The organism is Paractinoplanes rhizophilus (assembly GCF_042664765.1).
In the GTDB taxonomy this organism is placed as follows: domain Bacteria; phylum Actinomycetota; class Actinomycetes; order Mycobacteriales; family Micromonosporaceae; genus Actinoplanes; species Actinoplanes rhizophilus.
Map to the genome: position 1 here is coordinate 56,891 of NZ_JBHTBJ010000020.1, position 55,581 is coordinate 112,471.

At 72.8% G+C, this 55,581-nt stretch carries 54 protein-coding genes (2 of these 54 only partly in view); 26 read left to right on the plus strand and 28 right to left on the minus strand.

Translation table 11 applies throughout. From position 1 onward, the window contains the following. Positions 1–146: the final stretch of a response regulator gene (locus ACFQS1_RS24655; RefSeq protein ID WP_378972466.1), read on the plus strand. It extends 1,855 nt beyond the left edge of the window; the window shows 146 of its 2,001 coding nt (coding positions 1,856–2,001); its start codon lies beyond the left edge, outside the window; the stop codon is at positions 144–146. A 14-nt stretch (positions 147–160) separates the two neighbouring features. Here ACFQS1_RS24655 and ACFQS1_RS24660 read toward each other — a convergent pair whose 3' ends face one another. Continuing rightward, entirely contained in the window at positions 161–2,410 is a 2,250-nt protein-coding gene (locus ACFQS1_RS24660; RefSeq protein WP_378972469.1) for an N-acetylmuramoyl-L-alanine amidase, read from the minus strand. Between the two features lie 133 nt (positions 2,411–2,543). Here ACFQS1_RS24660 and ACFQS1_RS24665 point away from each other — a divergent pair, with 133 nt between their 5' ends. After that, on the plus strand, positions 2,544–2,759 hold the full coding sequence (locus ACFQS1_RS24665; RefSeq protein WP_378972471.1) for a hypothetical protein: 216 nt from the start codon (positions 2,544–2,546) through the stop codon (positions 2,757–2,759). Here ACFQS1_RS24665 and ACFQS1_RS24670 read toward each other — a convergent pair. Beyond that, complete coding sequence (locus tag ACFQS1_RS24670; RefSeq protein ID WP_378972474.1) at positions 2,745–3,575, minus strand: methyltransferase domain-containing protein; 831 nt, start codon at positions 3,573–3,575, stop codon at positions 2,745–2,747. The two genes, ACFQS1_RS24665 and ACFQS1_RS24670, sit on opposite strands and share 15 nt — an antisense overlap. Before the next feature lie 124 nt (positions 3,576–3,699). Between ACFQS1_RS24670 and ACFQS1_RS24675 the strand changes: the two genes are divergently transcribed. Further along, on the plus strand, positions 3,700–4,464 hold the full coding sequence (locus ACFQS1_RS24675; protein ID WP_378972477.1) for a DUF899 family protein: 765 nt from the start codon (positions 3,700–3,702) through the stop codon (positions 4,462–4,464). 181 nt (positions 4,465–4,645) lie between these two features. On the opposite strand, the gene ACFQS1_RS24680 is transcribed toward ACFQS1_RS24675, so the two are convergent. From ACFQS1_RS24680 to ACFQS1_RS24695, 4 genes are all read right to left on the minus strand, one after another. After that, positions 4,646–5,221, minus strand: coding sequence for a hypothetical protein (locus ACFQS1_RS24680; RefSeq protein ID WP_378972479.1), 576 nt, complete (start codon positions 5,219–5,221; stop codon positions 4,646–4,648). Between the two features lie 315 nt (positions 5,222–5,536). Then, positions 5,537–6,148, minus strand: coding sequence for a GNAT family N-acetyltransferase (locus ACFQS1_RS24685; RefSeq protein ID WP_378972482.1), 612 nt, complete (start codon positions 6,146–6,148; stop codon positions 5,537–5,539). Between the two features lie 62 nt (positions 6,149–6,210). Next, positions 6,211–8,742: an FtsX-like permease family protein gene (locus ACFQS1_RS24690; RefSeq protein ID WP_378972484.1), complete on the minus strand. Its 2,532-nt coding sequence runs from the start codon at positions 8,740–8,742 to the stop codon at positions 6,211–6,213. Next, positions 8,739–9,503, minus strand: coding sequence for an ABC transporter ATP-binding protein (locus ACFQS1_RS24695; protein ID WP_378972486.1), 765 nt, complete (start codon positions 9,501–9,503; stop codon positions 8,739–8,741). Before ACFQS1_RS24695 ends, ACFQS1_RS24690 begins: the two co-directional genes overlap by 4 nt. Before the next feature lie 152 nt (positions 9,504–9,655). Here ACFQS1_RS24695 and ACFQS1_RS24700 point away from each other — a divergent pair, with 152 nt between their 5' ends. The 5 genes from ACFQS1_RS24700 (at position 9,656) to ACFQS1_RS24720 (ending at position 14,576) form a co-directional block, all read left to right on the plus strand. Further along, positions 9,656–10,840, plus strand: coding sequence for a sensor histidine kinase (locus ACFQS1_RS24700; protein WP_378972488.1), 1,185 nt, complete (start codon positions 9,656–9,658; stop codon positions 10,838–10,840). Continuing rightward, a complete protein-coding gene (locus ACFQS1_RS24705; protein ID WP_378972490.1) occupies positions 10,837–11,475 on the plus strand; it encodes a response regulator in 639 nt (212 codons plus the stop codon). Before ACFQS1_RS24700 ends, ACFQS1_RS24705 begins: the two co-directional genes overlap by 4 nt. 95 nt (positions 11,476–11,570) lie before the next feature. Continuing rightward, complete coding sequence (locus ACFQS1_RS24710) at positions 11,571–13,073, plus strand: FG-GAP repeat domain-containing protein (protein WP_378972493.1); 1,503 nt, start codon at positions 11,571–11,573, stop codon at positions 13,071–13,073. A gap of 122 nt (positions 13,074–13,195) precedes the next feature. Then, the gene (locus tag ACFQS1_RS24715; RefSeq protein ID WP_378972496.1) at positions 13,196–14,128 is read left to right on the plus strand and encodes a hypothetical protein; all 933 of its coding nucleotides are present in this window, start codon (positions 13,196–13,198) and stop codon (positions 14,126–14,128) included. A 244-nt stretch (positions 14,129–14,372) separates the two neighbouring features. Continuing rightward, a complete protein-coding gene (locus tag ACFQS1_RS24720; protein ID WP_378972498.1) occupies positions 14,373–14,576 on the plus strand; it encodes a cold-shock protein in 204 nt (67 codons plus the stop codon). A gap of 327 nt (positions 14,577–14,903) precedes the next feature. Here the strand turns inward: ACFQS1_RS24720 and ACFQS1_RS24725 are convergent, their stop codons facing one another. Further along, positions 14,904–15,461 carry a DUF305 domain-containing protein gene (locus ACFQS1_RS24725; RefSeq protein WP_378972502.1) on the minus strand — a complete coding sequence of 186 codons (558 nt, stop codon included), beginning with the start codon at positions 15,459–15,461 and terminating at the stop codon, positions 14,904–14,906. Next, positions 15,446–16,192 carry a lytic polysaccharide monooxygenase gene (locus tag ACFQS1_RS24730; protein WP_378972504.1) on the minus strand — a complete coding sequence of 249 codons (747 nt, stop codon included), beginning with the start codon at positions 16,190–16,192 and terminating at the stop codon, positions 15,446–15,448. Before ACFQS1_RS24730 ends, ACFQS1_RS24725 begins: the two co-directional genes overlap by 16 nt. 174 nt (positions 16,193–16,366) lie before the next feature. On the opposite strand from ACFQS1_RS24730, the gene ACFQS1_RS24735 reads away from it, so the two are divergent. Both ACFQS1_RS24735 and ACFQS1_RS24740 read left to right on the plus strand, forming a co-directional pair. Next, positions 16,367–16,861: an FBP domain-containing protein gene (locus tag ACFQS1_RS24735; protein ID WP_378972506.1), complete on the plus strand. Its 495-nt coding sequence runs from the start codon at positions 16,367–16,369 to the stop codon at positions 16,859–16,861. Positions 16,862–16,899: 38 nt separating this feature from the next. Continuing rightward, on the plus strand, positions 16,900–18,150 hold the full coding sequence (locus ACFQS1_RS24740; protein ID WP_378972508.1) for a sensor domain-containing phosphodiesterase: 1,251 nt from the start codon (positions 16,900–16,902) through the stop codon (positions 18,148–18,150). 115 nt (positions 18,151–18,265) lie between these two features. Here ACFQS1_RS24740 and aceB read toward each other — a convergent pair whose 3' ends face one another. After that, the gene (aceB, locus tag ACFQS1_RS24745; RefSeq protein ID WP_378972510.1) at positions 18,266–19,933 is read right to left on the minus strand and encodes a malate synthase A; all 1,668 of its coding nucleotides are present in this window, start codon (positions 19,931–19,933) and stop codon (positions 18,266–18,268) included. Position 19,934: 1 nt separating this feature from the next. Next, positions 19,935–21,284: an isocitrate lyase gene (gene aceA, locus ACFQS1_RS24750; protein ID WP_465263217.1), complete on the minus strand. Its 1,350-nt coding sequence runs from the start codon at positions 21,282–21,284 to the stop codon at positions 19,935–19,937. Positions 21,285–21,401: 117 nt separating this feature from the next. On the opposite strand from aceA, the gene ACFQS1_RS24755 reads away from it, so the two are divergent. After that, positions 21,402–22,850 carry a helix-turn-helix domain-containing protein gene (locus tag ACFQS1_RS24755; RefSeq protein ID WP_378972513.1) on the plus strand — a complete coding sequence of 483 codons (1,449 nt, stop codon included), beginning with the start codon at positions 21,402–21,404 and terminating at the stop codon, positions 22,848–22,850. A gap of 324 nt (positions 22,851–23,174) precedes the next feature. Here ACFQS1_RS24755 and bfr read toward each other — a convergent pair whose 3' ends face one another. Both bfr and ACFQS1_RS24765 read right to left on the minus strand, forming a co-directional pair. Then, entirely contained in the window at positions 23,175–23,657 is a 483-nt protein-coding gene (gene bfr, locus ACFQS1_RS24760; protein ID WP_378972515.1) for a bacterioferritin, read from the minus strand. Between the two features lie 52 nt (positions 23,658–23,709). Beyond that, on the minus strand, positions 23,710–23,898 hold the full coding sequence (locus ACFQS1_RS24765) for a (2Fe-2S)-binding protein (RefSeq protein ID WP_378972518.1): 189 nt from the start codon (positions 23,896–23,898) through the stop codon (positions 23,710–23,712). A gap of 180 nt (positions 23,899–24,078) precedes the next feature. Between ACFQS1_RS24765 and ACFQS1_RS24770 the strand changes: the two genes are divergently transcribed. The 4 genes from ACFQS1_RS24770 (at position 24,079) to ACFQS1_RS24785 (ending at position 28,084) form a co-directional block, all read left to right on the plus strand. Continuing rightward, complete coding sequence (locus ACFQS1_RS24770) at positions 24,079–25,557, plus strand: mannitol dehydrogenase family protein (RefSeq protein WP_378972520.1); 1,479 nt, start codon at positions 24,079–24,081, stop codon at positions 25,555–25,557. Positions 25,558–25,590: 33 nt separating this feature from the next. Further along, on the plus strand, positions 25,591–27,009 hold the full coding sequence (locus tag ACFQS1_RS24775) for a COG1470 family protein (RefSeq protein WP_378972522.1): 1,419 nt from the start codon (positions 25,591–25,593) through the stop codon (positions 27,007–27,009). A 36-nt stretch (positions 27,010–27,045) separates the two neighbouring features. Continuing rightward, positions 27,046–27,474 (plus strand): RpiB/LacA/LacB family sugar-phosphate isomerase, encoded by a 429-nt coding sequence (locus tag ACFQS1_RS24780; protein ID WP_378972525.1) that lies wholly within the window; start codon positions 27,046–27,048, stop codon positions 27,472–27,474. A gap of 127 nt (positions 27,475–27,601) precedes the next feature. Beyond that, a complete protein-coding gene (locus ACFQS1_RS24785; RefSeq protein WP_378972527.1) occupies positions 27,602–28,084 on the plus strand; it encodes a methylated-DNA--[protein]-cysteine S-methyltransferase in 483 nt (160 codons plus the stop codon). A 74-nt stretch (positions 28,085–28,158) separates the two neighbouring features. Here the strand turns inward: ACFQS1_RS24785 and ACFQS1_RS24790 are convergent, their stop codons facing one another. Continuing rightward, positions 28,159–28,824, minus strand: coding sequence for an esterase/lipase family protein (locus tag ACFQS1_RS24790; protein WP_378972529.1), 666 nt, complete (start codon positions 28,822–28,824; stop codon positions 28,159–28,161). 153 nt (positions 28,825–28,977) lie between these two features. Here ACFQS1_RS24790 and ACFQS1_RS24795 point away from each other — a divergent pair, with 153 nt between their 5' ends. Next, entirely contained in the window at positions 28,978–29,955 is a 978-nt protein-coding gene (locus tag ACFQS1_RS24795) for a nucleoside hydrolase (protein WP_378972531.1), read from the plus strand. Here ACFQS1_RS24795 and ACFQS1_RS24800 read toward each other — a convergent pair. After that, the gene (locus tag ACFQS1_RS24800) at positions 29,903–30,826 is read right to left on the minus strand and encodes a serine hydrolase (protein WP_378972533.1); all 924 of its coding nucleotides are present in this window, start codon (positions 30,824–30,826) and stop codon (positions 29,903–29,905) included. The two genes, ACFQS1_RS24795 and ACFQS1_RS24800, sit on opposite strands and share 53 nt — an antisense overlap. Before the next feature lie 49 nt (positions 30,827–30,875). Here ACFQS1_RS24800 and ACFQS1_RS24805 point away from each other — a divergent pair, with 49 nt between their 5' ends. Then, on the plus strand, positions 30,876–31,142 hold the full coding sequence (locus ACFQS1_RS24805; RefSeq protein WP_378972535.1) for an acylphosphatase: 267 nt from the start codon (positions 30,876–30,878) through the stop codon (positions 31,140–31,142). Here the strand turns inward: ACFQS1_RS24805 and ACFQS1_RS24810 are convergent. Together ACFQS1_RS24810 and ACFQS1_RS24815 are read right to left on the minus strand one after the other, a co-directional pair. After that, positions 31,139–31,702 (minus strand): GNAT family N-acetyltransferase, encoded by a 564-nt coding sequence (locus tag ACFQS1_RS24810; protein WP_378972537.1) that lies wholly within the window; start codon positions 31,700–31,702, stop codon positions 31,139–31,141. The genes ACFQS1_RS24805 and ACFQS1_RS24810 overlap by 4 nt on opposite strands. Positions 31,703–31,710: 8 nt before the next feature. Next, positions 31,711–32,934: a Clp protease N-terminal domain-containing protein gene (locus tag ACFQS1_RS24815; RefSeq protein ID WP_378972539.1), complete on the minus strand. Its 1,224-nt coding sequence runs from the start codon at positions 32,932–32,934 to the stop codon at positions 31,711–31,713. 108 nt (positions 32,935–33,042) lie between these two features. Between ACFQS1_RS24815 and ACFQS1_RS24820 the strand changes: the two genes are divergently transcribed. The 8 genes from ACFQS1_RS24820 (at position 33,043) to ACFQS1_RS24855 (ending at position 40,416) form a co-directional block, all read left to right on the plus strand. Further along, positions 33,043–34,605: a diguanylate cyclase gene (locus tag ACFQS1_RS24820; protein ID WP_378972541.1), complete on the plus strand. Its 1,563-nt coding sequence runs from the start codon at positions 33,043–33,045 to the stop codon at positions 34,603–34,605. Between the two features lie 80 nt (positions 34,606–34,685). Beyond that, entirely contained in the window at positions 34,686–35,855 is a 1,170-nt protein-coding gene (locus tag ACFQS1_RS24825; RefSeq protein WP_378972543.1) for an NAD(P)/FAD-dependent oxidoreductase, read from the plus strand. Further along, positions 35,852–36,739 (plus strand): RNA polymerase sigma-70 factor, encoded by an 888-nt coding sequence (locus ACFQS1_RS24830; RefSeq protein WP_378972545.1) that lies wholly within the window; start codon positions 35,852–35,854, stop codon positions 36,737–36,739. The genes ACFQS1_RS24825 and ACFQS1_RS24830 overlap by 4 nt, the downstream gene beginning before the upstream one ends. A 9-nt stretch (positions 36,740–36,748) precedes the next feature. Continuing rightward, the gene (locus ACFQS1_RS24835) at positions 36,749–37,447 is read left to right on the plus strand and encodes a phosphatase PAP2 family protein (protein ID WP_378972547.1); all 699 of its coding nucleotides are present in this window, start codon (positions 36,749–36,751) and stop codon (positions 37,445–37,447) included. 30 nt (positions 37,448–37,477) lie between these two features. After that, positions 37,478–38,191 (plus strand): phosphatase PAP2 family protein, encoded by a 714-nt coding sequence (locus ACFQS1_RS24840; protein ID WP_378972549.1) that lies wholly within the window; start codon positions 37,478–37,480, stop codon positions 38,189–38,191. Continuing rightward, on the plus strand, positions 38,188–38,658 hold the full coding sequence (locus ACFQS1_RS24845) for a nucleoside deaminase (protein ID WP_378972551.1): 471 nt from the start codon (positions 38,188–38,190) through the stop codon (positions 38,656–38,658). The genes ACFQS1_RS24840 and ACFQS1_RS24845 overlap by 4 nt, the downstream gene beginning before the upstream one ends. Next, positions 38,655–39,416, plus strand: coding sequence for a ThuA domain-containing protein (locus ACFQS1_RS24850; protein WP_378972553.1), 762 nt, complete (start codon positions 38,655–38,657; stop codon positions 39,414–39,416). The genes ACFQS1_RS24845 and ACFQS1_RS24850 overlap by 4 nt, the downstream gene beginning before the upstream one ends. Further along, positions 39,409–40,416, plus strand: a complete 1,008-nt coding sequence (locus tag ACFQS1_RS24855) for a Gfo/Idh/MocA family protein (RefSeq protein WP_378972555.1) — start codon at positions 39,409–39,411, stop codon at positions 40,414–40,416. Before ACFQS1_RS24850 ends, ACFQS1_RS24855 begins: the two co-directional genes overlap by 8 nt. Positions 40,417–40,452: 36 nt before the next feature. Here the strand turns inward: ACFQS1_RS24855 and ACFQS1_RS24860 are convergent, their stop codons facing one another. The 3 genes from ACFQS1_RS24860 to ACFQS1_RS24870 form a co-directional block, all read right to left on the minus strand. Continuing rightward, on the minus strand, positions 40,453–40,797 hold the full coding sequence (locus ACFQS1_RS24860) for a YciI family protein (RefSeq protein WP_378972557.1): 345 nt from the start codon (positions 40,795–40,797) through the stop codon (positions 40,453–40,455). Positions 40,798–40,911: 114 nt separating this feature from the next. After that, positions 40,912–43,236: an NACHT domain-containing protein gene (locus tag ACFQS1_RS24865; protein ID WP_378972559.1), complete on the minus strand. Its 2,325-nt coding sequence runs from the start codon at positions 43,234–43,236 to the stop codon at positions 40,912–40,914. Beyond that, positions 43,236–45,338 (minus strand): NACHT N-terminal Helical domain 1-containing protein, encoded by a 2,103-nt coding sequence (locus tag ACFQS1_RS24870; RefSeq protein WP_378972561.1) that lies wholly within the window; start codon positions 45,336–45,338, stop codon positions 43,236–43,238. Before ACFQS1_RS24870 ends, ACFQS1_RS24865 begins: the two co-directional genes overlap by 1 nt. 187 nt (positions 45,339–45,525) lie before the next feature. On the opposite strand from ACFQS1_RS24870, the gene ACFQS1_RS24875 reads away from it, so the two are divergent. Continuing rightward, complete coding sequence (locus tag ACFQS1_RS24875; protein ID WP_378972563.1) at positions 45,526–46,752, plus strand: cation:proton antiporter domain-containing protein; 1,227 nt, start codon at positions 45,526–45,528, stop codon at positions 46,750–46,752. A gap of 11 nt (positions 46,753–46,763) precedes the next feature. Here the strand turns inward: ACFQS1_RS24875 and ACFQS1_RS24880 are convergent, their stop codons facing one another. The 9 genes in view from ACFQS1_RS24880 to ACFQS1_RS24920 are tightly spaced (at most 22 nt apart) and all read right to left on the minus strand, a layout consistent with a single transcriptional unit that may run on beyond the window. Then, on the minus strand, positions 46,764–47,273 hold the full coding sequence (locus ACFQS1_RS24880; protein ID WP_378972565.1) for a hypothetical protein: 510 nt from the start codon (positions 47,271–47,273) through the stop codon (positions 46,764–46,766). Further along, complete coding sequence (locus tag ACFQS1_RS24885) at positions 47,266–47,826, minus strand: phage tail protein (RefSeq protein ID WP_378972567.1); 561 nt, start codon at positions 47,824–47,826, stop codon at positions 47,266–47,268. Before ACFQS1_RS24885 ends, ACFQS1_RS24880 begins: the two co-directional genes overlap by 8 nt. After that, complete coding sequence (locus tag ACFQS1_RS24890; RefSeq protein ID WP_378972569.1) at positions 47,823–49,781, minus strand: putative baseplate assembly protein; 1,959 nt, start codon at positions 49,779–49,781, stop codon at positions 47,823–47,825. Before ACFQS1_RS24890 ends, ACFQS1_RS24885 begins: the two co-directional genes overlap by 4 nt. Beyond that, a complete protein-coding gene (locus tag ACFQS1_RS24895) occupies positions 49,778–50,185 on the minus strand; it encodes a GPW/gp25 family protein (protein WP_378972571.1) in 408 nt (135 codons plus the stop codon). The genes ACFQS1_RS24890 and ACFQS1_RS24895 overlap by 4 nt, the downstream gene beginning before the upstream one ends. A gap of 1 nt (position 50,186) precedes the next feature. Next, complete coding sequence (locus ACFQS1_RS24900; protein ID WP_378972573.1) at positions 50,187–50,576, minus strand: PAAR domain-containing protein; 390 nt, start codon at positions 50,574–50,576, stop codon at positions 50,187–50,189. Positions 50,577–50,588: 12 nt separating this feature from the next. Next, positions 50,589–52,244: a VgrG-related protein gene (locus ACFQS1_RS24905; protein WP_378972575.1), complete on the minus strand. Its 1,656-nt coding sequence runs from the start codon at positions 52,242–52,244 to the stop codon at positions 50,589–50,591. Then, on the minus strand, positions 52,237–52,914 hold the full coding sequence (locus ACFQS1_RS24910; RefSeq protein WP_378972577.1) for a CIS tube protein: 678 nt from the start codon (positions 52,912–52,914) through the stop codon (positions 52,237–52,239). The genes ACFQS1_RS24905 and ACFQS1_RS24910 overlap by 8 nt, the downstream gene beginning before the upstream one ends. 22 nt (positions 52,915–52,936) lie before the next feature. After that, positions 52,937–55,282 (minus strand): eCIS core domain-containing protein, encoded by a 2,346-nt coding sequence (locus ACFQS1_RS24915; RefSeq protein WP_378972579.1) that lies wholly within the window; start codon positions 55,280–55,282, stop codon positions 52,937–52,939. Continuing rightward, positions 55,260–55,581 carry the 3' portion of a phage tail protein gene (locus ACFQS1_RS24920; RefSeq protein WP_378972581.1) on the minus strand. 137 nt of this gene lie beyond the right edge of the window, so 322 of the gene's 459 nt are visible here — the last part of the coding sequence; its start codon lies off the right edge, out of view — the gene reads right to left on this strand; it ends in the stop codon at positions 55,260–55,262. The genes ACFQS1_RS24915 and ACFQS1_RS24920 overlap by 23 nt, the downstream gene beginning before the upstream one ends.

Here is a 55,581-nt window from a genome sequence, read left to right on the forward strand (position 1 = left end):
GGGCGGTCGAGCGGCACGGCGGGGAGATCTGGGCCGAGGGCGAGAACGGCAGCGGGGCGACCTTCTGGTTCACCCTGCCGCCGGCGGCCACCGGCACGGCCGCGCCGGCGGCGGACCGGCGCGGGCCGGCCCGCCGGCACGGCTGACCGCCTGTGCGGCGTCAGGGGATGTAGGCGAGCCCGTCCGAGACGACCGTGGGGCGGCCGCCGGTGCCGGCCACCACGACCACGACGGTGTGCTTGCCCGGGCTGAGCGTGCGGGTCCAGAGGGCCTGCCGGTAGGCCGTGGCCGACCTCCTGGTGTCGATCGTGGCGACCTTCTTGCCGTCCAGGTAGACATAGGCTTTTCCGGTCTTGGCGCCCCGCGAGAACAGCAGGGCCGCGGACCGGCCGGTGAAGGCGTACGAAAGCTTGGTCTTGGCCTTTGTCGCCGCCAACGCCTTGCCGCTCAGATAGGCCGAGCCCCTACGCGTGGTCCACTTGCCGGTGCGCTTCGCGGAGGTCTCGGCGATGAGCTTGACCTTGCGCTGCACGGTGGCCGTGCGGGCGTTGCCCGAGTAATCCTTCGCGGTCAGCGTGACGTTGGTCGCCGTGCCCGGACGCAGGCCCGTTTGCCACGTCGTCGAGGTCGGCGAGACGGTAACTTTCGCGGGCGCGGTGAAAGCGAGCGCGGAAACTTTCACGTTGTCGGCGGCGCGGTAGGCGACCGTCACCGGGGCGTAGGTGGTGCTGTAGGTGCCGCCGCGCAGGGTCACCGCCGGCGCGACCAAGGTGGGCGCGGTGACATCGGCGATCACCTTGGTCGCGCCGGTCGTCACGGTCGCGCCCGACAGGTGTACGGCCCGGATCGCGACCGAATGCGTTCCCGGCGCCAACGTGAGCGGGGCGCTGCGGGCGGTGGGCGGCGCGGTCTTGGCCACCTTGCCGTCGACGAGCACGTCGAACCGCGCCAGATACTCCGACGGGGTTCCGAGCTGCCAGTTGACCGTCACCGCCGTACGCGTGTAATAGACGCCGCTCACCGCCGTGCCGCCACCGAAAGTCCGGGCCGTCAGGCCGGAAACCATGGTGAGGGCGAGCGCCCGGATCGACGGGAGACGGGCGTAGAGGTTGTTGCCCGGGCACTCGGTGCTGACCCCGTCGCGGTGACCGGAGACCCGCTGGAACGTGACGACCTGGCCCGGCTTGAACTTGCCGTCCGGCGCGCCCTCGGTGAGCTGCGCGGTCGTGTTCGGATTGTGGCCGTACGCGCCCAGCCGGGCCGCGGCCACCTGCGCGATGGTCAGCTCGGCCGGGCCCGGCGACGCCGCGGTGCTGTAGTTGCCGAGCACCGCGATGCCGGCCGAGTTGGTGTTGAAGCCGTACGTGTGCGCGCCGATGACCGCCTTGGTGACGCCGCCCTTGCGGCCCTCGAACAGGGTGCCGCACTTGTCGACCAGGAAGTTGTAGCCGATGTCCGACCAGCCGTTGCTCTTCACGTGATAGCTCTGGATCGCCCGCACGATCGCCGGCGAGTCCGCGCACGAGTAGCTGTTGGACTCGGCGGTGTGGTGCACGAAGAGCACCCGCACCTCGGAGGCGACGCTGATCGGGTCGGTGACCAGGCGCTCGTCGGCCGACCACTGGGCGCGGCTGACGTAGCTCGGCAGCGGGGTGGCCAGCGGCGCGGTCGAGGTGGGCGTGGGCAGCACGGTCGCCGGCGCCGTCGTCGCTGGTGTCGTGGCCGGTGTCGTGACCGTGGGCGTCTCGGCCGGCGTTGGCTCGGTGCCTTCCGGGCTGGTTGCCTCCGGGCTCGGCGTGGCCTCCGGGCTCGGCGTTTCGTCCGGGCTCGGCGTTGCGTCCGGGCTCGGCGTTTCCTCCGGGCCTTCCGTGGCCGGCGCGCTCGGGTCCGGCTCGCCGCCGCCGCGGCCACCCTTCTGACCCGGGTCGACCAGGTCGAGCCGCAGCCCCCGGGGCAGCCCGCCGCCGGCGATCCGGGCCGCCACCCCGTCCGAGGGGCCGACCCACAGCGGCTCGGTGGCGCCGCGGCCACCGTTGTCGGCGCCGGCCTCACCCTTCGCCAGGGTCTGCCAGGCGGTCCACTTGCCGGTGGCGACGCTGTGCGTGCGGACCTGAACGGCGCCGCGCGGCGCCGACTTGGGATCGGTCCAGCTGATGCCGAGCAGGCTGAACCGTTTGGTGGTCCGCTCCGGGACGTCCACCGACTCGGCCTTGTCGTCGGCGGGCGCGATGTCGAGCGCGTCGAACTTCGCCTCGATCTCGGGCGCCGGCGGGTTCGGGTCGGGCGCCAGCTCGGTCACTCCCACCGCCGCCTCCGGCACGTCCGCCGGCCAGGCCAGCACCGCCGTGGCGCCGCCCGCGGCGAGCACCGCCAGGCTCGCGCCGATCCCGATAGCCCAACGCCGATGCACGCCGTCCCCCTCCGCAGCCGGGCGAAGAGTAGCGGGAAGTCGATCTATGGGCCACCCCGGGGTTCGCCGGGCAAATCAAGGACAGCCTGACCGTGGGGTCGCGAGCCGGGCGCCGACCGGCAACGATGAGGGGATGCGGCGGACGGTGTGGCCGGTGGCCGGCCTGATCGTGGGCGCGGTCGCGGGTGGCGCCTGGGGCTGGTTCGGGGCCGGCGGGTACGAGGCGAACGACTCGGCCATCGGCACGGCGTTCCTGTGTGGCCTGGCCGGCCTGCTCCTGGGTGCGGTCGCGTGCCGCGTCGCCGAGTGGCGAGACCGTTCCGGGCGCCCGCGGTCACCGCGTGGTTGACTCGCCGGCCGCCGGAGGGGGCTCCGCCGGACGGCGGCCCCAGGCGGAGATCAGCGGCGCGAGCGTCAGGTCGAGCTCGCCGGCGTGGAGGGCGGCCAGGTGGGCGTCGAGCTCGGCGTCGTCGGCCAGCCCGGCCGCGAGCAGTTCGCCGCGTACGTGCCGGATGGTCGCCGCTTCCAGCCGGTCGCAGGCCGGCCCGCCCACCGGGAAGAAGCCCGCCGCGCCGACCTCGGTCAAGCCGGCCGCCCGCAACGCCCGCGGCAGCGTCCGGCCGAAGCGCAGGTCCGCGCCCCGTCGGGTGAGCAGCTCCCGGAACGCGTCGCGCAGCCGGTTGGCCCGCCGTTGCGCCGGGCCGCTGTCGTCCATGCAGGCCAGCGGTTGCAGGGCGGTGTCGGCGTCCTCGACCAGCAGCCAGCCGCCGGGCCGCAGCGCCGCCGCCATCGTGGCCAGCGCCCGAGCCCGGTCGGGCAGATGGACCAGGACCAGCCGGGCGTGCACCAGATCGAAGGTCCCCGGCTCCGGAGGCGGATCGGCGACGACGTCGTGCCGGCGCACCTCGTACCCGTCGCCGGTCCTCAGCCAGGACGGGTCGATGTCCGTGGCCAGCACACATCCGCCCGGACCGACCGCGGCCGCAAGCGCCGCCGGGATGCTGGGGCCGCCGGCGCCCACCTCCCAGCAGCGCGAGCCGGGCCCGACCCCGAGCCGATCGAGGTGCCCGCGCGTCACGCCGTCGAACAGCTCGGCCAGCCACCCGAATCGCTCGCCCGCCTCGGCGCGCGCGTTGTCCAGCAGGTATCCGCGGTCGGAGGTCATTGCTCTGCGGTCTCCTTCCGGCGGCTACATCCGCCTTCGGCTGTCCGGAATCATGGTCGCTTTTCGTCATCATGTCGAAGCCGGGGCGGCAGCATCGACGTCTCGGCAGAGAAGGGAGTCAGCGATGACCACGAACGAACTTTCCGGGCGGCCGCCGATCGTCGACCTGGACACCTGGCAGGCGGCCCGCGACGAGCTGCTGATCCGGGAGAAGGCGCACACCCGCGAGGGCGACGCGATCGCCGCGGCCCGGCGCCGGCTGCCCATGGTCGAGATCGACGGGGGCGCGGAGGTCGTCGGCCCGGACGGTCCGGTGCCGTTCCGGGAGCTGTTCCAGGGCCGCGACGAGCTGCTGGTCTACCAGCACATGTGGCACGACGGGGCGCCGCATCAGGGGCAATGCGAGGGCTGCACGGTGGCCGCCTGGCACCTGCGGGACGCGAGCTACCTCAACGCCCGCGGGGTGTCCTTCGCCGTGCTCACCCCCGGCCGGTGGGACGAGGTGGCCCGGTTCGTCGATTTCATGGGCTACACCCAGCCGTGGTATTCGGTACGCGATGCGCCGGAGCCGATCGGCGGCGACATGGGCTACTTCAGTTGCTTCCTGCGCGACGGCGAGCGCGTGTTCCTCACCTACCGGACGACCGACCGGGGCACCGAGGCGGCCAGCGGGTCGTTCGCCCTGCTCGACATGACGCCGTACGGCCGGGGCGAGGCTTGGCAGGACACCCCGGCGGGGTGGCCCGAGGGCGAACAGCCGTGCTGGTACTGGCGCACGGACGTGGACGGCAAGCCCGTGTGGGGCCCGACGAGCCGCCCGGCGCCGCAGTGGACCCGCCCCGGAGCCACACCGGAGACCACCCTCGGCCGAACCGGCGCACACCACTGACCCGAACAGGTCCCCATTGGCGAGACCCCCGTGCTCCGATGTTCCGATCCAGGGAGGCAGGGGGCTCATCGCTGGCGTTATTTCCGGTACGGGCTCGAGGATTCCGCAAATTGGCATGATCCTAAATTGGCCGGGCCTATGCGGGGTGCGGGAGAATGTATCCATGCGGTGCCAACAGCTATCATTCTTCAGCCGGACGGCAATGGCCGTGATGCGCGACCGCACCCGAGCGCGCAACTATTCTCCGGCGAAAGAGGAATTCCGCCGCGACCACGCGCGCCGGCGACGCTGGGGCCTTGCCCGGCGGCACGCGGCGAAGCTGTGCCGCACCCGGGGCTGCACTCGCGAGTGCGCCGAGCTGGGCCTGCACGATCACACCGAAGCCGCGGCGCCGCTGATCTGGCCCGACGACGCGACCTGCGTGCGTCCGCCATCGCCCGCCACGCCCGGCGGGGCCGATACTGCGGCCGGCACCGATGCTCCTGCCCGCGCAAACGCCGGTGCCGATGCCAGCGGGGATCCCGGCGCGGATGCGGGTGCCGGCGCGGATGCCAGCGCCAGCGCGGATGCGGGCGCCAGCGCGGATGCGGGCGCCAGCGCGGATGCGGGCGCCAGCGCGGATGCGGGCGCCAGCGCGGATGCGGGCGCCAGCGCGGATGCGGGCGCCACCGCGGATGCGGGCGCCACCGCGAATGCCGGTGCCAGCAGCGCGAACGCCGGTGCCAGTCCGAACGCCGGTGCCGGCGCCGGTACCCATGCCGTTGCCAACCCCGATGCCAGCCGTCCACACGCCCGGGATTCGTCCAGGCGCGATCAAACCAGGAAAGAGAATTCACCCCGGGCACAGCGAGATGGGCCGGCCTGCAGACCAATCCTGGGCCACCAAAGCACTCCGCCCGGCATTCCCAGGTTCATTCACATCGGCAGACACCTCGCGCCGACCGAAATACGATTTCTGAATACGCGGGGGCCGGATCGCCGAAGCGGAGAAGAACGGGGAACGGGGAACGGGGAACGAGGAACGAGGAACGGGGAACGGGGAACGGGTGGGGCGAAAAGCCGGGCGGCCGCCTCAGATGCCGAACCACGGCTCGCATCCCTCGAAACCGGTCACCGTCACGTCCGCGCCCGGCCAGGTCGTCAGCCGCAAGTGCTGCAGCTCGACCACCTCCCCGCCGGTGTCGACGATGCGGCTGATTCCGTTGTCGGCGTAGCCGATGCGCCGGGAAACCCCCAACGACGCGGCGTTCGCGAGGGTGGCCGAGCTGATCGCCGCCGTCGCGCCGAGGGTGTCGAAGGCGAAACCCAAGGCGGCCGTACGCATCCGCACGCCCAGCCCCCGTCCGCGCGCGGGCGGGACCAGCCATGATGCCGAGTCCACCGTGCGCAGCGCCGGGAAGTTGTCGCCTTCGAGGGTCTGCACGCCGACCACCGTGTCGTCGACGACCACCGCCAGGTGCAGCACCCACGACAGCGGGTCCCACGTGCCCCAGGCCTTCCAATAGCCCATCCGCAGCAGCCGCCGCTCGTTCTCGATCAGCGACTGCCCGGGGAAGAGCGCCAGCCGCGGGTCGTGCCCCACATCGGGCGGCAACACCGTGCACAGGTGTGGCAGATCCGCCTCGCGCACGGCTCGCAGCAGCACGTCGCGATGGCGGATCCGCAGATCGAAGAGTGGCCACATGCAAGCGTGTATAGCCGATCGCCGGCCGCCGGGGGCAAGAAAGGCAGCCGGCGATCGGGGTCCTACTCCGCGCCCAGGGCGGCGACCGGGCTGACCTTCGCGGCCCGCCGGGCGGGCAGGATCCCGGCGGCCGCGGTGAGCAGCACGAGGATCGCGAAGACCAGCGCGAGCTGGCCGATGGGCAGGGTGAGCGGGGCGTTGACGCCCAGCGCCTGGACGGCCAGCCACGCGTACGGGACGCCGAGCACCAGGCCGAGGCCCGCGCCGATCACCCCGTACAGGGCGGACTCGGTGGTGAGCATGGCCCGCAGCGCGCCCCGGGAAAGGCCGACCGCCCGCAGCAGGCCGGACTCGCGGACCCGCTCGACGACCGACAGCGCCGTGGTGGTGCCGACGCCGACGACCGCGATGAGCACCGTCAGGCCGATCAGGCCGAGGGCGATCGCCAGCAGGATGGTCAGCTGGCTGTCGATCTCGTCGCGCTGGTCGGCCAGGACCGTGATGGCCCACGGCCGGCCGCCGACGGCGTCGCTGAGCGCCTTCCGCGCGTCGGTACGGCCCTGCTCCCCCGAGACCGCGGCGTCGGCGAGCAGTCCGTTGTAGGTGGCGGGCGCGCCGAGCTTGGTGAGGTCGCCGGGGTCGAGGACCATGGCCGCGCCCAGCGGCGCCGAGTCGGGCAGTTTGGCGGCCACCGTCAGCGGCAGCGTGCGCTTGCCGTCGGCGACGGTCAGCGCATCGCCGACCGAGAGGCCGGTGATGTCCGACGTGTACCCGGAGATGACGACCTTGCCCGGACCCAGGTCACCCAGCGACCCGCCCACCACGTCGAGCTTGCCCAGCCGCGGCACCGCCGCGAACGACACGTCCACGGCCTCCAGCTCGCTCTCGTTCCCGGCGACCTGCACCGTGAGCCGGCGGTAGGGCGCCACGTGCGACAGCTCCGGCCGCCCGGACAGCTGCTTCACCGTGTCCGCGCCGATCGGCGTGTCGTTGGTGGTCAGCTCGAAGTCGGCCGGCGACGACGAGTTGCTCTCCCGCTCGGCGAGGATCCGGATCGACGCGCCGCCGACCAGCGTCCCGGCGATCAGCGTGACCCCGAGCGCGACCACGACCGAGACCGCCGCGGCCCGGCGGGGCGCGCCGCCCACTCCCCCGGCGGCGAGCCGGCCGACCGGCCCGGACCGGCGGATCGGCGCGCCCAGCACGAACAGGACCGGCCGCACCAGCACCGGCCCGAGCGCGATCAGCGCCAGGTAGGCGAGCCCGCCCGAGGCCACGATCGCGAGCAGGTTGACGCTCGGGTCGTAGTCCTTGGGGTCGCGCCCGGGCAGGCCGCGGATCACGAAGGCGGCGAGCAGCGCGGCCCCGATCACCAGCAGCACGCCGGCCACCCAGCGGAGCTTGCCGATGTCGCGCCGGCTGCCGGTGACCCCGGCGCCGCGCAGCGCCTCCAGCGGCGACACCTTGCCGGCGGTGAAGGCCGGCGCGACCACCGCGACGACCGTCACGACGACCGCGAGCAGCACGGTCAGCAGGGCCGGCCCGAGTGGCAGCCCGGGCGAGGCGATGTCCGTCCCGAGGGCCGCGGCGATCCGCGGCACCAGATGGCCGGCGCCCAGCGCGAGCAGCACGCCGGTCAGGCCGGTGGCGAGCCCGGTCAGGATGCCCTCGAAGGCCAGCGACCAGGTGATGCCGCCCCGGCCCGCGCCGACCGCGCGCAGCAACGCCAGCTGCCGCATGCGCTGGGCGAACACGATCCGGAAGGTCGAGGCCGCGACGAGCCCGGCGGCGACCACGGCGATGGCCACGAACAGGCCGATCACCTCGAAGACGCTGTCCACGTCGTTCGCGGCGCGGCGGGCCTCCTCGAGACGCACGTCGCGCCCGGCCGCGATCTGCGGTCGCTCGCCGTCCTTCACTTCGGTGGTTCCGCGGGCGACGACGGTTTCGATCTGATCGCGTACGGCGGCCGCGTCGGCCCCCGCGGCCAGCCGCAGGTCGATCTGGGTGAGCTGATCCGAACCGGTCATCGCGGCGACGGCGGGCATTGACGCGTACGCCTGGAAACCGTAGTCATCGCGGCCCGTGACCACACCGACCACCGTGAGCGGCGTCGGCGCCAGGGGTTTTCCGTCCTGGTCGTAGCGGAGCGTGACCCGCGCGGTCGAGCCCACCTTGAGCCCGAGCCGCTCGACCGTGCGCGGGCTGACCGCGATCTCGGTCGGCCCGGCCGGCAGCCGACCGGACGAGAGCCGGGTGACCGCGAGCGGCCCGGCCGAGGAGTCAGCGGCGATCTGCAGGTACTCGTTGCCGATCTGGCCGCCGGCGTCGATCCGCCCGGCGGTCTCGGCCACCCCCGGGATCTTGCCGATCGCGGCCAGCTCCGCGGTGGTGATGGTGCCGTTGCGGACCACCAGGTCGACCGCCTCGGGCGTGCCGCTGAGGCCGTCGAGCACGCTGCGCTCGGTGATCTGCTGGGCGAGCACGGTGGCGTAGACGACGAACGACGCGACCAGCACGGCGAGGCCGGTCAGCAGCAGCCGGGCCGGACGCCGGGCGACGCCGCGCAGCTGGGTGCGAAGGACCGCGTTCACCGCTGCGCCGCCAGGGACCGCAGGGCCTCGGTGACCGACGCGTGGTCGGGGTGCTCGATCTCGCCGGCGACCTTGCCGTCGGCGAGCAGCACCACCCGGTCGGCGTACGCGGCGGCGCCCGGGTCGTGGGTGACCATGACCACGGTCTGGCCGAGCTCGCGCACCGAGTTGCGCAGGAACAGCAGCACCTCGGCGCCGGAGCGGGAGTCCAGGTTGCCGGTCGGCTCGTCGGCGAAGACCACCTCGGGGCGGGAGACCAGCGCGCGGGCCACCGCGACCCGTTGCTGCTGGCCGCCGGAGAGCTCGCTGGGCCGGTGGCTGAGCCGGCCGGTGATGCCGAGCGACTCGGCGAGGTGGGCGAACAGGTGCCGGTCCGGCTTGCGGCCGGCCAGTTCCAGCGGGAGCAGGATGTTCTGCTCGGCGGTGAGCTGCGGCAGCAGGTTGAACGACTGGAAGATGAAGCCGATCCGCTCGCGGCGCACCTTGGTGAGCACCCGGTCGCTCTGCCGGGTCAGGTCGGTACCGCCGAGCAGCGCCTGGCCCGAGGTGGCCGTGTCGAGGCCGGCCAGGCAGTGCATCAGCGTCGACTTGCCGGAGCCGGACGGGCCCATGATCGCGGTGAACTGAGCCCGGGTGAAGCCGACGGTCACCCCGTCCAGCGCGCGTACGGCCGTGTCGCCGGTGCCGTAGACCTTGACCAGGTCGACGGCCGCGACCGCCGCGAGGGCGTCCTGCGCGGCCGGTGGGTACTGGGTCTGCATCGTCACTCCACTCCGATGACTTCTTGGACGGGTGGAAGTCTGGGTGCGGACGGGTGGGCGGCGCATCGGCCGCCGGTCAGGGATCTCCCCGGTTCGCGGATCTGTCTTTCGGCCGATGGGGGTCGCCTGACCTGCCATTACGCTGGGTCACGATGGAGAACAACCCGAACCGGACCATCCTGCTCCGCCTCGGCCAGGTGGGCGCGTTTCTCATGCTCGCCTTCCTCGGCCTGTTCGACGTGGCGCAGGGCCGCCTGCTGACCCAGTCCGGCTGGGAGATCATGGGCCTGGTCCGGATCCTGCTGGCGATCGGCGCGGCCGCGATCTGGCTGCCCGCCCACCGGCAGAACTCGGTGTCGCTGGCGAAGGCGACGATCTGGCTGAGCCTCACGTCGATCGTGGTCACCTTCCTCGTGGCGTTCTCCCGCCCGGACTACGGCAGCTGGGGCCTGGCCGAGTCGCTGGCCCTGCTCGGCGTGCTGTTCGTGGTGGCGCGCCGGGCCCAGCCGGGCTGGGCGGTGGCCGCGGTGATCAGCGCGGGCGCGGCGGTGAGCTTCCTGCCGCTGCGCGGCGGCCAGGACGCGTCGTTCGTGATCTTCGGGCTGGTCCAGGCGCTGGCCGCGGCCGCGGCCACCGGCCTGGGCGTCTACTTGCGCCTGGTGGAGAGCTCCCGGCAGCGAGCAGTTGACGCCGTACGCGCGGAGCAGCGCGCCGAGTTCGCGCGCGACCTGCACGACTTCATCGCCCACCACGTCACCGGCATCGTGGTGCAGGCGCAGGGCGCCAAGTTCATCGCCGAGCAGGACCCGCAGCGCGTGCTCAAGGCGCTCGACCAGATCGAGCAGGCCGGCGCCGAGACGATGGCGTCGATGCGCCGGATGGTCGGCGTGCTGCGCGACCCCTCGTCGAAGCCGGACGCCCCGCTGGCCCCGGTCGCCGGCGTGCACGACCTCGGGCCGCTGCTCGAGCAGTTCACCGCGGCCGGCGGCCCGATCGGCCGGCTGCACCTGGACGGGACGGTCGACGGGATCCCGGTGGAGGTGTCGACCTCGGCGTACCGGGTGGTGATGGAGGCGCTGACCAACGTCCGGCAGCACGCGGCCGGCGCCCGGGTGGCCGACGTGTGGGTGCGGCGCACGCCGGAGTGGTTGCTGGTGCGGGTGGCCAACGACGGCACGGCACGTCCGGCCGGTCCCCGGGAGCGGTCGGGGTACGGTCTCGTGGGCCTGACCGAACGGGTCCGCGCGGTCGGCGGCCGCATCTCGGCCGGGCCCGGGATCGAGGGCGGCTGGGTGGTCGACGCCGCGTTCCCGCTCAACGTGAAGGTGGACCAGTGATAAAGGTGCTGATCGCCGACGACCAGGCGATGGTCCGCACCGGTTTCGGCATGATCATCGGCGCGCAGCCGGACATGGAGGTCGTCGGCGAGGCGGCCGACGGCGTCGAGGCGGTGGCGCTGGCCCGCAAGCTCAAGCCCGACGTGGCCCTGCTCGACATCCGGATGCCCAAGATGGACGGTCTCGAGGCGCTGCGGCTGCTGGCCGGCCCCGGCGTCGCCGACCCGGTCAAGGTGGTCGTGGTGACCACATTCGACCTGGACGAGTACGTGCACCAGGCGCTGCGCAACGGCGCGGCCGGGTTCCTGCTCAAGGACTCCGGGCCGGCCCTGCTGGTCGAGGCGGTACGGGCCGCGGTGTCCGGCGACGCCCTGATCAGCCCGAAGATCACCGTGCGCCTGCTCGAGCACCTCTCGCTGCCCAAGCCGGTGACCGACGACGGCGGGCTGTCGCCGCGCGAGCTGGACGTGGTCAAGCTGGTGGCGCGCGGGCTGACCAACGCCGAGATCGCCGCCGAGCTGTTCATCTCGATCGGCACGGTGAAGACCCATCTCGGCAGCGTGCAGACCAAGCTGGGGGCGCGCGGCCGGGTGGAGATCGCGGCCTGGGCCTGGGAGCGCCGCCTCGTCGGGTGACTTTCTCAGCCAGCTGTCAGCCGATCGCGTCTTCCGGAGCCGCCGGGCGTATGGCAGGTTCAAGGTGGCCGGTTGTCCGCTCGGGGGGTTCCTCTATGCCACGCAGGGCCGCGATGCTCATCGTCGCGACGCTCGTGACCGGCGTGCTTGCCGTGGCGTCCCCGGCGCGGGCGGCGATCCCCTTCGCGCCGTGCCAGCCCGGCGGGCCGACGACCGCCGACAACCAGCTCGCCCGCGACCTGCGGCCGTCGATGACCGGCGCACGGCTGGGCCGCTCGGTGACCGGCTACCACATCTCCTGCGCCCGCGCGATCGTGGCGAACGTGCAGGCGCGCGGGCTCAACCAGCGGGCCGCCGAGATCGCGGTCACCACGGCCATCGCCGAGAGCACCCTGCACAACTACACGGTCGCGGTCGACCACGACAGCCTGGGGCTGTTCCAGCAGCGGCCGTCCAAGGGCTGGGGCCAGCCCGGCGAGCTGACCGATCCGCGCTACGCCACCCAGGCGTTCCTCAGCGCGATGATCCGCAAGCACACCGGCGACGGCTGGATGGGCGGCGACATCGGGCAGATCTGCCAGCGCGTGCAGGGGTCGGCCTACCCCGAGGCGTACGCGCCGGAGACGCGCGACGCCCAGCTCATCGTGGCGAGCCTGTGGCGGCAGACGGCCACGACGGCCGCCGCGGCGACAACGGCGGCGGCACGGCGGCCGGCCGGGCCGTTCCAGAAGGTGCTGATGGCCTCGGCCACCGGGTGGGGCGCGACCGACGACCGGCACGACGTCAGCGTGGCCGACTGGAACGGCGACCGCCGCCCCGACCTGGTGGTGGTGCAGCACTCGGCGACGACCACGGGCCGCACCGAGGTCTCGATCCTGGACGGCACGCCCAGCATCCCCGGCGCGGCCTCGAGCTTCCAGCGCCTGCTGCTGCGCACCGCCACGCCGCTGGGCCTGGCGGACGGGCGGCAGGCGTACACGACGGCCGACTGGAACGGCGACGGCCGCCTCGACCTCGTCGCGGTCCAGAAGTCGGGCACCGCGAGCGGCCGCACCGAGGTGCGGATCCTCGACGGAGCGACCAGCTTCCAGACCGTCCTGGTGCAGACCGCCACCGCGCTCTGGCCCACCGACGCCCGGCACGACATGGTCGTCGCCGACGTGAACGCCGACAAGGTGCCCGACCTGATCGTGGTCTACAAGTCCGACACGGCCAGCGGAAAGACCGAGATCCAGATCCTGGACGGCGCGTCGGGCTTCCAGCGCGAGCTGCAACACTCGGTGACCGCGCTCGGCGAGATCGACGCCCGGCACGAGGTGACCCTGGCGGACTGGAACGGCGACGGCCGACTCGACCTGGTCGACGTGCGGAAGTCGGGCACCAGGAGCCGCAAGACCGAGGTCCGGGTCCTGGACGGCGCGGCCGGCTTCGCCCGCGACCTGCGCAAGGCCACCGTCACCGCGATCGGGCCGACCGACGGCCGCAGCGACTTCTCGGTCGCCGACTGGAACGGCGACGGCCGACTCGACCTCGTGGTGGTCCAGAAGTCGGGCACGGCGACCGGCCGCACCGAGGCACGGGTGCTGTCCGGGGTGTAGCGCCCGGCGGCAGGGTGGCACACGATTACCCCTTCTCAGCGAATGTGGGCTCTGGCGATCTCCCTTACGCTTGGGATATCAACGGATTCGATTCGGCCACCACGGTGATCATCTCGATCTGGGTGATCATCGCTTTTCTGCTGCTCCCGGGCGGCTCCTTCCGGTACTGGACGGTCGCCTTCGTCGCCGTCCTGCTCGTGGTCGGGCTCGGCGACATCCTTGCGGTCCGCGCCCTTCTCACCGCCCTCCTCGCCCTGCACGTGGTCTTCGTCGTGCCCGCCGCCGCCCGCAGCGGCCAGCGCCGCCACCTGGGCATGGCCCTGGTCTCGGCCGTCCTGCTGGCCGGGCTGGTCATCGCGGGCGGCATCCGTTACTGGCTGCCGGCGCTGATCGTCGCCGCCGTCGTGGTGCCGTTCGGGGTCCCGCTCCTCTGGCGCCGCCCGCGCCGGACGACCTTCGAGGTGCGCTTCTGGCCGCGCCCCCGCCCGACCGGCGACCCGAGGCCGCCGTTGTCGGCACAGCACCCGGCCGATCCGGCATCACCGGCCGACCGCACGACACCGGCCGACCGCACCACGCCGGCCGACACCACCACACCGACCATGGGCACCACGCCGGGCGACAACGCCTTGCCGGGCGACAACACTTCACCGGCCAACCTCAGACCGGGAGACACCACCACACCGGGCGACACCACACCGGCCGCCGGGCTGCCTTCCCCCGGCACGAGCCGCCGTCCACACCGGCCGGGACGGCCGGCTCAGGGCGGCCGACGGCCACGTCAGCCCGGCGCGGAGAGCGACGAGCCGACCGGAAGCGAATCCGAAGGCGACGGACCGACGCCCGCCGGCAATGCCGCCGAGGGCCAGGAGCCGCCCACGGGCGACACGCAGCCGGGGTCATCGGCCACGGCGGAGGATGCCAAGTCGCCGGGGCCGCCGCCATCGCCGCAGGCGCGGAACACCCGTTCGTACCCGCCCGGGCAGCGGCCCGACCGGCGCCCGGCCGCCCAGCCCCGCCCGCAGCAGCGACGTAAACCACCCCCGGCGACCTGAGCGACACCTTGCCGGCGCGGCGCGGCGGCGCGAGATTCTCGCGCCGAACGGTGATTGCCGGGTCGGTGCCCCACGAAGGTGGGTTGTTCGTGCTAGGTTATCGTCGCTGTTTTGGTCTCCTTGGACGTCTTGACGCCTGATGGGTCTTCGCACCCGTCGGGCTTTTTTGCTCTTCCGGGGCGGTCAATGCCGCGCCCGAGTCTCCGCACGGTGCGGGGGCTCACATATTTCGGCAGGAGAAGGCATGGCCACCGGTACGGTCAAATGGTTCAACGGGGACAAGGGTTTCGGTTTCATCACCCAGGACGACGGCAGCGGTGACGTTTTCGCGCACTTCTCCGCCATCGCGACGTCGGGGTATCGCACCCTCGAGGAAAACCAGCGCGTCGAGTTCGACGTCGCGCAGGGCGCCAAGGGGCTCCAGGCGGAGAACATCCGCCCGCTCTGAGAAAACGGCCCGGCGACTCCCGTGAGGGCGCTGCCGGGCGTGGGTGACGGCCGGGCCTCCGCCGGTTGCAGATCCGCGACATCCGCGTGATCTCCCGGGGACGCGCCCGGCCGTCTCCGCTACATGCCCGCCGGCCGGGTGACGCTCACCGCGCGTTCACCGCGGTCACCCGCCGACCGATGGTCGCCCGGCCCACGGCGGCCACGCCCGGCGATGGCCGTGCGCCCCGGTTCGCGACGCCCGCACTGTGCGCCCACTCAGACGGGCCGGCACATGGACGCTCACCCCTGCGGGGCCGGCACATCGGACGCTCACCCGCCAGGGCGCTCACTGGGCGGCGGCCAGTGTCAGCAGCCGCCGCACCTGGGCCTGTCGCCGCTGGGTGACGGTGGCGGCCAGGGCCCGCGCGGGCGGGTAGGCGCCGCCGGACTCCTCCATCCGGGACGTCTCGACGCAATTGCCGAGATGCCCGAGGAGCAGGCTCACCGCCGTACGATCGAACTCTTGGCCGGATGACGCGGACCGCAACTCTTCGATGTCGGCCGCCCGCAGGGCGTGCAGTGCGCCGTGTCCCGCGTGCGCTCCGGCGGCGGGATCGGCCGTCAGGGGCTGCTGCCAGCCGAGCAGCCAGCGCCGCATCGTGCCGGACTCCTCCGTCCACTGGGCGCGCAGCTCGGCCGCGACGTCGCGGATCCGCGGGTCGGTGGCTCGCTCGGCCGCCGGCGCCGCCACCTGCTCCCCCTCGCCGATCTGCTCGAGGGCCATCTGCAGGAACATCACGTCGGCGGCGTTGAAAGCGGGCGCGGGCGGGGCCGCCGGCCGCTCCGGGGAGCAGCCGGCGACCAGCGCCAGGATCAGCGCGAGGCGGATCAGATGGCTAGCCACAGGGCGGGCACGTTGGGCGGCTCCCACCCGGCGATGGCGGTGTGCGCCTGCCGGCACCGGTAGGAGATGCCGTTGTAGGTGACCACGGCGCCCACGGCGTAGCTGGCGCCGGCCCGCCACGTGCCGGAGGGCGCGGTGGTCGGCGAGGTGGTGGGCGGCCGGGTCGTCGGGGCGGTGGTGGGCGTGGTGGTCGGCGGCGTGGTGGGCGTGGTGCTGCCGCCGCCGATGTTCACGTCCACACAGGAGTAGAAGGCGTTGGCCGTGTCGGCGATGTTCCAGCGGGCGAGGACGGTCTGCCGGCCGCTGAAGCTGCCCATGCTGACGGTGTGCTGCTTGGTGGCGCCGGGCTGCGCGCCGCCGTCGTTGAAGGACGCGAGCAGCGTGTTGCCGATGAAGTACTCCCACGTGCTGGTGGAGTGCCGGGCGGTGAGGATCCAGTTGAAGGTGACGGTCCGGCCGACGCCGGCAACCGGCCAGGCCTTGCTGTTGTCGTTGAGCACGGCGAACCGGGAGCCGCCACCGTTGCACTGCTTCGAGCCCTTGGGGGCCTCGACGCTCTGCGGCTCGTAGACGATGTCGCCACAATTGGCGACGGCGCCGCTGGCGCAGTTGGCCTGGCGGCTGGGCGGGGACGAGATGTAGCCGTGCGCGGAGGCGGGGGCGACGGCCACCAGGAGCGAGGCGGCGGTCGCGGCGACGGTCAGTGCAGGGAGCAGGAATCTGCGTCTCATGAAGTACTCCTTCTTCATGGGGGATCGGCGGACTTGCGTCGATGGGGGTCGATGCAAGCTGCTCGTGGGGCCCAACATAAGTTAAAGAGTGTTAACAGTAAAGAGAGCTAACGAAGATTTTCGATGGGTCGTTAATCGGCTGCCCGCTCCCGGGTGATCCGTTACGTTCGGCCGGTGGAACCACTCACCGAGCAGCAGATCCGTGCGTCCTTCGTCAACTGCTCCAAGGGCGAGGCGGGCCGGATCAAGATGCCCGACCTGGCCGCCGTGCCCTGGCCCGACCTGGACTTCCTCGGCTGGACCGACCCCGGCGCCCCGCAGCGGGCCCTGATCGTGCTGCCGGGGCCGACCGGCGTCGTCCTGCGGCGGCCCGACTCCCGGCGCACCAGCATGACGCGGTCGAGCATGTGCCGGGTCTGTCACACCGGGCACACCGCCGACGGCGTGACCCTCTTCGTGGCGCCGCTCGCCGGCGCGGCCGGGCGGCAAGGCAACACGGTCGGCGAGTACATCTGCACCGACCTGGCGTGCTCGCTCTACCTGCGGGGCAAGCGGCAACCGCGCGGCCGCCTGGTGCGGCAGGAGGAGACGCTCACCCTCGACGAGCGGGTCGACCGGGCGATGACCACGCTCAACGGCTTCGTGAAGCGGGTGACCTCGGGCCGCTGATCCTCAGGTTCGTCGCCGGCCCGCCGATCTGTGGTCTTGTGCAGAACATCGGGGAGGTCCTCGACGCGCGCGCGGTGACGTCCGTCTTCCAGCCGCTCGTCGACATCGCGTCCGGCGGGGTGCTCGGCTACGAGGCGCTCAGCCGCGGCCCGGCCGCCGGCCCGTGGGAGTCCCCGGCCGCCCTGTTCGCGGGCGCCCGGGCGGTGGGGCGGGCGAATGAGCTCGACTGGATCTGCCGCGCCCGGGCGTACCGGAGCATCCTCGCCGCCGACGCCGACCCGGACCTCACCTGGTTCGTCAACATGGAGCCGGCCGCGTCGCGCGACGACTGCCCGGACGACCTGGCGCCGCTGGCCGCCGCGGCCGCCGACCGGCTGCGGGTGGTCACCGAGATGACCGAGCGCGCCATCGCCGACGACCCGTCCGGGCTGCTCGCCGCGACGGCCGCGTGCCGGTCGTCGGGCTGGGGCGTGGCCCTCGACGACGTCGGCGCCGACCCGATGTCGCTCGCGCTCATGCCGTTCGTGCAGCCGGACGTGGTCAAGCTCGACATGGGCCTGCTGCGCGCGCCGGGCGACCCGCACACCGCCCGGGTGGTGGCGGCGGTCGCCGCGTACGCCGAGGCGAGCGGCGCGGTGGTGCTGGCCGAGGGCATCGAGACGGCCGAGCACCTGGCCGTGGCGCGGGCCATGGGCGCGACGGTCGGGCAGGGCTGGTACTTCGGGCGGCCCGGACCGCTGCCGGCCGGGGCGCGGGCGGGGTCGCGGCTGCCGTTCCTGCCGGCGCCGAAACGCGACCGGCGCACGCCGTACCAGATCATCGCGGACCGTCGCCCGGCGCACGCGGCCACCAAGGCCCAGCTGATGCCGATGAGCCGGCATCTGGAGGCGTTCGCGGCCGACGGCCGCGAGCCGTGCGTGCTGCTCGCCTGCTTCCAGGAAGCACGGCATTTCACGCCGGCCACGGCCCGCCGCTTCGCCCGGATCGCTGGGCGGGCCCCGCTGGTCGCGGCCCTCGGCGCCGGCCTGGACGCGGAGCCGGCCCCGGGCGTACGCGGCGCCGGCCTCGACGACAACGACGCGTTGCGCGGCGAGTGGAACGTGCTGGCGGTCGGGCCGCACCGGGCGGCCGCGCTGGTCGCCCGCGATCTCGGCGACACCGGGCCGGACCCGGAGCGCCGCTTCGAGTTCGCGCTGACCCACGACCGGGCCCTCGTCCTCGAGGCGGCCCGGGCGCTGCTGGCGTGGCTGTCGCCGGCCCGGCTGCCCGCGCTGCTCGGTCAGCAATGATCGGCCGCCGCCTCGGCGCCACCCCCGAGGCGGGTCAGCCCGTGTGGCCGGCGACAAACGATGATGCGAGGAGCGGCGCGGCCCAGTGCCGGGGCCGCGCCGCTCGCACCGCCGATCAGGCCGCGACAGGAGCCTGCTCGGTGGCCGCGGTGGAGGCCGAGCCGCCGGACATGTGACGCAGGTACGCCGGCAGCGTGAGGAACTCGGGGCAGGTGCGCTCGGTGAGCAGCACCGTCAGCAGCGTCCGGGCCTGGCCGAAGCGCCGCGCCGCGTCCTCGTCGAGGGCCCCGGTCTCGCTGAGCACGTCGAGCTCCTCGCGCAGCATCCGGGTGACCAGGGCGGCCGAGACCGGCACGCCGTAGTCGGTCGGGGTGCTCGCGTGGATCCATTGCCAGAGCTGCGCGCGGCAGATCTCGGCGGTGGCGGCGTCCTCCATCAGGCCGCCGAGCGCGACCGCGCCACGACCGCCCAGCCAGGCGGCGATGTAGCGCAGCGCGACGCTGACGTTGTTGCGCAGCGCGACCTCGCTGACCTGCACGCCGGCCGCCTTCACTGTGCCATCCCGCGGCGGAAAACCGATGTCAACCCGGATTGAGAGCAGGTCGTCCCGGGTCACGCGCACGTCGTCGCGCTTGCGCACGATCTGGTGCGGCTCCTCGCCGAGCCACTGGTCGAACACCTCGCGGCAGGTCGCGACCAGGCCCGGGTGGGCGACCCAGGAGCCGTCGAAGCCGTCGCCGACCTCGCGCCGCTTGTCCTGGCGCACCTGGTTGAGCGCGCGCTTGGCGGCGACCGGGTCGCGGCTGGGCACGACGGCGGCCATGCCGCCGATCGCGTGGGCGCCGCGCCGGTGGCAGGTGCGGACCAGCAGTTCGGTGTACGCCCGCATGAACGGCGCCGTCATGGTGACCTGGGACCGCTCGGGCAGGACCACGTCCGGCCGGTTCTTGATCATGCTGAACAGGTAGTCCCAGCGACCCGCGTTGAGCCCGGCCGAGTGCTCGCGCAGCTCGTACAGGATCTCCTCCATCTCGAAGGCCGCGGTGATCGTCTCGATCAGCACCGTGGCGCGGATCGTGCCGCGCGGGATGTCCAGCTGCTCCTGGGCGAAGACGAAGACCTCGTTCCAGAGCCGGGCCTCCAGGTGCGACTCGAGCTTCGGCAGGTAGAAGTACGGCCCGCTGCCGTTGTCGATCTGGCGCTGCGCGCAGTGGAACATGTAGAGCCCGAAGTCGAACAGCGTGGCCGACACGGCCCGCCCGCCGATCCGCAGATGCGCCTCCGGCAGGTGCCACCCGCGCGGGCGCACCATGATGGTCGGCGTCCAGCCGTTGACCTTGTACTCCTTGCCGTCCGGCGCAGTGAAGTCCAGCGTGCCGTCCAGCGCGTCGCGCAGGTTGAGCTGGCCGAGGAGCACGTTCTCCCAGGTGGGGGCGGTGGCGTCCTCGAAGTCGGCCATCCACACCTTGGCGCCGGAGTTGAGCGCGTTGACGGTCATCTTGCGCTCGGGCGGGCCGGTGATCTCCACGCGGCGGTCGAGCAGGTCGTGCGCCGGCGCCGCCACCCGCCACGAGTCGTCCGCGCGGATCGGCGCGGTGGACGCCAGGAAGTCGAGCTCGTCGGTGCGGGTGGCCCGGCGGCGCCGGCGGCGCTCCAGCAGCTGCACCCGCTGGGCGCCGAACTCGCGGTCCAGCGCCACGACGAACGCGACGGCCCCGGGGGTCAGGATCTCGGCGTAGCGGCCGTCGGTCGTACCCGTGATGGTGACCTCTTCGTTGCCCATCTCAGAACTGCTCCGTCTCCGTCGAGCCCTTGAGGGCGGTGGTCGAGCTGTCCGGGTTGAGGGCCGTGGACACCGCGTCGAAGTAGCCGGTGCCGACCTCGGCCTGGTGCTTGGTCGCGGTGTAGCCGTCGGCCTCGGCCGCGAACTCGGCCTCCTGCAGCTTCACGTACGCGGTCATGCCGCTCTCGGCGTAGCCGCGGGCCAGCTCGAACATCGAGTGGTTGAGCGCGTGGAACCCGGCGAGCGTGACGAACTGGAACTTGTACCCCATCGCGCCGAGCTCCTTCTGGAAGCGGGCGATGTCGGCGTCGTCCAGGTTCTTCTTCCAGTTGAACGACGGCGAGCAGTTGTAGGCGAGCATTTTGCCCGGGTGCTCCTGGTGGACCGCCTCGGCGAACTCGCGCGCGAACTCGAGGTCCGGTTTCCCGGTCTCGACCCAGAGAAGATCGGCATAATCCGCGTACGCGACACCGCGCGCGATCGCCGGCGCGGGCCCGCTCTTGACCCGGAAGAAACCTTCGGCGGTGCGCTCACCGGTCAGGAACGGCTTGTCCCGCTCGTCGACGTCGGTGGTGAGCAGGTCGGCGGCGAGCGCGTCGGTGCGGGCGATGACCAGCGACGGGACGCCCAGCACGTCGGCCGCGAGCCGGGCCGCGTTCAGCGTGCGGATGTGTTGCGCGGTCGGGATGAGAACTTTCCCGCCGAGGTGGCCGCACTTCTTCTCGCTGGCGAGCTGGTCCTCCCAGTGCACGCCCGCGGCGCCCGCCTGAATCATGGCCTTCATCAGCTCGAACGCGTTGAGCGGGCCACCGAAGCCGGCCTCGGCGTCGGCCACGATGGGCGCCAGCCAGTCGCGCTCGTGCCGCTCATCGGGGTTTGCTCCGGGTTCTCCGCGCCGTCCGGAGGACCCGGCGCCGGCGGCATACCGAGCCGCGGTGTCGATCTGGTCGGCCCGCATCAGGGCGTTGTTGATCCGCCGGACCACGGCCGGCACCGAGTTGGCCGGGTAGAGCGACTGGTCCGGGTACGTATTTCCGGAAAGGTTGGCGTCGGCCGCGACCTGCCAGCCGGAGAGGTAGATGGCCTTGAGGCCGGCCCGCACCTGCTGGACCGCCTGGCCGCCGGTGAGCGCGCCCAGCGCGTTGATGTAGTCCTCGCTGTTCAGCAGCTCCCAGAGCCGCCGCGCGCCGCGCTCGGCCAGGGTGTGCCGCTCCTGGACGGTGCCGCGGAGCTTGACCACGTCGTGCGCGGTGTAGCTGCGCTTGATGCCGAGCCACCGGGGATCGCCGGCCCACGCCCTGGTGAGGTCCGCAGCGGTACCGCCCCTGACTTCGGTCAGCTGATCAGTCATTTCAAGTCCCTTCCAGTACGCCTGTCGCGTTGTTTTTGACTCTGACGTACGCCGCAAGAGGCCAGGGAGGCGTTTGTGACGAGAAGAAACGCGGAATTTCTGCTAACGTCAAAACCCGTGACGGCTTCACTTTCGGACGGCACCGTTGACCTGGTCACCCTCGGGCAGCGGCTGCGTCACCAGCGCAAATCCAAGGGCATGACGCTCGAGCAGCTCAGCGAGGCGGTCGGCCGGGCGCCGTCGCAGCTGTCGCTGATCGAGAACGGCAAGCGCGAGCCGAAACTTTCCGTGCTGCAGGGCATCGCCGCCGCGCTCGGCGTGCCGCTGCAGGATCTGCTGCGGGCCGAGGCGCCCAGCCGGCGGGCCGGGCTCGAGATCGAACTCGCTCATTTCCAGCGCGAGCAGACGTACGAAAGCTTGGGTCTGCCCTTGGTCCGCGGCGGCCGCAGGCTGCCGGCGGACGCCCTCGAAGCCCTCGTGGGTCTGCATCGCGAGCTGGCGCGGGTGCTCGCCGAGCGCAGCGCGACCCCCGAGGTGGCCCGGAAGGCCAACGCGCGGCTGCGGGACAACATGCGCGAGCGCGACAACTATTTCGCCGAGATCGAGGCGGCGGCCGCCCGGGTGTTGCAGTCGGTGCGATACACGACCGGGCCGCTGTCGCAGCGCGGCATCCTCGACATCGCGGCATCGCTGGGCTTCTCGCTGCACTACGTGAACGACCTGCCCGGCTCGACACGCTCGGTGACGGACCTGAAAAACCGGCGCATCTACCTGCCCCAGGTGGCCAGCGGCAAGGGCCACGACCCACGCGCGGTGGTGCTGCAGACGCTCGGGCATTTCGTGCTCGGCCACAACGACCCGTCCGACTACGGCGACTTCCTGCGCCAGCGCGTCGAGGCCAACTACTTCGCCGCCGCGCTGCTGATGCCGGAAAAGTTCGCGGTCGAGTTTCTCCGCGACGCCAAGGCCGACCGGGCCCTGGCCATCGACGATTTCCGCGACGCTTTCGGGGTCTCCTACGAAACCGCCGCGCACCGCTTCACCAACCTGGCGACCCACCACTTCGGGATCCCGGTGCATTTCACCCGGGTCCACGAGAACGGCATCGTCTACAAGGCGTACGAGAACGACGGCGTCCGCTTCCCGTCCGACGTGACCGGCGCCATCGAGGGCCAGCCGATCTGCCGCAAGTGGGCGTCGCGCACCATCTTCCAGTCCGAGGACCCGTATTCGTCGTTCTACCAGTTCACTGACACCTCGGCCGGCACGTACTGGTGCACCGTCCACATCGAGTCGACCCGCTCGGGCGAATTCTCGGTGACGGTCGGGACGCCGTACGAGCACGCCCGCTGGTTCCGCGGCGGCGACACGACGCGGCGGACGGTGTCGCGCTGCCCCGACCCGGACTGCTGCCGCCGGCCGCGGGCCGACCTGGTGGAACGCTGGTCGGGCAACGCGTGGCCGAGCGCCCGGGTGCATTCGCACCTGCTGGCGGCGTTGCCGCCGGGCACGTTCCCCGGGGTCGACAACCAGGACGTGTACGAGTTCTTGGAGCGCCGCGCCTAGACACCGCGGTGAACAACCACCTCACCGCCGTTGCTCACCTGCGGTCCTGCGCTGCCTTTGCTCTGCTCACCTGCGGTAAGCACAGCCCGGTCGCCTCGGGTCGATGCGGGCGAAGCGCCTCATCATGGACGCCCGCGCGCGCCCGGGCGCCTGGCGTGGGCGCTTCCTGTGGGTGAGCAGAGCAAGCGTTGCGAACACCCAGCTCAGACCACGGAACAGACCTGGGTCCCGGAACCTCGCCAGGTACCCGGTTCGAGCTCGCCGTGGCACCACGCGGCAGCTCGCCCACCTGGTGGGCGCGATGGCCGCCGGGGTCAGCCTGGGTCAGCCGGCCGGCGGGTGCTCCGTGACGTTCTGCAGGTAGAGGGGCTCGCCCAGCTTCTCGAGCAGGGCCAGCTGGGTCTCCAGATAGTCGACGTGGTGTTCCTCGTCGGCCAGGATGTCCTCGAAGATGCGGGCCGACGTGATGTCGCCGATCGAGCGCATGTACTCCAAGCCCCGGCGCAGCCGGTCGACGGCCTCGATCTCGACCTTGATGTCGCACTCGAACTGCTCCCTGACCGACTCGCCGATCCGCAGCGGGAACAGCCGCTGGAAGTTGGGCAGGCCCTCGAGGAACAGGATGCGGTCGGTGAGCAGCTCGGCGTGGCGCATCTCGTCGATCGACTCGGCCCGGGTGTGCTTGGCCAGCACGCCGTAGCCCCAGTTCTCCTGCATCTTGGCGTGCAGGAAGTACTGGTTGATCGCGGTGAGCTCCGCGGTGAGCTGCTCGTTGAGGAACTCGATGACCCGAGCGTCGCCGTGCATGCCTACCCCCAGATTCGGACTAATCGGGGGTAACTGTACGTTCCCGGACGGACTACGCGGCGTAGGGCAGCTGCGTGTCGCCCGCCTCCTCCTCGATCAGCTCGCAGATGCGATCGAGGCAGCTTCCGCAGCCGGTGCCGGCCCCGCACGCGTCGCCGACCGACTCCTCGGAGCGCGCGCCACAGCGGATCGCGGAGCGAACCTCGTTCTCGCGAACCATCTGGCAGACACAGACGTACATGGGCGGCGTTCCTTCGTCGGTAAGGCTTACCTTCGTAAGGCTGCCCTAAAATGCCCGTTCACGCAAACCCCGCACTGCCCGCGGCGGTCACAAGATCATCGGATTCGGTCATCGGTGACCTAGCGGTCCCGGTGGGATGCTGAGGGTCATCCCCGAACCACCGCCGGGAGGTCACCGAAGATGCTGCCGCTGCGCACCGCCACGCTGTCCGACCTGAAGGATCTCGCCGTCCCGACCTACGACCGGTCGCGGTTGACAACCGGGATCGTGCACTTCGGGGTGGGCGGTTTCCACCGCGCCCACCAGGCGATGTACCTGGACCGGCTGATGAGCGCGGGCACGGCCCACGACTGGGCCATCTGCGGGGTGGGGGTGATGCCGGCCGACCGGCGCATGCGGGACGTGCTGCGGGCCCAGGACGGGCTGTACACGCTGGTGGTGAAGGCGCCCGACGGCGGGCTCGACGCGCGCGTCATCGGGTCGATCGCCGAGTACCTCTACGCCCCCGACGACCCGGAGGCGGTGATCGAGAAGATGGCCTCCCCCGGCGTCCGGATCGTCTCGCTGACCGTCACCGAGGGCGGGTACAACTTCAACGCGGTGACCGGCGAGTTCATGGCCGACAACCCGGACGTCCGGCATGACCTGCAGCCGGGCGCGTCGCCGCGCACCAGCTTCGGTCTGATCACCGCCGCCATCGAGCGGCGCAAGGCCCGCGGTCTGGCGCCCTTCACCATCATGAGCTGCGACAACATCCAGGGGAACGGGGAGGCGGCGCGGCGGTCCTTCGTGGCGTACGCCCGATTGCGCGACCCGGGCCTGGCCTCCTACGTCGCCGAGAACGTCAACTTCCCGAACAGCATGGTCGACCGGATCACCCCGGTGACCACCGACGACGACCGCGAGCAGGTGCGCAAGCGGTTCGGCGTGGACGACGGCTGGCCGGTGGTGTGCGAGCCGTTCACGCAATGGGCGCTGGAGGACAGATTCGGCAGTGGGCGGCCGCCGTTCGAGGACGCCGGCGTGCAGGTGGTGCCGGACGTCGAGCCGTACGAGCTGATGAAGCTCCGCCTGCTCAACGCCTCGCACCAGGGGCTGTGCTACTTCGCCTGGCTCGCCGGATACCGGCTGGTCCACGACGCGGCGCAGGACCCGCTCTTCGCGCGCTTCCTCCTGGCGTACATGGAACGGGAGGCCACCCCGACGCTGGCCGAGGTCCCCGGGGTCGATCTCCGCGAATACCAGCATCAGCTGATCGACCGGTTCTCCAACGCGCAGGTACGCGACACCGTCGCGCGGCTGTGCGCGGAAAGCTCCGACCGGATCCCGAAGTGGCTGTTGCCGGTGATCCGGCGAAACCTGGAGACCGGCGGCGAGATCCTGCTGTCCACCGCGATCGTGGCGTCCTGGGCCCGGTACGCCGAGGGCGTCGACGAGCAGGGACGGCCGATCGAGGTGGTCGACCAGCTCCGCGATCGGCTGGTGGCCAACGCCCGGCGGCAACGGTCGGAGCCGCTCGCGTTCATCGAGGATCGGGAGGTCTTCGGTGATCTGGCGGACGACGAGCGCTTCGTCTCGGCGTACACCTCGGTCCTGGGAAGCCTGCACCGCAAGGGAGCGAAAGCGACCCTCGAAGATCTCGTGTCGGGTCTGGTATAGCTCCGGCTTGTGCCGGGGTGTCAGCATGAGCCGGTGACCCTGCCGCTGCGTGTCAACGTCGCGCCGGAGCGGGCCGAGGCCGCCCCCGGCGACAACCTGCAGTTCGACGTCACCGTGCGCAACGCGAGCGACATCGTGGAGCACTACGGCGTCGAGATGCTCGGCCTGCCCGACGGGGCGACCGTGCGTGCCGAGCCCGAGGTCGCCAAGCTGCGCCCGGCCGAGAGCGCCACCCTCACCGTGCGCGTGACTCTGCCGGTGCAGCCGCCGCCACCCGCGGGAACGTATGTGGTGGGCGCGCTGGTGCGCTCGCCCTACCGGCACGATGTCTCACGCTGCGTCGAGGTGCCGATCCAACTGGCGAGCGTCGAGCAGATCACCCTGCGGACCACGCCCGAGGTGGTCAACGGCGGGAAGTCCGGCCAATTCACCGTCGAGGTGTCCAACGGCGGCAACGCGCCGGTGCGGCTGCTGCTGAACGCGACCGACCCCGAGCGGCGGGTCAGCGCGGTGTTCCAGCCGGCCTATCTGGACCTGCCGCCCGGGGTCGCGGCGCGGGCGTTGCTGGCGGTCTCGGCGCCGTTGCCGTGGAATCGCGAGAAGCAGCGGCAGTTGACCATCACGGCCGCTCCCGAGGTGCTGGGCGCCACCCCGGTGACCGGTACGGCGTCGTTCGTGCAGCAGCCCCGGTTCGCGTCGAAGTTCGCGAAGTTCGGCGGGATCGCGGCCGGGGTCGTCGTGCTGGCGGCCGCCATCGCGGTGCCGGCGTTGCTCGCCCGCGGCAACGACAAGCCCTCCCCCACGGCCGCCGTCCAGCCCGCGCCGACCGTTCCGGCGGCGCCGACCGGGGCCCAGCAACAGCAGCAGGCCAGCGCGGCGCCGCCGGCCACCTCGGCCGCCGCCTCGGCGGCGCCGGCCGCCACGAACTCCGCGGCCGCCGCCACGTCGGCCGCGCCGCCACCGGCCACGGACCCGCCGGCGAACAACGGCGGCGGGCTGCGCGAGGTCGACCTGACCTCGCCGCCGGACGGCGTCGTGCCGTCGGACGCGTTCCGCAACCAGGGCTTCCTGGTCAGCGCGGACCCGGGGACGATCGCCGTGCCGGGCTGCGAGAACGCCCGCAGCGCGGCGGTGCTGACCGATCAGGCCAGCAACCGCCGGTTCCTGACGTCCAGCTCGCCGGACGACCCGACCAGGTGCCACGAGGTGCCGCTGCTGCTGGACTTCCTGCCGGGCGGCCAGGCCGGCGCGGTGCAGGTGATCCCGGTTGTGCCGAACTCGCTGGAGATGGAGGCGACGTTCGTCGACCTGACCCGCCAGCCTGCCCCCGGCCTGGTGGTCACGGCCGAGCTGGCGAAGGCGCACGGCGGGGTCGACTACGTGACGATCAAACCGGCCGCCGCGGGCGCGCCGGTGGCCGTGTCGAAGCTGCGCTTCGCCCCGGTCGGCTGAGCGTTTTCGCGGCCGGCGTCGGCATAGGCTCCGGGCATGCGGGTGGCTTTTGCGAGCGACGACGAGAACGAGACGACGCGGGCGGTGGTCAAGGCTCTGGCCGATGACGGGTACGAGGTCATCGGGCCGGACGGGTCGCCGGGCTGGCCCGACCTGGGGCGCTTCGTCGGGCAGGCGGTCGTCGACGGGCGGGCCGACTACGGCGTGGTGATGTGCTGGACCGGCACCGGCACGGCGATCGCGGCCAACAAGGTGCCCGGCGCGCGGGCGGCGCTCGCCTGGGACCCGTGGATCGCCCGCGGCGCCCGGCTGTGGAACGACGCGAACGTGCTGGCGATGAGCCTCAAACGGCTCGCGCCGGACGTCGCGGTCGAGGTGTTGCGCGCGTTCCTCGAGACCCCGCGGCCGGATCCGGACGAGGCGGAGAGCATCGCCCGGCTCCGGAGCCTGGACCGCCCCCGGTGACGCCGCCGCCGGCCATCGGCGGTCCGGCCCCGGCCGACGTCAGCGCGATGTCCGAATCCCGCCAGCATGCGGGCGCCGCCGGCGGCAGAGTTGACCGGGAACGAAGCCGACCGCGAAGGAGACGACGATGACCGCCTGGACCACCATCACGAGCCCGGTGGGCGAGCTGCTCCTGGTGGGCGACGGGGCCACGCTGACCTCGCTGTCCATGCCGGGCCGGCGGAACGTGCCGGCCGGCGCGCGCCGGGACGCGGCCCCGTTCGCCGGCGTCATCCGCCAGGTGGCGGCGTACTTCGCCGGCGAGCTCACCCGGTTCGACATCCCGTTCACCCCCGGCGGCACCGACTTCCAGCGGCGCGTATGGCACGCGCTGGAGGGGATCCCGTACGGCACGACCACCACGTACGGCGCCCTCGCCGCGCGGCTCGGGCTGCCGCGCGACCGGATCCAGGCGCTGGGCGCGGCGGTCGGCGCGAACCCGCTCCTGCTGGTGCGCCCGTGTCACCGCGTCATCGGCGCGGACGGCTCGATGCGCGGCTACGCCGGCGGGGTCGAGCGCAAGGTTCAACTCCTCACCCACGAGGGCGCGCTGCAGCCCGCGCTCCTCTGAAGTCCGGTCCCCGGGCCGTTGCGGACAGCGGCCGCGCGCCCTTGCCGGGTGCGCGGCCGCATCGCGGGAGCGGGTCAGGTCGCCAGGAAGGATCGGATCCGGGTGAGCGTGACGGTGTCGGCCAGGTAGCCGATGTGGGTCTGGCACACGACGTAGTTGTTGGTGGCGCCGCTCAGCACGGTGCTGGTGAACGGGATGATGATGCCGTCGCACGGCGAGTACCACGTCGCGTAGCGGGTGCTGCCGGGCGTCTCGTCGCCCGCGCTCAGCGTGCGAATGAACGACGAGCCCGGATACATCTGCTGGCAGGTGACGAAGGCCAGGCAGGCGGCGGCGTACGTGGTGCCGTGGTTGGCGCCGGCGATCGAGGCCAGGTGCCGGACGTACTGGGCGCCGCCCAGCTGCTTGAGGTACCACAGGCTGACCAGGCCGCCCATCGAGTGGTTGACGATGTCGACCTGCGCGGCGCCGGTGCGGGCCCGGACCTGGCTGACGTAGCTGGCCAGCCCCTGGGCGTTGGTGATGTTGTTGCCGTACGAGTTGTACTCGTACGCGAACAGCTGGCTGCTCGAGTACCCGCCGGCGCGGAACACCGACATCGCGGTGGTCCAGTTCGAGGCGCTGCCGGTGTAGCCGTGCACGAAGATCACCGGGGTGCCGGGGGCGGCGGCCGCCGGCGGAGCCGGGCTCAGCGCGAGCGCGGCCAGCACGGCGGTGAGGAGGACGACGAGACGACGCATGAAACCCTCCAGGAAGTTCGGGGTTTCTGCATCCTCCGTGCATCAAGAGGGGTCACGCATCGGCGAAATCGCCGGTGGTCGATGTCAGCGCCGGTCAAATCCTCGACACCCGGATCGGCGGGGTACGGGAGCGTTTTCAATACAGTCGGGGGCATGACGACACCGGTGATCATCGACTGCGACCCCGGGCACGACGACGCGCTGGCCCTGCTCCTCGCGCTCGGCAGTCCTGGCCTCGACCTGCTGGGCGTCACCACCGTCGCCGGCAATCAGACGCTCGAGAAGACGACCCGCAACGCCCAGCGGATCCTCGCGCTCGCCGGCGCCGGCACGATTCCGGTCGCGGCCGGCGCCGGCCGCCCACTCGTCGGCGCCCTCACCGTCGCCGCCGACATCCACGGCGAGTCCGGGCTGGACGGACCCGACCTGGACGGACCGGTCGCCGAGGTCGCCGGCGTGCACGCGGTCGAGCTCATGCGGCGGCTGATCCGGGCGCGGGACGAGCCGGTCACGCTGATCGCCACCGGGCCGCTGACCAACGTCGCGCTGCTGCTGAGCCTGCATCCCGAGGTGCTGCCCCGGATCGCGGAGGTGGTCTTCATGGGCGGCTCGACCGAGCGCGGCAACACCACGCCGTACGGCGAGTTCAACATCGTCACCGACCCCGAGGCGGCCGACATCGTGCTGCGCTCCGGCCTGCGCACCACGATGATCGGGCTGAACGTCACGCACCAGGCCCTGGCGACCGACGAGATCATCGCCGAGTTCCGGGCCATGGACACCCGGGTGGGCAGCGTCTGCGCCGAACTGATGACGTTCTTCGCGGACGCGTACCGGCGGAACTTCGGGTTCGGCCACCCGCCCGTGCACGATCCGGTGGCGGTCGCGCGGGTGATCGACCCGGCGATCGTGCGGACCGAGAAGGTCGCCGTCGCGGTCGAGCTCGCCGGCACGTACACCCGCGGCGCGACCGTCGCCGACCTGCACCGCCGCACCGGGCGTGAGCCGAACGCGGACGTCGCGGTGGGCCTGGACGTGGAAAGTTTCTGGCGCCTGCTGATGGCGGCGGTGCGCAACGTCAGTACTGCAGGTACTGCCGGGTCAGTTTCGCGACCTTCTGCACCAGCGTGATGCCGCCCTCCATCGACTTGTTGTCGTGCGAGAGCACGGCCACCGCCACGTCGACGTCGTCCGAGGTCACCCGGCCGATCGTGTTGACCGCCCAGAGCCCGCCGTCGGCCGAGCGGGTGTCCCAGCCGTTCTTCACGATCGCGGTCTCGCCGGTCTTGGCGATCGACGGGACGCCCCAGTCCTGAGCCGAGCTCACCGTGCTCATCAGGGTGAAGGCGGTCTTGCGGGAGCCGGCGTCGAGCGGGCCCTTGGTGTCGGCCAGCTCGGCGAGGAGCCGGATCTGGTCGTCGGCGGTGGTGCGGGTCAGGCCCCACGAGCTGTTGACCACGGTGTGGGTGAGACCGAGCCGCTTGTTGCACTTCGTGAGGCCGCTGCGGGCACCGACCCGCTGGAACAGCGACGTCGCCGCGTTGTTGTCGCTCAGCCGGATCATGGGCTTCGCCAGGGCCATCTCGGTCTTCGTCGGCTCGCGCCCGGCATCCTGGTCCGTCAACAGCACGCAGGCGAGGATCTGGGCCTTCACGATGCTGGCGGTGTCGTATTTCTCGGCGCCGCGGTAGGCGTACTTGGCACCGGTTTTCCGGTCGAGAACCGCGACGGAGAACTCGGGCGAGGTGGCGTCCAGCTTCCGGAGCGCCGCGTCGAGGGCCTTGACCTGCTTGTCCCGCTTGGCCTTGGCCAGTTCCTCGGGACTGGGGCCGGTGGGCGACGGGGACGCGGCGGCCGACGAGGGCTTGTCGCCGTGGATCAGCGAGCTCGGCGACAGGCTGGTGGCGGCGTCCGTCCCGCCGAGGCCCAGGGCGATCAGGCCCCCGCCGCCGAGGATCACGGCCGCGGCCACAGCGAAGATCGCGATTCGGTTGCCACGCACCCGTGCATACTGCCGCACCGCCCGGCGCTCATCAAACTAGGCTGTTTTCGTGGTGCGGAGGCGGGTGCTGGTCTCGGGCGTCGTGCAGGGCGTCTTCTTTCGCGACACCTGCCGCCGGGTGGCCGGCCAGCAGGGGGTCGCGGGCTGGGTGCGAAACTTGCGGGACGGGCGGGTCGAGGCGGTTTTCGAGGGTACGGCGGAAAATGTCGACCGGCTCGTCGCGTGGTCGCGGCGTGGCCCGGCCGACGCCGAGGTCACCGGCGTCACCGTCGCGGAGGAGCCGCCCGAGGGGCTGACCGCCTTCGAGATCCGCTAACCCAGCGGGAGCCGCATGACCACCCGGCGTGGTGACGGGCGCGCGATCACGGTGAAGCCGCACGCCGCGAACAGGCCCTCGGTGCCCAGGTAGCGGTCGTCCTTGTGCGGCCCCGGCCCGGCCAGCGGAAAGCCCTCCACCGCGGTGGCGCCCTGCGCGCGGGCGGCGTCGACGGCCGCCTCCAGCAGAAGTTTCGTGGTGCCGCGGCGACGTTCGCCGACGCGGACGAAGAAGCACGGCACCATCCAGACCTCGCCGTCCTCCGCGGCGTCGCGCGATTTCATCAGCGGCGATCGCAGCACCCGCGCGTAGCGGGAGCGCGGGCCGATCGCGCACCAGCCCACCGGCCGGCCGGCGTCGTAGGCGAGCACGCCGAACGGCTCGCCGGACGACGAGACCGCCTCCTCGAACCGGGTGCGGTTGAGACCGCCCCAGCCCTGGTCCATCTCCTTCGAGGAGAGCAGAAACCACATGCAGTAGCAGGCTCGCATCGTGGCGTTGCTGTCGAAGAGCGCGCCGAGATCGGGCAACACCTCGGCGCCGACTTGCCGGAATTCCACGAAATCTCCTAGCTTCGCAACCTCTTGAGGGCGGCCCGCACGTCGGCCTCGGCGACCACCCGATCGGTGCCGGCCGCGCCCGCGCACGCCTCGTCGAGCAGGTGCGTCGCCGACGCCGGGAGCGTGCCGAGGTGCTCGGCGGCGAGCGTGGCGCAGAGCGGGAGCGCGGCGTCGTCGATGCGCACGTCGTGGTGCGCCTCGTAGCGGGGCCGCACCGCGGCGAGCATCTCGGCGGCGGCCGGCGCGCTCGGCGTGCTCACCGCAACTTTCTGCAGCAGATGCGAAAGCCGCGGGTCCAGCTTCTCGTAGGCGTCCGGCGACGACGTCGTGATCAGCTGAAGCTCCTGGCGTTCCAGGGCGGCCCGCACGAACACGGCGAGCAACGGACCGTGATCGCCGGGCAGGCCCTCGAACGGCGCCAGCTCCTCGGTCAGCACGACGGCGTCGCGCAGGGCGGCGAGCAGCGCGGTGATCCGCCACTCCGCCTCGGCGCGGGTGTCGGCGCCCACGGCGACCAGTGCGAAATCGACGGCGTACACCTTGGCGCCGGACGACGACGCGAATCCCTCGGCCACCGCCCGCCGGCCCGCGCCCGGCGACCCGACGAGGACCGCGCTGTTGCGGGTGCGCCGGCTGATCACCTGCCGCAGCCGCTCGATCTCCGCGTCCCGCCCCGCGACCGGCCGCGGGTCCACGACGCGGGCGTACCTCTCCAGCACCGGGACCGCGCGCGCGAACGCCCGCAGCGGACCGGGCGCGGGCATCGACGAGGTCATCGCCGTCACATGCGTGACCGGGGACGGCCCGGCCGAGCCGGCCGGCGGCGCCGCCAGCACCCGGCGCCGGATCTCGCCGGGGTCGGCGCCCAGCCCGGTGACCACCCGCACCGCCGCGCTGTCGGTCTGCCGTAGCAGCCCGAGCAGCAGGTGCTCGACGCCGATGGTGCCGTCGCCGATCTCCTTCGCCTCGAGCATCGCCTGCTCGAGGGTCTTCTTGGCCGGCGGCGTGAACGGAATGTGCCCGCTCGCCTCGCGCTGCCCCCGGCCGACGGCCTCCTCGACGCGCGCGCGGACCTGGTCGGCGGAGAGCCCGGCCGCCGCCGCGACGTCGCCCTGGTCGAGCAGCCCGAGCAGCAGATGCTCGGTGCCGATGTAGTTGTGCTGGAGCAGGCGCGCCTCCTCCTGCGCCAGGACGACGACCTGACGCGCCTGACTGGTGAACTTCTCGAACATGTGGCGCCTCCCGAAGCCGGTAGGGGCAGCATCGACGGTACGACAAAGCGGGCCGGCGTTTCGCTCCCGTCCCGGCCGGCGCTGCCGATAGGCGCGTCGGGAGGGTCGATGGGCGAGGTGACGCGACAGGCGGCGAGGCTGCTCGAACGGGCGCAGAGCGGGCACGCCCGCGCGGTGCTGGGCGAGGCCGAACGCGTCCTGGCGGCGCGCACCGGCGACATCGCCGACGGGCCGGCCTGCATGCATTTCGTCCGGGCCATCGCCCTGGTCAACCTCGGCGATCCGGACGTGTCGCTGCCCGCGCTCGACCTGATGGCCCGCGCCGCCGAGCGGGAGGACAGCCCCGGCTGGCTCGCCTGCGCGCTGGCCACCCGGGCCGCACACCACCTGCGGCGCGGCGACGCGTACGAGCTCGACGACGTGCTGCACGACCTGGTCGCCGCGGAGACCGTGGCGGTCGGCGAGACCGAGCCGATCGCCGCGGTCAACGCCCGGGTCGCGGTCGCCATCGGCTACTTCGAGCTGCGCCTCTACGAGCGGGTCGGCCCGCAGTACGACGCCGCGTACGAGATGAGCCCGCCCGGCAGCGGGAACCGGGCGATGTGGCTGTTCAACCAGGCCGAGATGCACCTGTTCTGGGCCTTGGAGCTGTACCAGGTCGGGCAGGTCGCCGAGGCCGAGTCGCACACCGCCGCGGCCGAGGACTTCGCGCTGCGGGCGGCGGCGGAGGCGGACGGGCCGGACGCCCCGGCCTGGCGCGACTACGCCAGGCTCGCGGCCGCGTGCGCGAAAGCGGACCGGGACGACCCGGCCGGCGCGGCCGTGGAGATCGCCCAGGCCCTCGCGGCGCTGACCGCCCGCGGGGTGAGCCCGGCGGCGCTGGCGTACTCGCGGCCCTTCCACGCGGTGGCGCTGCTCCGATCCGGGCGGGAGGCGGACGCCCTCGCGGTGCTGGAGCGCGCGGTGGCGGACCTGCCACCGGACGCCGGCTGGCTCATCGAGTCGGCCACCCACCGCACCCGGGCGGTCCTGCTGGCCGCGCGCGGGTCGCGGGACGCGGCGGTCGGGCTCTCCTACGGGGACACGCTCGCCGCGCAACTGTGGCGGCAACGTTCGCGCACGCTGCAGACGGTCACCGCGATGAAGTCGCTGGAGCTGTTGCGCCGGCAGCACGAACAGACGGCCCGGGCGGCGGCGCTGGACGCGGTGACCGGGATCGCCAACCGCGGCGCGTTCGACCGGGCGGTGCGGCAGGCCCAGGCCCGGCCGGCCGACCTGGTCACGGTCGTGCTGGTGGACACCGACAAGTTCAAGCAGATCAACGACGCGGCGGGGCACGCGGCCGGGGACGCCGCGCTGCGGGCGATCGCGACCGCCCTGGCGGCCCAGCTGCGCCCGGAGGATCTGCTGGCCCGCTTCGGCGGCGACGAGTTCGCGGCCCTGCTGCCGGGCGCGGATGCCGATCTCGCCGTGGCGATTGCCGAGCGGATGGTGGCGGCCGTCCGGGACATCCCGGACTGTCCGGCGACGATCAGCGTCGGGGTGGCGGCCGCGGCCGCCATCGATCTTCCGGAGACGCTGCGCCGCGCCGACGAGGCCATGTACCGGGTGAAACGGCGCGGCGGCGACGGCGTCGAGTCGTTCGGGGATCAGGCGATGCGCGCGGCCTGAGCGGCCGCGGCCCCGGAGGCCCGGCAGTGACGCCGGTCACGTCGCGTCACGCCGGGGCGGGCGGTTCTCATCTCGCGGGCATGACAGACATCGTGATTCTCGGCGCCGGTTATGCCGGCATGGCGGCGGCGATCCAGCTGGCCGCCCGCAAGATCCGGCCGGCCGCGGGCGACGCTCAGCTTTCCGCGGGCGACGCTCAGCTTTCCGCGGGCGACGTCCGGGTGACGCTGGTCAACGCCGGCGACCGGTTCACCGAGCGGCTGCGGCTGCCGATGGCCGCGACCGGGCAGGAGGTCGCCGAGCTGCGCATCCCGTCGTTGCTGGCCGGCACGGGCGCGCGCTTCGAGCAGGGCTGGGTCACCTCGGTCGACCTCGATCGGCGCACGGTTTCGCTCGAGGACCGCAAAATCAAATTCGACTTTCTGGTGTACGCCCTGGGCGCCGTCCCCGACACGTCGTCCGTCCCCGGGGCGGCAGAGCACGGCTACACCGTCGAGGACGCGGAGCTGCTGCCGTCGCGGCTGGCCGCGGCGAAGCACGTGGTGGTCGGGGGCACCGGGCTGACCGGCGTCGAGTCGGCCGCCGAGATCGCCTCGCGGTACCCGTCGGCGACCGTCACGCTGGTGGGCCGGTCGGCTCCGGGCGCGACCATGAACCCGCGGGCCGGGGACTATCTGCGCCGGGCCCTCGCGCGGCTCGGTGTGCGCACGGTCCAAGGCGAGATCGACAAGGTGCTGCCCTCGGGCGTACGCGTCAATGGGGTCTTTCTGCCCGGCGACGTCTTCCTGTGGGCGGGTGGCACGAAAATTTCTCCGCTCGCCGCGGGCATCGAGACCGACGCCCGGGGGCGCATCGTCACCGATGAGGCGCTGCGGTCGGTCTCGCACCCGTTCGTGTGGGCGGTCGGCGACGCGGCGGCGATCCGACAGCCGTACGGGATCATGCACGGCACGTGCCAGGGCGGCATGCCCACCGGGGTGCACGCGGCGCTGTCGATCATTCGCACGCTGGCCGGAAAGGAGCCCAGAAAATTTCGGTTCGGCTACTACCACACCCCGGTCAGCCTCGGCCGCGGCGACGGCGTGGTCCAGTTCACCCACGGCGACGACAGCCCGCGCCGCTTCTACCTGACGGGCCGGCTCGCCGCCCGCTACAAAGAAGTGGTGACCGCGTCGCCCTGGCCCACCTACCGCCGCATGAAGCGGTTCCCCGCGTCGGGCGCGTTCTGGCCGCACGGGAAGCGCTCATGACCGGCGACCGCGCCGCCGGTGTCTTCGATCGGCACCGCAACCTCCTGTTCGCCGTCGCCTACCGCGTCCTCGGCTCGGCCGCCGACGCCGAGGACGCGGTGCAGGACGCGTGGATCCGCTGGTCGTCGGCCGACCGCTCGGAGGTGGCCGACCCCAAGGCGTATCTCGCCCGCATCGTCACCAACGAGGCCCTCGCCCGGCTGCGCGCGGCTCAGCGGCGGCGCGAGGTCTACGCCGGGCCGTGGCTGCCCGAGCCGATCCTCACCGACTCGCCGGCCGACCCCGACTCGGTCTCGATGGCGATGCTCGTCGTGCTGGAGACCTTGAGCCCGCTCGAGCGGGCGGTCTTCGTGCTGCGCGAGGTCTTCGACTTCAGCCACGCCGAGATCGCCGCCGCGGTCGACCGCTCCGAGGAGTCGGTGCGGCAGGCCGCGCATCGGGCTCGCGCCCACGTCACGGCCCGGCGGCCGCGCTTCGCCGCCACCCGGGCCCAGCAGCGGGAGGTGACCGACCGTTTCTTCGCCGCCGCCACCGGCGGTGACGTGAACGCGTTGATGGAGCTGCTGTCGCCGGACGTGACCCTGTGGACCGACGGCGGCGGCAAGGTCCGCCAGGCCCTGCGCCCGGTCGTCGGCGCCGCGGTCGTGGCCGCCTGGTTCGCCTCGCTCGGCACGGCCACCTACCAGGGCGTCGCCCCGGCCGACATGAGCGCGGCGCCGGCCGAGATCAACGGCATGCCGGGCATGGTCTTCCGCGGCCACGGACGGGTGATCGCCACGATCACGCTCGACATCTCCCCGGACGGCCGGGTGGTCGCCATCCACAACGTCGCGAACCCCGACAAACTCGGCGCGGTGGCAAGTGGCGACCATTACCGGGTATAGCGGAGGCTCATGCGGCTCCCACTACGCCTGACCTCGCTGGCGGCCGGCGCGATCCTGCTGCTCGCGCCGTCCGCCCTGCTCGCCGTCCTGGTCGTCGGCCGGGTCGGCTGGCTCGACCGGCTCGACCGGTCGGTGACCGACGCCCTGCACGGCTTCGCGCTGGACCACCCCGCGTGGGTCGACGCCATGACCTGGTGGAGCCTGGTCTTCCACCCGAACACGTGGCGGGTGGCGGCCGTGGGCTTGGTGATCTGGCTGGCCCGCCGCCGGCGCTGGCCGCCGGCCTGGTGGGTCGCCGTCACGATGGCCGCCGGCGGCATCCTCGGCGGCCTGCTCAAGCTCCTGGTCGGCCGGGACCGGCCGGACCTGCTCGACCCGGTGGCCCGCGCGACCGGCTACTCGTTCCCGTCCGGCCACGCGCTGAACAACGCGCTCGGCGCCGCCGTCTTCCTGATCGTCCTGCTGCCGTACACGGCGGGCCGGCCCCGCGCCCGCTTCTGGCTCTGGGCCGCCGCCGTCGCGATCCCGCTGGTGACCGGCCTGAGCCGGGTGGCGCTCGGCGTGCACTGGACCAGCGACGTCGTCGCGGGCTGGCTGCTCGGCGTCGCGGTCGCGCTGATCGCCCGGCGCGGGCTGCCCGCCGGCCGCCGGGAGCTATCGAGGGAAAAGGTCGCGGATGGTGACGGGATCGGATCCGGCAACGCATAGAAGGGCGGCGAACCGGGTAGAGCGCGATCCATGCCCGAGACCGCAGCAGCCGCACGAAACTATGTGGATCTGCCCCATGTCGCCGCCGTGGCCAAGCGAATCCTGCTGCCCGTCGCCGCGCTCCTGCTCGCGATGATCGGCCTCGGGCTGCTGGTCACCAGGGTGCTCGGCGACGTGTGGCCGTTCACCGCCGAGGACGGCGTCAACCGGTACTTCGCCGCCCACCGCGACGGCCCGCTCAACGTGCTCACCGAGATCTTCAGCCTGATCGGCAGCACGCCGGTCATCATCGCGGTCACCGGCATCGCCGCCGTACTCCTGCTGCGCAAGCTGCGTAGCTGGCGCGAGCCGCTGTTCCTCTGCGCCGCGGTCAGCGCGCAGGCGATCGTCTTCTTCTTCACCACCCTGGTGATCGACCGGCAGCGCCCCGCCGTCAAGCACCTGGACGACTCCCCGCCGACCTCGAGCTTCCCGTCCGGCCACACGTCGGCGGCGTTCGCCCTCTACGCCGGCCTGGCCCTGGTGCTCGCCCACCAGGTCAACCGGACGTGGGCGAAATGGCTCTGCTGGGCCCTGATCCTGGTGCCGGTCGGCGTGGCCGTGTCCCGCCTGTACCGCGGCATGCACCACCCGAGCGACGTCACCGCGTCGTTCCTGAACGGCGCGCTCTGCGTCACCATCATGGCGCTGGCGATCCTCGATCGTCGCGTGCCGTGGGCAAACCCTCATAAGATCGGCTCGTGACCCTCACCGAGACCGATCTGACCTTCCTGCGGCGCTGCGTGGACCTGGCCCGCGAAGCCCTCGACGACGGCGACGAGCCCTTCGGCTCGGTCCTGGTGTCGGCGGCGGGCGAGGTCCTCTTCTCCGACCGCAACCGGGTGAAGGACGGCGACGAGACCCGGCATCCGGAGTTCGAGATCTCCCGCTGGGCGGCCCGCAACATGACCTCCGGGGAGCGGGCGGCGGCGACCGTCTACACGTCGGGCGAGCATTGCCCGATGTGCGCGGCCAGTCACGGCTGGGTGGGGCTGGGGCGCATCGTGTACGCGCTGTCGAGCGCCCAGCTGGTCGAGTGGCGGACCGGATGGGGCATGCCGGCCTCGCCGGTGGCCGCGCTGCCGATCACCGCCGTCGTCCCCGGCGCGGTTGTCGACGGGCCGGCGCCCGAGCTCGAGGCGGAGCTGCGCGCCCTGCACCAGCCGTCGTGACCGTGCGAGTCCTGGTCTGGGGCGAGAACCGCCACGAGCAGATCGACCAGCACGTACGAGACCTCTATCCGGACGGCATGCACACGACGATCGCCGCGGGCATCGCGGAGAACCTCGGGGACGAGGCGCGGGTCTCCACGACCACCCTGGACGAGCCCGAGCACGGCCTCACCGAGCAGGTCCTGGCCGGCACCGACGTGCTGGTCTGGTGGGGGCACGCCGCCCACGGCGAGGTCGCCGACGACGTCGTGGACCGGGTGCACCGGCACGTGCTGTCCGGCCTGGGCCTGGTGGTGCTGCACTCCGGGCACTGGTCGAAGATCTTCGGCAGGCTCATGGGCACCACGTGCACCCTGCGGTGGCGCAGCGAGCGGGACCGCGAGCTGGTCTGGACGGTCAACCCGACCCACCCGATCGCCCAGGGCGTGCCGCACCCGATCGTCATCGAGCAGCAGGAGATGTACGGCGAGTTCTTCGACATCCCGGCCCCGGACGAGCTGATCTTCCTCTCCACCTTCAGCGGCGGCGAGGTGTTCCGCTCCGGCTGCACGTTCCGCCGCGGCCACGGCAAGATCTTCTTCTTCTCCCCGGGCGACCAGGACTACCCGGTCTACCACCACAGGGACGTCCGCCGGGTGATCGCCAACGGCGTCCGGTGGGCGGCCGGCGACCGGCCGCGGGAAACTCCGACCCTGCTCCGGTACGAGTCCGGCGACTTCTTCCACGGCCACGGCTACACCGGGCCGATCGATGACTGAGCCGCTGCGGCTGCTCCAGGTCGGCGCCGGGCAGATGGGCCGGGCCTGGCTGGCCGCCATCCGGGCCGACCCGGACGTCGAGCTGGTCGCGCTGGTCGACCTCGACGCGGGGCTCGCCCGCACGGCGGCCGGCGACCACGGCTACCGCGACGTCCTCGTCGGCCCCGACCTGACCGCGGTCCTGGCCGAGGCCCGGGCCGACGCCATGGTCAACGTGACGATCCCCGAGGCGCATCGGGCCACCACGATCCCGGCGCTCGCCGCCGGGCTGCCGGTGCTGTGCGAGAAGCCGATCGCCCCCACGGTCGCCGAGGCCCGCGCGATGGTCGACGCGGCCGAGCGCCACGGGCGGCTGCTGATGGTCTCCCAGTCCCGCCGCTACTCCCCCGGCCTGGCCGCGTTCCGGCGCCTGATCGCCCGGATCGGCCCGATCGGCACGGTCACCTGCCAGTTCTTCCGGGCGCCACGCTTCGGCGGCTTCCGCGAGGAGATGGCCGATCCCCTGCTGCTGGACATGGCGATACACCAGTTCGACCTGGCCCGCCTGCTGACCGGGGCCGACCCGCTGACGGCCGGGTGCGACGCGTACAACCCGCCGTGGAGCTGGTACGCGGGCAACGCGGCCGCCGAGGCGACCTTCGTGCTCGCCGGCGGCATCCGGTTCACCTTCAGCGGCAGCTGGTGCGCGCCCGGCCTGGAGACCTCCTGGAACGGCGCCTGGCGGGTCAGCGGCGCCGGCGGCACCGCGGTGTGGGACGGCGACCACGCGCCCGCCGCCCAACTGGCCGACGGCACCGTCCTGACCGGCGAGGTCGGCGCCGAGCCGGAGGGGATCGCGGGTTCGCTGACCGAGTTCGTGCGCTGCGTCCGCGACGGGCGGCGGCCGGACTCGGCCGCCGCCCGCAACATCGTCAGCCTGGCCATGGTGGAGGCCGCGGTACGCTCCGCGGCCGAGCACCGGATCGTCGCGATCGCGGAGGTCCTCGGCGCCGCCCCGTGAGCGGCGCCGGCTCGCCGCGCGGTGCCGTGGCAAGCGTCAGGGCTTGAACCGGCGGACCTCCTGCGGCCAGCCGCACGCCACCGCGATCTTGCCGGCCCACATCCGGGCGGTCTCCTCGTCGGGCACGTCGACGATGGTCAGCCCGCCCAGGAACTCCTTCGTCTCGACGTACGGCCCGTCGCTGAACAACACCGAGCCGCTCGTGGCGTCCGCGCTGAAGACCGGCCCGTCCTCTTCCTCAAGGCCACCGGCGAAGACGTACGCCCCGGCGGCCTTGATCTCCTCGATGACCGCGCGGGAGAGCGGCCCGCGCCCGCGGAACCACTCCTCGGTGTGGTCACCCACCCACTGCTGGTTGAAGTAGATGAGGTACTTGGGCATGGTCGCTCCCTCTGCTCGGCCGGACCCGCTGTCCGGCTCCACCTACGCTACGAACGGCGCCCGGCCGATCCGACAGCCGCCGGCCGGAAATCTCGGGCCATCCGGATACGCGGATCAATGCGGCAGGCGCTCCGGCGAGATCCGGATCGTGAGGCCGGCCTCGGGAACCACCAGGGCGAGCTCCACCCGATCCCGGCTCGGGCGCGAGCCCTGCCACGCCGCCACCGCGTTCACCAGGGCGCCGATCAGGATCGGGCCCCGGGCGGCCAGCGACAGGCAGAACACCATGCCGGACGGGACCGGGCGGTCAGGACCGAGCCGGCCCTCCGCGAACACGAGCCCACCCTCGCGCCGGAGGGCCGGCTCGCGCAGCAGCCAGGACGTCAGGCTCTCGGAAACCGCCCGGTCCGCCGTGCTCAGCCAGAGCTCCCAGCGTTCGCCGTCCGTGTCGGCCTCGTACGCCAGCCGGCGGCGGAGGTCGTCCACCCGATCGCGCAGCGCGGGATCAAGCCGGTGGGCGCTGCGGACGCATTCTTCGAGCACGCCGACCAGCGTGGCGCGCCGGGGCACGTCCCGCTCGGCCCGATCGGCCAGGGCCCTGACGATGCGGTCGCCCTGACGATGCCGGGCCTGGCCCACGGCCATCACCAGGGTCGCGCGCCAGAGCAGCTCGTGCGCCCGTTCCACCATCAGTTCGATGTCGTCGTTGTGCAGGAAGTGCTGAGCCGCGAGGTATTCCTGGAAGGTCAGGTGCAGGAAGCGGATCCGGCCCCGCTCCGGTTCGACCAGGACGCCGCTCTCCACCAGCAGGGAATCGAGGACCTCGCGCGGGTGCGGCGCCGGCTTGGTGAGGGTGGACCGGGTGTGCTCGAGACGGTCCAGCACCCGGTCGTCCGGAAGCTCGGTCCATCCGTTGCCCACCATGTGTCCGGCGAGGTCCTCCAGGAAGATGGAGGCCAGCGACCGGGGCAGCCGGTCCCGGCCGAGACCCCGCTCGACATCCCGCCGCTCGATCATCATCTCGACGAAGGCCGCGTAGATGTCGGATCCCTGGAGCCACTCCAAGCCGCGATCGAGGTAGACGCCGCAGATCAGCGTGCACATCAGCGGGCTGGTGGCGAGCTCACGCAACTGCGGGCTGCTGCGGACCACCCGGACGACCTCCCGGCCGAGCTGGACCGCTGTCCGGTCGCCGACGCGTTCGGGCACCACCGGGCCGACCGTGGCGAACCACCGGGTGGCGAGATCGGCCACGCCCGCGTCGTCGAGCTGATTCAGCGAGGCGACGGCGAAGCCGAGGTCGGTCAGCACGGCCGGGTCGATCACGGCCTGCCGGGAGGAGACCACCAGCCGGCACTTCGGATAGCGCTGCACGAGCTGGGTCAGCCAGTGCCGGATCCGCGGCAGCTGCTTCTGGCCGAACTCGTCCAGGCCGTCCAACAGGAAGATGACCTCGCCGAGCGCGGCGCGGCGATCGAGCGTGTCGTTGGTGATGCTCTCCCGCAGCGACGGGCGGGCGTACTGCAGGACGAAGTCGGTGACCGAGCGCGGCTCCTCCTCCGGGGCCGCGCCGAGGCGGCTGCCCGGCAGGTAGACCGGGAGCAGCTCGTTGTGCTTCTGCAGGAGGCCGTCGAGGGACTTGCGCGCGCCGTCGACGGCGAGCCAGCGCAGCAGCGCCGTCTTTCCGGACCCCGCCGGACCGTTGAGATAGAGCCGGGGGAAGTCGGCGAGGGCCCACTCGACCGGCATGTCCTCGCCCTCGACGGTGACCCGTGGCCGGCTGTAGGTGCGGCTCAGCGAGAACCGGCGCAGCGCGGCGGGCAACGTGAAGCCGACGATCTCGGCCTGGTCGAGGCCGGTGACCAGCGCCAGCCGGTACGAGTCGTCGCCGCCCCCGGCGGCCGGCAGCTCGCTGAGCCGGGCGCGCAGCGTGCCGTCGATCTCGTCGCCGTTGCGCAGCAGCTCGGCCACGACGTAGGGGCTGGACTCGGGAAGCACGGACACGACCGTCAGCAGCACCGCGACGGTCTTCGCCAGGAGCACTTCGTACACCCGTTGCTCGGCCTCGAGGACGAGGCTGACGTGGGAGCGCTCCTTGATGATCGCCAGCAGCCGATCCTGCTCCATGCCCCCGGGCCCCATGAGGTCGGCGGGCGACAACGACGCCTGCTCGAGGGCGGACCGCACGGCGTTGACGACCCGCGTGCGGGATTCCTCGTCGAGCTGCTCGTAACCGGCGTCGGCGGAGAGACCGGCGATGACGGTGTCGGTGAGCGATTCCAGCCGCCGGGTCAGGCGGCGCCGGTCCAGGGGATCGGCGACCTCGGTGTCGAGGAAGTGGTCGAGCGGCTCGCTCCGGCTCTTCTGGCGCCGCAGCCAGAACTCCATGGCCACGCGGATGACGTTGGAGCCGAGCGCTACGACGGGCGCCACGTCCATCAGCTCTGCTCCTCTCGATTTGCGATCATTTCGTCCAGGGCCGCCTTATCCGGGTGATCATCCCACGCCTGACGGATCAACTGCCGCGCCGCCGCGTCGGCCCGGGCGGCGACGGTCGCCAGCGCGGCGAGATCTTCCCGCCCGGCCAGGGCCAGCACGGCGGCGGCCGTGCCCGTTCCGGCCGGCTCCTGCTGCGTGAGCGGATCGAGCGCGGCCTTCCCGACCGCCACGACGCGGTCGACCTGTTCCGGGGAAGCCGGCGGTAGCAGGTCCGCCGTCGCCGCCCGGATCGAGTTCCGCAGATCGCGCTCGACCTGGGGCATCACGTGCAGCACGACCCGCGCCACCTCGGACCGGCCGTGCTTGACCAGCCGGCCCAGCAGGTCGTCGGCGGCCGGCTGGGGCAGGAAGGCGGCCGCGGCCACCACGGCGTCGCGCTTCTCCGCGGTCGCCGCCCAATGGGCGAGCTGGCCGACGAACTCGCGGTCCGCACGGAACTGGGCCGCGAGGGTGGCACGGACCGCGTCCCGGACGAAGGCCAACCGCCCGTCGTCGCAGCGGCGGAGCATCCGGTGCCGATCGACCAGCTCGTCGACGGGCGGCGTACGGCCCAGCCACGTCGCGGCCTGCGCCGGGGTGAACTCCTCGTCGTTCTCCGCCGAGTGGTGCGCCAGCTCGAGCAGATCCTCCCAGTCGCCGTCGGCGAGCGGCCCGGCGTCGCTCGCCGCTTCGAGCACCTGCCTGACCAGGATCTTCCGGTCGTCGGGAAGGGTGAACCCGCTGCCGAGGAGGGTGCGGCACAGCGCGGCCAGGAAGTTCGGCCCCGCGCACAGGCGGCGGATGTCCGAGCACCGGCCGATGGCCATCAACAGCTCGCGGCGGGCCTTGCGGACGTCGTCGCGCTCCGTCTCGGTCGCGCACTCCTCGGCCACCGCCTCGTGCCAGCGCAGCACGAAGCGATCGACCTCGGGGGGCGACAGCTCCAGCAGCCGCATCTCGCGCAGCCCGAGCGCGGCGCGGGCCGCCGCGGGCACGGCCGACCGGGCGTTGACGACCACGACGCAGCCGGCCGCCATCGCGTCGCCGATCAGACGCATGACCCTCTTGTCTGCGGGGTTGGCGTTGTCGAGCAGCAGGAGCATCTGGCCGCGCTGGATCAGGCGCTCCTCCCACCCGGCCGGGGCGCGGCTCGCGAGGCGGCCGTCCAGCCCGGCCAGGGCACCGGCCGGCACCGGCTCGACGTCCCCGGTCAGGTCGAAGTAGAGCGGCACCTTCGAGCGCCACTGCTCGACCGGCAGGCCACCCGCGAGCGCCTGGAGCGCCACGTACCTCAGCAGGAAGGTGCGCCCCGAGCCGGCCGCGCCCCGGACGATCCAGCCCCGGCCCGCGGCGAGCAGCTCGAACAGCTGCCCGGCCGCGCCGTCGACCTCGGCGCGCGGCTCCTGGAAGACGGCGTCGACCGAGAGCTCGATCTCGGCTCCGCTCGGGCTCGTCGCCCGCACCGCCGGCATGAGCTCGCGGGCCTCGAAGCGGTAGTCCCAGGTGAACTCGTCGTCGTCCCACTCGGTCTTGCGGGTGAAGAGGCGGACGTCCTCGCCGCGGCGGCGCTCCAGGATGAACTGCAGGATCCGGCCGTGCAGGTACGCGTTGTCCAGGAACAGCCGTTCCAGGCGATGGCAGATCTCCGCGACCAGCCGGCGGTAGGCGCCGGCCGCCTCTCCGAGGTCGTCCTCCAGTCCGGCCGGCGCGGCGGCCAGGTAGATGCCGGTCAGCCGCTGGGCGGACAGGCCGATGTCGGCCAGGCTACCGGGGTCGAGCTCGACGGACTCGAAGGTCGCGACGACCATCTCGGCGGCGCGGTCGACGTCGTCGTCCGGAAAGGACCTCTCCACGCCGCGCGCGACCTTCTTGGTGAGGCCGCCGACCGCCTCCTCGATCTGGATCGCCAGTTCCTTCGCGGGGTCGGCGCCGGTCTTCTTTTCCAGCGCCCAGGCGCCCAGCTCGCCCGCGAGCGTGCCACCCGGGCCGGGCAACAGGGCGCCGACGGCCTTCACCAGCACATCCGCCAGCCGCAGCTTGGTTTCTCGGCTGACCCGGCTCACTGGTGGCGAAGTCCTTTCCGAGCACGTGGACCCATGCCCGGGCAGCGGCACGGGTCAGCAGGGAGAGTACCGCGAGGACGATCAGGACGACGATGGGCCGGCCCACGACCGGACGCTCGGCAGGCCGCTCCCGGTCATGCGCGCTGGATGACGACAAGACGCCGGCCGGGCCCGAGCATCGGAAGGCGTGGACGTCCTGGTCCTGACGGTGAGCACGCTGGTCGTGTTCGCCTGGGCGCTGTTCTCGGCGCGGCTCAGCCGGGCCGATCTGACCGCGCCCATCGTGTTCGTCCTCGTCGGGGTGGCGCTCTCCGCCGCCGCGGATCTCGATCTCGCCGAGCCGGGCGGCGGCCTGGGCGGGACGGTCAAGGTGCTGGCCGAGGTGACGCTGGTCTGGGTGCTGTTCGCGGACGCGTCCCGGGTCGGGCTGCGGGAGCTGCGCTCCGATCTGGGCCTGTACGGGCGGCTCCTCGGCCTCGGCCTGCCGCTGACCATCGCGCTGGGCACCGGGCTGGCGGCGTGGCTCTTCGACGGCCTCGGCGTCTGGCTCGCCCTGCTGGTGGGGGCCGCGCTCGCGCCGACCGACGCGGCGCTGGGCGCGGCGGTGATGACCGACCCGGCGGTGCCGCCGCGGGTGCGGCGGGTGCTGAACGTGGAGAGCGGGCTCAACGACGGCATCGCCACGCCGGTGGTGGCGGTGGCGATCGCCGGCGCGGCGGCGGGCGCGCACGGCGCGGCGACGCCGGGCGCCGCGCTGATCGACCTGGCGATCGGCGCCGGGGTGGGCATCGGGGCCGGGCTGGCCGGCGGGTACGCGATGCGGACGGCCCGGCGGCGCGGCTGGGCGTCGGCGGACTTCGCCGGGCCCGGCGTGCTGGCCCTGGCCCTCGCCGTGTACGCGGGCACGCTCTGGCTGGACGGCAACGGCTTCGTCGCCGCGTTCGTCGCCGGGCTGGCGTTCGGCCATGCCGCCGGCCGCGGCGGGGCCCGCGAGGTCTTCTACGTCGAGCAGACCGCCGGCCTGGTGTCGCTGCTGACCTGGCTGCTGTTCGGCGCGGTGGCCGTCCCGGTCGTCGCCGGTCAGGCCGGCTGGCGGACGCTCGCGTACGCGCTGCTGAGCCTCACCGTGATCCGGATGCTGCCGGTCGCGCTGGTCCTGATCGGGTCGGGGCTGCGCGCGCCGACCGTGGCGTTCGTCGGCTGGTTCGGCCCGCGCGGCCTGGCCTCGGTCATCTTCGCGATGCTGGCGCTGGAGGAGATCGCCGGTGCCGCCGCCGGCCAGGCGGTGGCGGTCATCGGCCTGACCGTGCTGCTGAGCGTCTTCGCGCACGGCCTGACCGGCAAGCCGTTCGCCCGGATGTACGGCACGGAAACCGCCGGCGACCACCCCGCGGTGCGCAAGCTGACGAGGTGAGAACGCCGCCGTCAGAGGACGTAGACCCACACCACGGCGGCGACGAGGGCCAGCAGCGCGAGCACCGCGAGGACGATCAGGACGACGATCAGCCAGCCCCAGCTGAAGCCTCGGCCCGCCGGCGCCTGCTGATACGCGACCGGGCCGAGCTGCCGGGCCTGCGGCCGGGCCGGCTTCAGCTCGAAGCCGCAGCGCTCGCAGCGGATGCGGGCCGCCTCGTTGGGGTAGCCGCAGTTGCGGCACTGCAGCTGGCCGCGCGGCGCGCCGTAGCTGCCCGGCTGGAACTGGCGGGTGTCGGTGCGCGGCTGCGGCACCGGCTGCGGCATCACCCGCAGGTCGGTGGCGTCGCCGCGGGGGCTGCGCGGGACCGCCTGGGCCTGGGCGTCGTCGGCGCCGCCGCCCTTGCGCAGGAACATCAGCGGGTAACCGCAGTTCGGGCAGAGCTGCTCCCGGTCGGGATGCACCGGGTTGCCGCAGTCGGGGCAGGGCAGCTGGCGCACCGACCCGTACGTCTCAGGCATCGTTGTCTCCCGATGGCTCCGGTGGGCGGGCCCGGCCGCGGGCCGGCTGCGGCTGGAAGCGGACGTCCAGCTGGACCTTGGCGCCGAGCGGCAGCTCGCTCTGCAGGAAGCCCAGCACCTGCTTCTCGGTGAGGTGCCCGGTGTGGTCCATCTGGACCACCACCACCGCGTCGGGCGGCGGCACCTTGTCGTTGCTGCCGTACACGCCGCCCGCGTCGGTCACCGTGACCCGGGCGCCGGTGGCGGCCTGCAGCAGCGCCTCGACGCCGAACCGGGTGCCGCGCCAGCCGAGCAGCTTGCCCACCTCGCGGACCAGCGAGCGGCGGTAGTCGGCGGGGTCGGTCGGCTCCAGCATCACCCCGAGCCACGAGCCGAGGAAGGCCAGCATCTCGGGACTCGCCAGGCCGGTGTCGACCTGGTATTCGATGGCGTCTATGCGTTCGCGTACGGTGTCGTGCACCTGCTCGAAAGCCGCGACGAAGTCGCGCAGCACCGGGTCGTTGCCCATCACCCGGGGCAGCTGCTCGGCCAGCCAACCGGCGCGCGCGGTCACTGCTGCACCACCACCCGGTGCTCATAGGACATGAACAACGACTCCGGCAGCAGGCGCAGCCGCTGCTCGACCTGATCGAGGGTGCGCTTGCGCCGCAGATCGGCCGAGAAGAAGTGCACGGCCTCGACGCCCTGCACGCCGAACGAGCCGTGCAGCACGCCGTAGACGTCGCCGAGCCGCAGGTCGGTGTCGAACGGCCAGCCCTGGCCGCTGGGCCCGCCGGTGAGCGGGTTGAGGTATTCGTAAAGGGCGCGCTCGGCCCGCTCGCGGACGGTCTCGGTGCGCACTCCCGGCGCGGCCCGCACCTCCGCGACCACCTTGACCCCCTGGTATCGCGGGGTGTCGATGCGCAAGCGCATCGTCAGCAGGCGGCGGGGCTCGAGATAGGCCTTGATCTGCTCCTCCAGCTCGTCGGACAGAGCAAGATCATCGAGTACGAGGTTCTCCGGCGCGACGTCCACGCGGGGCACGACCAGCAGCCGGGCCGGCTCGGACGGATTGGCCGGCGGCAGGCAGCGGGCCCGCGCGACGCTCGGCGCGGCGTCCAGGGTGAGCCGCTCGACGTCCTCGGCCGTCACCGCGCGCCGGCCGCCGCGCAGCAGCATCGGGCCGCGCACCTTGGCGTTCTCGACGGTCTCGGCGTCGACGCCGCCGGTCGACGGGTCGAGGTTGGTCACCGAGGCCACGAACGGGATCGAGGTGTGCAGGATGGTCAGCCGGTCGGCCGGCACGTTGCCGCGCCGGCCGCCGCCGAAGCGGTAGCCGGTGACGTAGATCTGCGAGTCGATCGGCGGGATCGCGCCATGCTGCCAGACCCGGCCCTCGCGGTCGAGCACCCGCGGCCCGAAGCGCACCTCGCCGGTGGCGCCCGACCAGGTGAAGACGCGGTCGTCCGCCTCGGCGTCGGCCAGGTCGGCCACCTCGGTCCACTCCTGCTCCTCGGGCTCGCCGGTGCGCTCGTGGCGGGGCAGCACCACCCGGACGGTCTCGTCGAAGCGGCGCGGCAGCACCGGGATGCGGCGCACCTGGAACACCTGGCCGGGCCGGCCGTTGCTGGTGCCGAGCAGCTCGGCCGGGGCCGGCTCGGCGTGGTGCGCGGAGACCGCGCCGCCGAGCGCGACCGCGGACAGCTGCTCGAGGATCGGCGGGTTGGTGTACTCGGGCTGGCCCTCGGCCGCCTGGATCAGCCGGCAGCGCAGCCAGTACGCGCGGCGGGAGCCGATCGCGAGGGCCTCGTGCCGCATCGGCAGCAGCAGCGTCACCTCGCCGGTGCTGTTGAAGCCGGCGCTGGTGTCGTCGAGGATCCGCACGTCCTTCCAGGCCTGCCCGTCCCAGGCCTCCCAGACGCGCGGCGGCCGGCGCGGGTCGACTCCGGCGCCCTCCGGACCGGTGGTGACGTCGAGCCGCAGCAGGTTGCCGGCGGCCGAGTCCTGAAGTCCGAAGTAGACGGCCTCGTCCGGCAGCAGGGTCGGGAACAGCTGCACGGTGGCGGCCTCGCGGCGCAGCTCCTCCCAGTGGTCGGCGTACCGGTCGCCGGTGTGGGTCAGGCACGCGACCAGGGCCGGCGGGGTGACCTGCAGCTCGGCGTCGGTGAGGAAGACGATCGGGGCCTCGTCGTCGCGCCGCTCGGTGCTGACCTGGGTGCCGGCCGGGACGCGCACCACCTCGTCGCGCGGCGCGGTCAGCCGGAACAGCAGGTCGGCGCGGGCCGGCACGGCCGAGAACAGCTCGACGCCGACCAGCTCGAGGAACTTGATGTAGAGCCGGTCGGGCACCTGGTTGAGCCGGTACAGCGTCATCTCGGTCATCCAGGCGAACAGCTCGATCAGCGCGACGCCGGGGTCGGAGACGTTGTGGTCGGTCCAGTCCGGGCAGAGCCGGTTGATGCGCCGTTTGGCCTCGTCGACGATGTCCTGGAACCGCCGGTCGTCCAAATCGGGGGCGGGGAGACTCATGGCGCCGGCTCCTCGGTGGGAATCGTATAGAACGGGAAAACCAGATTTCGTACGTCGTTGGTCGACCTCATGCGATAGGCGACGGTGATGTGCACCGTCCCCGTCTCCTGCTCGCCGACGGCGTGGACGCTCTCCAGCTCGATCCGCGGCTCCCAGCGCTCGAGGGACTCCCGGACGTACTGCTCGATCAGGCCGAGCGTGCCCGAGGTCAGCGGCGCGAACAGCATCTGCCACATGGCGCAGCCGAAGTCGGGGCGCATGACCCGCTCGCCCGGCACGGTCGACAGGATCATCCGGATCGCCGCGTCCACCTCCTCGGTCCCGGTGACCAGCCGGACGCTGCCGTTGCGGTTGATCGCGGCCGGGAACGCCCAGCCGTTGCCGATGAAGTCGTCGCTCGCCATGTCACGCCACCAGCACGTCGGGTGAGCCGGCGCTGATCACGCTGGTCGGGGCGTCGACCGGGTCGTTGCAGGTCGCCACCTGGTCGCCGAGCCGGGCCAGCGGCTTGCCGTTGACCAGCACGGTCGGCGAGCCGATGAGCACCGCGCCCTGGTTGGTGGGCGGCCGCTGGAACGGGAACGGCGGGATGTGCGGCGTCTGGGTGGACTTACTGCCCTGGGTCGCGGCCGGCCGCCCGTTGATCAGCACGTCGGTGGAGAGCTGGAGCGTCAGCTGCCCCGCGTACGGCAGCGGGGTGGGCGTGGGCACCGGGCCGCCCGGTGACGGGACCATGAGGATGTGGATGTCGGTCCCGGTGACCGGGTCGTTCTGGCGTGCGGCCGGCTGCGGCATGGTCCCCTCCCTTCAGTTGAGCTTGATCGGCTTGCCGGACGTGGTCAGCGGGCCGGAGGCGGTGATCTCGATCTGGGCGCCGTTCAGCGACAATTTGGACGTCGCCTTGATCTCGATGTTCGTCGCGGTGATGACGAGCTTCTGATCGCCCGTGACGGACGATTCGGATTTTTCCAGTTTTATCGCACAGGGCGTGCCGCCGAGCAGCAGCTCGATCTGCGGCTTCTCGTCGTCGAAGACCAGCCGCGAGTCCTTGCGGGACACCAGCATCCGCTGCTTGACCACGCCCCCGGCGATCGCGCCCGGGTCGGGCGGATTGTCCTTGCGGTTCCACAGGCCGCCCAGGACCACCGGGCGGGTCGTGTCGTCGAGCTCGAAGCCGACCAGGACCTCGTCGTCGACCTCCGGGATCCACTGCAGGCCGCGCTGCTTGCCGCCGCCCGGGGTGGCGACCCGCGACCACGCGCTCTCGTCGTCCTGCGAGAGGGTGGGGAATTTGACGCGTACGCGGCCCAGCTTCTCCGGATCGTCGTTGTTGGTGACGACCCCGACCACGAGGCCGGACCAGCCCCGCTTCTCGGTCGCGACGGCGCCCCCACCCCCGGTCAGATCGGCCAGGCCGGCCGGCTCCTTGCCGCCGCAGACGAAGCGGGTCAGGTACGGCCGGGTCGCGCCGTACGAGTGCTCCACCCCGGTGACCCGGTACTTGCCGGTCATCCGGGAGCCGATGCCCTCGATGCTCACCTTGGCGCCGGCCCCGATCAGCGGGTCGCCGGTCGCCTCGCCGCGCAGCACCACCTCCTCGCCGGAGGCGCGCAGCAGCAGCGACCCGGCCAGCGCGTCCGCCTCGGCCTGGTCGGTCACCGGGAACTGGCCGGCGTTGCGCTTCACCCGCCCGAACGCCCGCTTGGCCGCGTCGGTGAGCTCCTGCGCGGCCGGCGCGTCGGTGCCCGGGTCGAGGGTCTCCGAGCGGCCGGTGATCGCCTCCTTGCCGAGGTTGTCCCAGCCCCGGATCTCCACCTCGTCGCTGCGCTCGGCGGCCGAGAAGCGGACGCTGAACCGGGACAGGTTCTTGCCGTAGGTCAGCTTCGGCGGGGTGGCGGTCGAGCGGGCGGCCTTCTTGAAGTAGAACTTCTTCTCGCTGACCCACACGTCGAAGCCGATCCGGGCCGCGCGCCGGCGCAGGAACGCGTAGTCGGTCTCGCCGGCCTGCAGCACGTAGTCGTGGGTGGCGCCGGTCGCGTCGACCTCGGCGTCCAGGCCGTACTCGCCGGCGATGCGGGTGGCGATGTCGGCGTCGGTGACCCGCTGGAAGCTGCGCGACTTCGCCACCCGGGCCAGCCGGTGGGTCAGGTCGAAGCCGGTGAGGACCAGCTCGTGCCGGCCCGAGGCGCCCGGCTCGACGCTGATCGCGGTCACCTCGCCCGTGGTCACCACCACCGGGTCGCCCTCGGCCCGGAACGCGATCTCCACCCGGGTGCCGATGGTGAACTGTCCCTTGTCGAACAGCTCGAAGTGCGCGTCGTCGAAGTGGATCGCGAAGTAGTCCGGCAGCAGCACCGACTCCTCCACCCGCACGAGCGCCACCTGCGGGTACGTCTCGGGGGCGAGGGGCTTGCCGTCGAACGTGAGCACGACACCGTCGAGCCGCCGCTTCTGTTCAGCCACGGCGGCGCACCGGCAGCTCGGGGATGATCAGCAGCGTGCCGGCCGGCACCGCGAGCGGGTCGACCACGTTGTTGGCCTCGGCGATCAGCCGCCACCGCGTCGAGTCGGCGTAGTGCTGCGCCGCCAGCCGGTCGAGCGTCTCGCCGTGGCCGAGCCGGTGCACGGTCTGCAGCGAGGGCGTGTGCGAGGTCGGGTTCTGCAGCGGCTTGATCGCCTCGTCCTCGTACTGCTTGAGCGACAGGTCGGCCTTGGCCCGCAACGGCATCCCGTCCGCCGCGAAGTAGGTGAACTTCAGCGTGAGCCGCTCGACCACGGCCTTGAACGAGTGCAACGGTCCCCAGTGGAACGTCACCCACGGCGGCCGCGCCTTGTTGCGGGACTTGTCGGACCCCGGCAGCTTCGGGTCGACGGACACCAGCTTGAGCAGCTTGTCGGTGTGCTCGGTGACGCTGGTCCCCTTGTCGGTCGTGTCCAGGGTGATGCTCAGCGCAAGCGTGCCCGGCTGCCCCGCCGAGAACTTCAGCAGCGGCGCGTTGTTGCCCTTGCTCTCGGCCGCGTTCCACGAGGCCGACTTGGTGATGGTCAGCTCGGCCGGATTGAACAGCAGCGGAATCACTTCGTTGTTCTCGGTCCGCAGCTCCGCCTTGGCCGGCGCGGTCGGCTGTGCCATCAGAATCCCCGCCTCGCTCGCATCAGAACATCCCCGCCCATCGGCCGCCGCGGCGCTCGATCTCGCGCAGCAGACGGCGCTCGACGATCTCGACCACCTGGTCCGGGTCCAGCGGCTTGCCCGCGCCCGCCGCTCCCCCGCCGGCCAGGCCGCCGACGACGTTGCTGACGCCGCCGGCCGCGTCGCTCACGGCGGAAGCCACGCCCTCGATCGCGTCGCCCGCCGCGCCCTGCAAATCCGACATCGCGTCGCCCGCGGCGCCGCGCAGGCCGGACATGGCGTTGCCGGCCGCGCCCGGCAGCCCCGAGAACGCATCCGCCGCCGAGCCCGCCAGGCCGGAGAAGGCGCTTCCCATCGGGCTGCCCGCCGCCTCGATGACGGCCGCCCGCGCGGCGCGGGTGGCCACCTCGCTGACCGCGCCCATCCCGCCCCCGCCCACCGGGAGCGAGTCGACGATGCCCGCGCCGGCGCTCGACGCCTGGCTCAGCGCCGACGACGCCAGCCCCGACGCGCCCTGCCCCAGCGACGACGCGAGGCCCGAGGCGCCCTGCCCGATCGACGACGCCAGCCCCGACGCGCCCTGCCCGATCGACGACGCCAGCCCCGACGCGCCCTGCCCGATCGACGACGCCAGCCCCGACGCGCCCTGCGTGAGTGACGACAGCCGCTCGCGGCCGGCCGCGAGGGCCTGGCGCTCGTCGTCGTCGAGCAGGCCCGACAGCCCGCCGAGCAGGAACCGGGGCCGTCGCACCGGGCTCTTGGTGTGGGTGAGCTCGTGCGCGAGAACCGCCGACACCTCGGGCCCGGAGGCCGGCACGGCCGGCAGGTGCACGGTGGTGCCGGTGGTCGCCCCCAGGGCCCCGGCCGCGGCCAGCGCATGCCGGGTGTTGGGCCCGGTGGTGAACAGCGGCGGACGCGCCCGCCCGGTGATCGCCGAGGCCATCGCGTGGAAGGCGGCCGGCAGCTCCCGGGGCGCCTCCAGCGGCCGCGCCGCCACGGCGGCCTCCCAGCGCTCCCGCGGCGTGCGGCCCAGCACCGCAGCGGCCGGCGAACTCCCCGCCCCGGCGTGAGTGGAGGATCCCACCGCCGGGCCGACGGTGACGGCGCCGACCGGATCGGGGACGCTGCCGGGCGGGAGCGAGGCCGCGCCGAGAACGCGAAGCCCCGCGGCGCCGTCCGGGTCGCTGACGGTCGGCCCGGCGGCCGGTTGTCCGGCGAGCGGCTCGCCGTGCCGAGCGCCGGGACCGTGCGACGCGGGGTGGGCGTCGAGGTCGCCCGGGGTGTGGTGGCCCACCCGGACGCGGCGCGCGAGGCGACCCGGCGCGAGGCCGTCGACCGCCGAACCTGTCCCGGCGGCCGTTCCGATCGCGGACGGCGAAGACGCCGAGACGCGCGAGGACGACAACCGCGAGGACGAGACCCGCGAAGACGACGAGGCCGGCGAGGACGACGGGGCGGACGAGATCGGCCCGGACGAAACCGGACCCGACGACGCCGAGCCGGCCGGCGTGCGAAGGAGGCCGCCGGCGAGGGACGCGAAGCCGTAGCCGCCCGGTCCGAACCCGACCATGCCGAGCAGGCCGTCGCCGTGGACGGTCGGTCCGGTCGCGGCGTCGGCACGCGACACGATGCCGGTCCCGGAGATGCCGGTCAACCCGGGGGCAGCGGCATCGGGCGAGCTCGCCGCCACGTCGCGCCGCATCTGGCCGTGCCCGTCCGAGGCCGTCACGTGACCGTCGCGATCGCGTGTCCCGGAGGCCATCGAGGTGACACCGGGCGCCGGAATCCCGCTCCCACCCGGGTTTCCGCTCGCGGCCAGCGCCCGGATGCCCGGCGCCATGGCCAGCTCGTGCCCGGGGCGCACGTCGGGGCCGCCGGGCGGCGCGCCGACCAGCGAGCCGCGGGACGTCAGCGGCGCACGGGCCGCCCGGAGCGAGCGGGCGGGCGAGCCCAAGGACCGCGCCGGCGAGCCGATAGCCGACGGTCGCCCGCCGAGGACCAGACGCCCCGGAGAATGACGGTCCGGAGCGGGACCGTCCGGACCATGACTTCCTGGGCCGCGCTCGGGTCCGGCCGGGCCGTGCCCCGGCCGTGCGGCGGGCGCATCGGCCGGGTGCGACACGAGCGAGCGGTACCACCGCACGAGCGACCACGGCGCCCGCACGCGCAGGCCCTCGGTCACGTCGGCGCCGACCGCCGGGCCGCTCCCCCGCTGGGCGGCGCCCGGCGGCACGGAACCGGGCTGGGCGAAACCCGGCCGGGTGGAACCGGGCAGCCCCGGCCGCAGGGACCGGGGCAGGAGGCGGGCGACGAAGCGGGCGGCCCGCACCAGCGGGCGGGGCCGGTCAGGTCGCGACCGTGAAGCCACTGTGGCACACCTCCAGCTCCTCGATCGCCAGGTCCCGCGAGGACGCGGCCAGGCGCGGGCCGGTCCACTTCACCGGCTTGACGTCGGTCAGCGACCAGGTGCGGAACGGCTTGCCGGCCGCGTTCAGGACGCTGATCGAGCCGGTCTCGGGCGTGACCTTGTTCTCCGCCTTGCTGAAGCCGTTGCCGGAGAACTTCAGCAGCCAGGTGAACAGCGCGTCCGAGTCGGTCAGGCCGCGCTTGAGCACGATGTTCGGCCAGCGCATGCGGCCGAGCAGCTTGTGCGTGTACGCGTTCTGA

Excerpts from the sequence above, each read along its gene's own strand:
- ACFQS1_RS24665 (WP_378972471.1), top strand. The coding sequence starts at position 2,544 with ATGCGGCGGACGGTGTGGCCGGTGGCCGGCCTGATCGTGGGCGCGGTC.
- ACFQS1_RS24670 (WP_378972474.1), bottom strand. The coding sequence starts at position 3,575 with ATGACCTCCGACCGCGGATACCTGCTGGACAACGCGCGCGCCGAGGCG.
- ACFQS1_RS24675 (WP_378972477.1), top strand. The coding sequence starts at position 3,700 with ATGACCACGAACGAACTTTCCGGGCGGCCGCCGATCGTCGACCTGGAC.
- ACFQS1_RS24680 (WP_378972479.1), bottom strand. The coding sequence starts at position 5,221 with ATGGGTACCGGCGCCGGCACCGGCGTTCGGACTGGCACCGGCGTTCGC.
- ACFQS1_RS24685 (WP_378972482.1), bottom strand. The coding sequence starts at position 6,148 with ATGTGGCCACTCTTCGATCTGCGGATCCGCCATCGCGACGTGCTGCTG.
- ACFQS1_RS24695 (WP_378972486.1), bottom strand. The coding sequence starts at position 9,503 with ATGCAGACCCAGTACCCACCGGCCGCGCAGGACGCCCTCGCGGCGGTC.
- ACFQS1_RS24700 (WP_378972488.1), top strand. The coding sequence starts at position 9,656 with ATGGAGAACAACCCGAACCGGACCATCCTGCTCCGCCTCGGCCAGGTG.
- ACFQS1_RS24710 (WP_378972493.1), top strand. The coding sequence starts at position 11,571 with ATGCCACGCAGGGCCGCGATGCTCATCGTCGCGACGCTCGTGACCGGC.
- ACFQS1_RS24720 (WP_378972498.1), top strand. The coding sequence starts at position 14,373 with ATGGCCACCGGTACGGTCAAATGGTTCAACGGGGACAAGGGTTTCGGT.
- ACFQS1_RS24730 (WP_378972504.1), bottom strand. The coding sequence starts at position 16,192 with ATGAGACGCAGATTCCTGCTCCCTGCACTGACCGTCGCCGCGACCGCC.
- aceB (WP_378972510.1), bottom strand. The coding sequence starts at position 19,933 with ATGGGCAACGAAGAGGTCACCATCACGGGTACGACCGACGGCCGCTAC.
- aceA (WP_465263217.1), bottom strand. The coding sequence starts at position 21,284 with ATGACTGATCAGCTGACCGAAGTCAGGGGCGGTACCGCTGCGGACCTC.
- bfr (WP_378972515.1), bottom strand. The coding sequence starts at position 23,657 with ATGCACGGCGACGCTCGGGTCATCGAGTTCCTCAACGAGCAGCTCACC.
- ACFQS1_RS24765 (WP_378972518.1), bottom strand. The coding sequence starts at position 23,898 with ATGTACGTCTGTGTCTGCCAGATGGTTCGCGAGAACGAGGTTCGCTCC.
- ACFQS1_RS24770 (WP_378972520.1), top strand. The coding sequence starts at position 24,079 with ATGCTGCCGCTGCGCACCGCCACGCTGTCCGACCTGAAGGATCTCGCC.
- ACFQS1_RS24780 (WP_378972525.1), top strand. The coding sequence starts at position 27,046 with ATGCGGGTGGCTTTTGCGAGCGACGACGAGAACGAGACGACGCGGGCG.
- ACFQS1_RS24785 (WP_378972527.1), top strand. The coding sequence starts at position 27,602 with ATGACCGCCTGGACCACCATCACGAGCCCGGTGGGCGAGCTGCTCCTG.
- ACFQS1_RS24790 (WP_378972529.1), bottom strand. The coding sequence starts at position 28,824 with ATGCGTCGTCTCGTCGTCCTCCTCACCGCCGTGCTGGCCGCGCTCGCG.
- ACFQS1_RS24795 (WP_378972531.1), top strand. The coding sequence starts at position 28,978 with ATGACGACACCGGTGATCATCGACTGCGACCCCGGGCACGACGACGCG.
- ACFQS1_RS24815 (WP_378972539.1), bottom strand. The coding sequence starts at position 32,934 with ATGTTCGAGAAGTTCACCAGTCAGGCGCGTCAGGTCGTCGTCCTGGCG.
- ACFQS1_RS24820 (WP_378972541.1), top strand. The coding sequence starts at position 33,043 with ATGGGCGAGGTGACGCGACAGGCGGCGAGGCTGCTCGAACGGGCGCAG.
- ACFQS1_RS24825 (WP_378972543.1), top strand. The coding sequence starts at position 34,686 with ATGACAGACATCGTGATTCTCGGCGCCGGTTATGCCGGCATGGCGGCG.
- ACFQS1_RS24830 (WP_378972545.1), top strand. The coding sequence starts at position 35,852 with ATGACCGGCGACCGCGCCGCCGGTGTCTTCGATCGGCACCGCAACCTC.
- ACFQS1_RS24835 (WP_378972547.1), top strand. The coding sequence starts at position 36,749 with ATGCGGCTCCCACTACGCCTGACCTCGCTGGCGGCCGGCGCGATCCTG.
- ACFQS1_RS24840 (WP_378972549.1), top strand. The coding sequence starts at position 37,478 with ATGCCCGAGACCGCAGCAGCCGCACGAAACTATGTGGATCTGCCCCAT.
- ACFQS1_RS24855 (WP_378972555.1), top strand. The coding sequence starts at position 39,409 with ATGACTGAGCCGCTGCGGCTGCTCCAGGTCGGCGCCGGGCAGATGGGC.
- ACFQS1_RS24860 (WP_378972557.1), bottom strand. The coding sequence starts at position 40,797 with ATGCCCAAGTACCTCATCTACTTCAACCAGCAGTGGGTGGGTGACCAC.
- ACFQS1_RS24865 (WP_378972559.1), bottom strand. The coding sequence starts at position 43,236 with ATGGACGTGGCGCCCGTCGTAGCGCTCGGCTCCAACGTCATCCGCGTG.
- ACFQS1_RS24880 (WP_378972565.1), bottom strand. The coding sequence starts at position 47,273 with ATGCCTGAGACGTACGGGTCGGTGCGCCAGCTGCCCTGCCCCGACTGC.
- ACFQS1_RS24890 (WP_378972569.1), bottom strand. The coding sequence starts at position 49,781 with ATGAGTCTCCCCGCCCCCGATTTGGACGACCGGCGGTTCCAGGACATC.
- ACFQS1_RS24895 (WP_378972571.1), bottom strand. The coding sequence starts at position 50,185 with ATGGCGAGCGACGACTTCATCGGCAACGGCTGGGCGTTCCCGGCCGCG.
- ACFQS1_RS24900 (WP_378972573.1), bottom strand. The coding sequence starts at position 50,576 with ATGCCGCAGCCGGCCGCACGCCAGAACGACCCGGTCACCGGGACCGAC.
- ACFQS1_RS24910 (WP_378972577.1), bottom strand. The coding sequence starts at position 52,914 with ATGGCACAGCCGACCGCGCCGGCCAAGGCGGAGCTGCGGACCGAGAAC.